Annotated in this window: 41 protein-coding genes; 14 read left to right on the top strand and 27 right to left on the bottom strand. The window is 61.6% G+C overall.

Translation table 11 applies throughout. From position 1 onward, the window contains the following. Positions 1–116 precede the first annotated feature (116 nt). Positions 117–1,313: an MFS transporter gene (locus ACFY9W_RS26035; RefSeq protein ID WP_391136753.1), complete on the bottom strand. Its 1,197-nt coding sequence runs from the start codon at positions 1,311–1,313 to the stop codon at positions 117–119. A gap of 117 nt (positions 1,314–1,430) precedes the next feature. Here ACFY9W_RS26035 and ACFY9W_RS26030 point away from each other — a divergent pair, with 117 nt between their 5' ends. Continuing rightward, on the top strand, positions 1,431–2,327 hold the full coding sequence (locus tag ACFY9W_RS26030; protein WP_391136750.1) for a LysR substrate-binding domain-containing protein: 897 nt from the start codon (positions 1,431–1,433) through the stop codon (positions 2,325–2,327). Here the strand turns inward: ACFY9W_RS26030 and ACFY9W_RS26025 are convergent. Beyond that, complete coding sequence (locus ACFY9W_RS26025) at positions 2,308–3,228, bottom strand: LysR substrate-binding domain-containing protein (protein ID WP_391136747.1); 921 nt, start codon at positions 3,226–3,228, stop codon at positions 2,308–2,310. The genes ACFY9W_RS26030 and ACFY9W_RS26025 overlap by 20 nt on opposite strands. Before the next feature lie 159 nt (positions 3,229–3,387). Between ACFY9W_RS26025 and ACFY9W_RS26020 the strand changes: the two genes are divergently transcribed. The 7 genes from ACFY9W_RS26020 (at position 3,388) to ACFY9W_RS25990 (ending at position 8,716) form a co-directional block, all read left to right on the top strand. Next, entirely contained in the window at positions 3,388–4,176 is a 789-nt protein-coding gene (locus ACFY9W_RS26020; protein ID WP_391136744.1) for a YqcI/YcgG family protein, read from the top strand. A 2-nt stretch (positions 4,177–4,178) separates the two neighbouring features. Next, positions 4,179–4,805 (top strand): LysE family transporter, encoded by a 627-nt coding sequence (locus ACFY9W_RS26015; protein WP_391136741.1) that lies wholly within the window; start codon positions 4,179–4,181, stop codon positions 4,803–4,805. 27 nt (positions 4,806–4,832) lie between these two features. Continuing rightward, positions 4,833–5,915, top strand: coding sequence for a hypothetical protein (locus ACFY9W_RS26010; protein WP_391136738.1), 1,083 nt, complete (start codon positions 4,833–4,835; stop codon positions 5,913–5,915). Positions 5,916–6,052: 137 nt separating this feature from the next. Further along, the gene (locus ACFY9W_RS26005) at positions 6,053–6,748 is read left to right on the top strand and encodes a sel1 repeat family protein (protein WP_391136735.1); all 696 of its coding nucleotides are present in this window, start codon (positions 6,053–6,055) and stop codon (positions 6,746–6,748) included. A gap of 131 nt (positions 6,749–6,879) precedes the next feature. Further along, a complete protein-coding gene (locus ACFY9W_RS26000) occupies positions 6,880–7,572 on the top strand; it encodes an AzlC family ABC transporter permease (RefSeq protein WP_391136732.1) in 693 nt (230 codons plus the stop codon). Continuing rightward, positions 7,569–7,883: an AzlD domain-containing protein gene (locus ACFY9W_RS25995; protein ID WP_016714697.1), complete on the top strand. Its 315-nt coding sequence runs from the start codon at positions 7,569–7,571 to the stop codon at positions 7,881–7,883. The genes ACFY9W_RS26000 and ACFY9W_RS25995 overlap by 4 nt, the downstream gene beginning before the upstream one ends. Continuing rightward, entirely contained in the window at positions 7,880–8,716 is an 837-nt protein-coding gene (locus ACFY9W_RS25990; RefSeq protein WP_391136728.1) for an AraC family ligand binding domain-containing protein, read from the top strand. The genes ACFY9W_RS25995 and ACFY9W_RS25990 overlap by 4 nt, the downstream gene beginning before the upstream one ends. A gap of 18 nt (positions 8,717–8,734) precedes the next feature. On the opposite strand, the gene ACFY9W_RS25985 is transcribed toward ACFY9W_RS25990, so the two are convergent. Continuing rightward, positions 8,735–9,952: an MFS transporter gene (locus ACFY9W_RS25985; RefSeq protein WP_391136725.1), complete on the bottom strand. Its 1,218-nt coding sequence runs from the start codon at positions 9,950–9,952 to the stop codon at positions 8,735–8,737. 231 nt (positions 9,953–10,183) lie between these two features. Between ACFY9W_RS25985 and ACFY9W_RS25980 the strand changes: the two genes are divergently transcribed. Continuing rightward, on the top strand, positions 10,184–10,411 hold the full coding sequence (locus ACFY9W_RS25980) for a hypothetical protein (RefSeq protein WP_003250422.1): 228 nt from the start codon (positions 10,184–10,186) through the stop codon (positions 10,409–10,411). A gap of 50 nt (positions 10,412–10,461) precedes the next feature. Here the strand turns inward: ACFY9W_RS25980 and ACFY9W_RS25975 are convergent, their stop codons facing one another. From ACFY9W_RS25975 to ACFY9W_RS25955, 5 genes are all read right to left on the bottom strand, one after another. Then, a complete protein-coding gene (locus ACFY9W_RS25975) occupies positions 10,462–10,944 on the bottom strand; it encodes a copper chaperone PCu(A)C (RefSeq protein ID WP_391136722.1) in 483 nt (160 codons plus the stop codon). Then, on the bottom strand, positions 10,945–11,553 hold the full coding sequence (locus ACFY9W_RS25970) for an SCO family protein (RefSeq protein WP_391136719.1): 609 nt from the start codon (positions 11,551–11,553) through the stop codon (positions 10,945–10,947). 184 nt (positions 11,554–11,737) lie between these two features. Further along, positions 11,738–12,322 (bottom strand): Fe-S biogenesis protein NfuA, encoded by a 585-nt coding sequence (gene nfuA / locus ACFY9W_RS25965; RefSeq protein WP_012271640.1) that lies wholly within the window; start codon positions 12,320–12,322, stop codon positions 11,738–11,740. Between the two features lie 58 nt (positions 12,323–12,380). After that, positions 12,381–13,415 (bottom strand): acyltransferase family protein, encoded by a 1,035-nt coding sequence (locus ACFY9W_RS25960; protein WP_391136715.1) that lies wholly within the window; start codon positions 13,413–13,415, stop codon positions 12,381–12,383. A gap of 208 nt (positions 13,416–13,623) precedes the next feature. After that, entirely contained in the window at positions 13,624–15,924 is a 2,301-nt protein-coding gene (locus tag ACFY9W_RS25955) for a fatty acid cis/trans isomerase (protein WP_391136765.1), read from the bottom strand. 175 nt (positions 15,925–16,099) lie between these two features. On the opposite strand from ACFY9W_RS25955, the gene metH reads away from it, so the two are divergent. Both metH and ACFY9W_RS25945 read left to right on the top strand, forming a co-directional pair. Continuing rightward, the gene (gene metH / locus ACFY9W_RS25950) at positions 16,100–19,807 is read left to right on the top strand and encodes a methionine synthase (protein ID WP_391136712.1); all 3,708 of its coding nucleotides are present in this window, start codon (positions 16,100–16,102) and stop codon (positions 19,805–19,807) included. Between the two features lie 170 nt (positions 19,808–19,977). Further along, positions 19,978–20,196: a DUF2970 domain-containing protein gene (locus ACFY9W_RS25945; RefSeq protein WP_391136709.1), complete on the top strand. Its 219-nt coding sequence runs from the start codon at positions 19,978–19,980 to the stop codon at positions 20,194–20,196. A 266-nt stretch (positions 20,197–20,462) separates the two neighbouring features. Here the strand turns inward: ACFY9W_RS25945 and ACFY9W_RS25940 are convergent, their stop codons facing one another. Beyond that, positions 20,463–21,539, bottom strand: coding sequence for a substrate-binding domain-containing protein (locus tag ACFY9W_RS25940; RefSeq protein WP_391136706.1), 1,077 nt, complete (start codon positions 21,537–21,539; stop codon positions 20,463–20,465). 213 nt (positions 21,540–21,752) lie between these two features. On the opposite strand from ACFY9W_RS25940, the gene ACFY9W_RS25935 reads away from it, so the two are divergent. The 3 genes from ACFY9W_RS25935 to dkgB all read left to right on the top strand — a co-directional run bounded on the left by ACFY9W_RS25935 (position 21,753) and on the right by dkgB (position 24,855). Continuing rightward, a complete protein-coding gene (locus ACFY9W_RS25935) occupies positions 21,753–23,405 on the top strand; it encodes a nitrite/sulfite reductase (protein ID WP_391136703.1) in 1,653 nt (550 codons plus the stop codon). Next, positions 23,389–23,883, top strand: a complete 495-nt coding sequence (locus tag ACFY9W_RS25930; protein WP_391136700.1) for a DUF934 domain-containing protein — start codon at positions 23,389–23,391, stop codon at positions 23,881–23,883. The genes ACFY9W_RS25935 and ACFY9W_RS25930 overlap by 17 nt, the downstream gene beginning before the upstream one ends. Positions 23,884–24,051: 168 nt before the next feature. Continuing rightward, the gene (dkgB, locus tag ACFY9W_RS25925; protein WP_391136697.1) at positions 24,052–24,855 is read left to right on the top strand and encodes a 2,5-didehydrogluconate reductase DkgB; all 804 of its coding nucleotides are present in this window, start codon (positions 24,052–24,054) and stop codon (positions 24,853–24,855) included. 65 nt (positions 24,856–24,920) lie between these two features. Here dkgB and ACFY9W_RS25920 read toward each other — a convergent pair whose 3' ends face one another. The 18 genes from ACFY9W_RS25920 to ACFY9W_RS25835 all read right to left on the bottom strand — a co-directional run bounded on the left by ACFY9W_RS25920 (position 24,921) and on the right by ACFY9W_RS25835 (position 50,347). After that, positions 24,921–25,388, bottom strand: coding sequence for a sn-glycerol-3-phosphate transporter (locus ACFY9W_RS25920; protein ID WP_391136695.1), 468 nt, complete (start codon positions 25,386–25,388; stop codon positions 24,921–24,923). Between the two features lie 619 nt (positions 25,389–26,007). Next, entirely contained in the window at positions 26,008–26,970 is a 963-nt protein-coding gene (locus tag ACFY9W_RS25915) for an aliphatic sulfonate ABC transporter substrate-binding protein (protein ID WP_391136692.1), read from the bottom strand. Positions 26,971–26,984: 14 nt separating this feature from the next. Next, the gene (locus tag ACFY9W_RS25910) at positions 26,985–27,941 is read right to left on the bottom strand and encodes an aliphatic sulfonate ABC transporter substrate-binding protein (protein WP_391136762.1); all 957 of its coding nucleotides are present in this window, start codon (positions 27,939–27,941) and stop codon (positions 26,985–26,987) included. A 132-nt stretch (positions 27,942–28,073) separates the two neighbouring features. Next, the gene (locus ACFY9W_RS25905) at positions 28,074–32,411 is read right to left on the bottom strand and encodes an NEL-type E3 ubiquitin ligase domain-containing protein (protein ID WP_391136688.1); all 4,338 of its coding nucleotides are present in this window, start codon (positions 32,409–32,411) and stop codon (positions 28,074–28,076) included. Positions 32,412–32,515: 104 nt separating this feature from the next. Continuing rightward, positions 32,516–33,658, bottom strand: coding sequence for an OmpA family protein (locus ACFY9W_RS25900; RefSeq protein WP_391136685.1), 1,143 nt, complete (start codon positions 33,656–33,658; stop codon positions 32,516–32,518). 23 nt (positions 33,659–33,681) lie between these two features. Beyond that, on the bottom strand, positions 33,682–34,122 hold the full coding sequence (gene tssE, locus ACFY9W_RS25895) for a type VI secretion system baseplate subunit TssE (RefSeq protein WP_391136682.1): 441 nt from the start codon (positions 34,120–34,122) through the stop codon (positions 33,682–33,684). Positions 34,123–34,125: 3 nt separating this feature from the next. Continuing rightward, positions 34,126–34,662: a type VI secretion system lipoprotein TssJ gene (gene tssJ / locus ACFY9W_RS25890; protein ID WP_391136679.1), complete on the bottom strand. Its 537-nt coding sequence runs from the start codon at positions 34,660–34,662 to the stop codon at positions 34,126–34,128. After that, positions 34,643–35,740, bottom strand: coding sequence for a type VI secretion system baseplate subunit TssG (tssG, locus tag ACFY9W_RS25885; RefSeq protein WP_391136676.1), 1,098 nt, complete (start codon positions 35,738–35,740; stop codon positions 34,643–34,645). The genes tssJ and tssG overlap by 20 nt, the downstream gene beginning before the upstream one ends. Further along, the gene (tssF, locus tag ACFY9W_RS25880; RefSeq protein ID WP_391136759.1) at positions 35,704–37,431 is read right to left on the bottom strand and encodes a type VI secretion system baseplate subunit TssF; all 1,728 of its coding nucleotides are present in this window, start codon (positions 37,429–37,431) and stop codon (positions 35,704–35,706) included. Before tssF ends, tssG begins: the two co-directional genes overlap by 37 nt. A 66-nt stretch (positions 37,432–37,497) precedes the next feature. After that, positions 37,498–39,072 (bottom strand): type VI secretion system protein TssA, encoded by a 1,575-nt coding sequence (tssA, locus tag ACFY9W_RS25875; protein WP_391136673.1) that lies wholly within the window; start codon positions 39,070–39,072, stop codon positions 37,498–37,500. After that, positions 39,069–42,359 (bottom strand): ImcF-related family protein, encoded by a 3,291-nt coding sequence (locus tag ACFY9W_RS25870; protein WP_391136670.1) that lies wholly within the window; start codon positions 42,357–42,359, stop codon positions 39,069–39,071. The genes tssA and ACFY9W_RS25870 overlap by 4 nt, the downstream gene beginning before the upstream one ends. Positions 42,360–42,363: 4 nt before the next feature. Further along, positions 42,364–43,575, bottom strand: coding sequence for a hypothetical protein (locus ACFY9W_RS25865; protein ID WP_391136667.1), 1,212 nt, complete (start codon positions 43,573–43,575; stop codon positions 42,364–42,366). Between the two features lies 1 nt (position 43,576). After that, positions 43,577–43,840 (bottom strand): PAAR domain-containing protein, encoded by a 264-nt coding sequence (locus tag ACFY9W_RS25860; protein WP_391136664.1) that lies wholly within the window; start codon positions 43,838–43,840, stop codon positions 43,577–43,579. 31 nt (positions 43,841–43,871) lie between these two features. After that, the gene (locus ACFY9W_RS25855; protein WP_391136661.1) at positions 43,872–44,570 is read right to left on the bottom strand and encodes a DUF3592 domain-containing protein; all 699 of its coding nucleotides are present in this window, start codon (positions 44,568–44,570) and stop codon (positions 43,872–43,874) included. Between the two features lie 333 nt (positions 44,571–44,903). Continuing rightward, positions 44,904–45,899: an SUMF1/EgtB/PvdO family nonheme iron enzyme gene (locus ACFY9W_RS25850; RefSeq protein WP_391136658.1), complete on the bottom strand. Its 996-nt coding sequence runs from the start codon at positions 45,897–45,899 to the stop codon at positions 44,904–44,906. A gap of 154 nt (positions 45,900–46,053) precedes the next feature. Next, complete coding sequence (locus ACFY9W_RS25845) at positions 46,054–47,097, bottom strand: SUMF1/EgtB/PvdO family nonheme iron enzyme (protein WP_391136656.1); 1,044 nt, start codon at positions 47,095–47,097, stop codon at positions 46,054–46,056. Next, positions 47,094–49,409, bottom strand: a complete 2,316-nt coding sequence (locus ACFY9W_RS25840; RefSeq protein WP_391136653.1) for a hypothetical protein — start codon at positions 49,407–49,409, stop codon at positions 47,094–47,096. The genes ACFY9W_RS25845 and ACFY9W_RS25840 overlap by 4 nt, the downstream gene beginning before the upstream one ends. Before the next feature lie 2 nt (positions 49,410–49,411). Continuing rightward, positions 49,412–50,347, bottom strand: a complete 936-nt coding sequence (locus tag ACFY9W_RS25835) for a DUF2345 domain-containing protein (RefSeq protein WP_391136756.1) — start codon at positions 50,345–50,347, stop codon at positions 49,412–49,414. Between the last annotated feature and the right edge of the window lie 12 nt (positions 50,348–50,359).

The following is a 50,359-nucleotide window of genomic DNA, read 5'->3' as shown; positions in this document are numbered from 1 at the left end:
AACAAGGCGGTCGCGCGCGCATGGCACAGGCGTAACTGGCCCGAAACAAATGTAGGAGCGAGCTTGCTCGCGATGCGCCGCGCGGGCGGCGCTCGATCTCACAGGCGCCCCATACCTTATGCCTGACGCCTCGCAGCCACAAACCCGCTCCGCCGCCCGACAAACGCGAGCACCCAGGCCAATGCGATCAACACCAGTACCACCCCGCCAAAGCCTTCCACCCCTACCCCGCCCAGCAGCAATCCGCCAATGATCCCGCCCAGGGCAATAGCGCTGTTCCATACCGTCACCAACATCGATTGCGCCACATCACCGCCCTCGCCCGCCGCATCGGCACAAGCCGTCTGCAGCAGGGTCGGTGCACCACCGTAGGTCAAACCCCACAAGGCAATGCTCACATACATCCACCACGAAGATGCCTGCCCCAATGCCAGTGTCGCCAAGGCAAAACCGGCCAGGCTCAACAACACCAGCTTGCGCAAATGACGGTCGACCAGCGCCCCCACCAGACCGATGCCGGCCAGCGCCGACAGGCCAAATACCATCAACACCGGACCAATGTCCGCAGCCATGCCGGCCGCCGCCAGCAGCGGCACAATGTAGGTGTAGAGAATGTTGTGGCCAAGAATCCAGCTCAGGATCACCAGCAACACGACCAACACCCCCGGCGTGCGCAGCACCTGCATGGCCGCCGGGCGCTTGCCGGCAGCATGCCCCGGGTACTCAGGCACCGAGCGCAGCACCCACACCACCAGCAGCAACGCCACCAAAGTGACCACCACAAACGTTGCACGCCAGCCCAGCCCTGCGCCCAACCAGGTGGCGATGGGCAGCCCGAGCGACAAGGCAATCGGCTGGCCAAGCATGGCCAACGCCATGGCCCGGCCCTGCTGGGCTACCGGCACCATGCGCCGGGCGTGCCCGGCGATCAGGCCCCAGGCCAGCCCGGCTGCCGCACCGGTGAAAAAACGCAGCACCAGGGTCAGGCCGTTGGAGGTCGACAAGGCCGTCAGCCCGTTGAACAACACGAAGCCGACGATCGCCAGCAACAGCGCCTTGCGGCGATACCAACCCTGGGTCAGGGTCACCAGCGGGATTGCCGTCAACAAGGAGCCCAGCGCATAGGCCGTGACCCATTGCCCCGCCATTGCCTGACTGATGTGCATGCCGTCGGCGATCTGGTCGAGCAAGCCTGCCGGCAGGGTTTCGCTGAGGATGGCGATGAAGCCGGTCATGGCCAGCGCCAGTAGCCCGCTGAGAGGCAGGCGTTCGCTGCTGGCGCTCAGCAACGGTGCGGAGGATGTCTGGGACATTGCAAATGCCTTGAGTAGGAAACGAGGCAAACAGTCTGCAAGCTACGGCCATTGCGGAAAAAGACGGTTACAATGCCATTCACCTCGGACACTTATGTCCGCAATCGGGAATGCAGCATGGACAGCCTCAGCGGCTTCGTGGTCTTCAATCGGGTGGCCGAAACCCGCAGCTTCGTCGCCGCTGGCCAGTCGTTGGGCATCAGTGCCTCGGCCGTGGGCAAACGCGTGGCACGGCTGGAAAACCGCCTGGGTGTGCGCCTGTTCCACCGCAGCACGCGCAGCATCACCCTCACTGCCGAGGGCACGCTGTTCCTTGAGCGCAGCAGGCGCATCCTGGCGGAAATCGAGGCCACCGAGCAGGAACTGTCGCAGGCCAGCGAAACCCCACGTGGCCGCCTGCGCGTGAGCATGCCGCAAGTCACCGGGCTGGTGATGCCGGCGCTGGCCGAGTTCATGGCGCTGTACCCGCAGGTGGAGCTGGACCTGGACTTTTCCGACCGTATTGTGGATATCGTTGGCGAAGGCTTTGATGTGGTAATGCGCGGCGGGCAGCCGGTGGATTCGCGGCTCAACGCCAAGTTTCTAGGGCACTTCCAGCACCGCCTGGTGGCCTCGCCGGAGTACCTGCGCGAACGCGGCACGCCCCTGCACCCGCGCGATCTGGCGGCGCACACCTGCCTGCATTACCGCTTCCCCAGCAACGGCAAGCTGGAAACCTGGCCGCTGCGCCAGGAGCACCCCGATCAAGCCTACGACATCCCCATTTCGATGGTATGCAACCATGTCGAGACGCGCGTCTGCTTTGCCGTCAACCACCGCGGCATCACCTGCCTGCCCGACTTCACCGTGCGCCGCGAACTGGGCAATGGCGCGCTGGTCACCGTACTCGACAGTTTCATGGAGCGGCGCGGCAGCTTCTATCTGCTGTGGCCGTCCGGGCGGCAGATGCCGCCGAAGTTGCGGGTGTTCATCGACTTCATGCTCGAACGGGTGTTCAACCGTACAGGTAGTTGATGTCCTTGTAGGCCAGCGGTGGTACCTGGCCAAGCAGGAAGTCGCGCAGCTTGTGCATCTGCCGCGCCTTGGGGCTGGCCTTGAGCCAGGTCATGTAGTAGCCGTCGCCGGTGGCCACCGCGTGCTTGAACGGCGTAACCAGCCGCCCGGCCGCCAGGTCGGCACTGGCAAGGACCAGGTCGACCACTGAAATACCCAAGCCTTGCTGGGCAGCGGAAATGCCCTGGTCGAGGGTGTCGAACACCTGCCCCTGGTCGATGCTGATGTCCAGCGCATCCATGCGTGCCAGCCAGCGCCGCCAATCACGCCGGTCGGGGGACGGGTGCAGGAACTCGCATTGGGTCAGGTCGGCCAGTTCGGGTTGCACTTGCGACATGTAATCGGGGTGGCACACCGGGATCAGCCATTCATCGAACAGCTTGAAGCTTTCGATATCAGCAGGGAAACGCCCGCTGGCCAACAGGATGGCGCAGTCGTAGGGCTCGGAATAGAAGTCCACGGTGTCGATGTCCATCCACACGCTGGACAGCTGCACGCTGCAGTTGTCATCGGCCTTCTTGAACGCATCCAGCGCCCGCAGCAGCCAGCGCACCGTGAGCGTGGACGGGGCTTTCAGGCGCAGGCCATAGCGGTCCTGACGCAGCAATGCGCAGGCATTTTCGATGATCTTGAAGCCAATCTTGAGCTCTTGCGCCAGTAGCCGGCCATGCTCGGTCAGGCTGAGCTTGGGCCCACGGCGTTCAAACAGGTCACAGCCGAACATGGCCTCAAGCGTCTTGATGTGATGGCTGACGGCCCCTTGGGTCAGGGCCAGTTCCTCTGCCGCACGGGTAAAAGAACCATAGCGAGAGGCCACCTCAAAGGCACGCAGGGCGTGCAAGGCCTGAATCCGTTCCGACATGGCGGCGTCCCGAGCATGAGTAAGACTAATAGTAGGTCATAGTTCCACGCGTTTTACAACGTCGGGAGCGTTTCGGAAAATGCAGGTAAATATCAAACATAACCAAGATCCTGCCTGCATGTGACTGGAACGTTCACTTAATTAACGCCTGGGGAAATCATGTTTACGGGATATGGAAATTGCTATCGCCTGGATGCGCTGGAGCTAACTGCTGAACATGACCGCAATCTGCAACACTGGACTTACACAACCATAGAACATTTTCGCAGTATCCTTGCCAACCCCGACTTCCCCTGCCTGTTCGGCCGCAAGGCAGTCAACGGCCAAACCTGCCACATACTTTTCGCCCGCGCCGAGCAACTGGCCGATGACATCGCCCAGGGCCTGGCCGACTACGTGCGCACCATCGCCCCGATAGCGCCCAAGCAGCGCATCGGCAGCCCGCTGGTGGTGTTTCTCGAAACCGCCGCCGACTACACCTTGGCCGAACAGCAGGCACTGGCCTGGAAAGTGCTGCGTGGCGTGCATGCACGCGACCCGCATCCATGGCCGCAGGGCATCCCGACCGACCCCGACGACAATGGCTGGTCGTTCTGCTATGCCGGCATGCCGCTGTTCATCAACATGAACTTCCCCGGCCACCAGCAGATGAAAAGCCGCAACCTGGGGCACCACATCACGTTCGTTATCAACCCGCGGGAAAACTTCGACGAAGTGGCCAACGCCAACACCGAGAGTGGCAAGCGAATCCGCGAGCGCATCCGCGAGCGCGTGCACCACTACAACGACGGCGTCGTGCCCGACACCCTTGGCTTCTTCGGCGATACCGACAACTACGAATGGAAGCAGTACCAACTGCAGGAGGCAGGCTCGCTCAACCCGTCACGCTGCCCGTTCCACGCCCATACCGCACACCAGCCGACACCCGACTTACTGATCGAGAACTGACCGTGAATACCGCACTCACCGCCACCTATGCCCTCACCGTCCTGCTGCTCATCGCCACCCCCGGCCCGGTGGTGGCGCTGATCGTCAACACCGCGGCCGCCTCCGGCTCGCGCAAGGCCATGTTCACCGCCGTTGGTACCAACTGGGCGTCACTGGTGCTGATCGGCGCTGCAGCCTGGATCATCCTCACCAGCGCCGCCATCGACAAGGCCTGGCTCAGCGCCATGAGCCTGCTCGGGTGCCTGTTCATCGGCTACATCGCCGTGGGCACGCTCAGGGACGCCCTCAAGGCGCCTACCCCGCAAGCCGCGAACGAAGCCCCCAAGGCTGGCCGGGGTGGGCTGATGCAAGGCTTCATGGTGGGCATATCCAACCCCAAGGACATCATTTTCTTCATCGCCTTCTTCCCGCAGTTCATCCAGATCACCGAGTCGTTCGGCAAAAGCATGGTGGTGCTGTCGCTGCTGTGGGTTGCCATCGATTTCGCCGTGCTCAGCCTGTACATCTTTGCCATCGGCAAGATTGCGTCGCAGCGCAGCAATCGCGTCATCAGCCTGGCCTCGGGCGTTGCCCTGATACTGATCGCTGCCGGCGGCCTGCTGTACAACCTCAAGGAACTGGCGGCCTGAACGTGAAGCGTAAGCGAAGGAGAGAGCATGACCGCGATTGACACGAGCCCGGCTCCTTCGCCGTTGCAACAGGACTACCAGCGCTTTCTGCTGCTAGGCAGCCGGCGTGCCCCCCACACCCTGCGCGTGCATGAAACCGGCTACCGGTCCGGCACCATCAACACCGATGCCCTGGGTTTGCGCTACAGCCATTGTGCCGGCAAACGCTTTTCGGCGGCCGAACGCGGCGGCGCCTCACGTATCAACTTGCTGGTCGGCGGCTCCACGGCCTTGGGTATCGGCGCCAGTTCCGATGAACACACGGTAGCCTCGCACCTGTCGATGCTCACCGGCGAGGTCTGGCTGAGCCTGGCCGGTTGCGGGCTCAATGCCAGCCAGGAGCTGCTGATGTTCCTGACCCACCAGCACCGCCTTGGCCAACTCGGTCACGTGGTAGTGCTCAGCGGCCTCAACAGCCTGGCCCACGAAGCCCTGTGCGAGGTGCTTGCCAGCCCCAGCGATCCGCAGCAGGCCAAGGCCTATCAGGATTTCCTCAACAGTTTCAGCGAAGGCATGCAGCCTGCCGCGCCACCCCCACGGCAATCGCTGTGGCGGCGCATCGGCAAGGCCCTGGCCACGCCCCCGGCCGAGCCCCCGGCCAATTGGCCGCTGTCGCCCCCGGAAAAGCGCCTGGCCCGCGCTGCCGACACCATAGGCCGTACCTTGCGCCAATGGGACCGGCTGCTGGCAGATAGCCACGCCACCCTCACCTTCATCCTGCAACCGTTGTTGCCATGGTGCCGGGATACCCTGCCCGCCGGCGAGCAGGCCATGCTGACTGCGCTGCAGCAGCAACCCGCGCACTTCGACCGGCTGCTGGAAGGTACCTTCGACAGCCAGTTGCATTCGGCGTTTTTCCGCCGCATCAAGAGCCAGGCCGACCCGGTACCCTGCTACGACATGAACGGCATGCTCAGCAGTTCGCCGGTATTTGGCGCCGACCTGTTCATCGACCGGCTGCACCTGAACGACCTGGGTAACAATGCCTTGGCCAAAGTCATAACAGCCAAGCTTGGCCTGGCCCAGGAAAAACACACCCAGCGCAAGGTCACGCCGATCAAGCTCGTCTGACAGTTGCCGAGTGGTCTTCCGGCCGGCTCCTTGGGTGGCTAGAATAGGCAGTCGTTCCGATTTGCCCGAGGCGTACGCTTGACCGCCATTAACATCGAAGCCGTCCATTCTTGCCTGGCCGCCCAAGGGGCCTGGCTGTGAGCCGCATGCGACGCCTGCCCACGCTGTTGGTCGCCCTGATGCCGCTGGCTGCGCATGCGCTTGAGGTGCGTATCGACCCTCATGCCGACCTGCTCTACCGCCAGGCCTTGCCCCTGCTGGAGCAAGCCGATAACCAGGGCGACGATGCCGGCATGCTGCGCACCGTTGTGGGCAGCGACCCCGAGCTTAATCGCCAGGGCCAGGCCATGGCCCACACCCTGCCAACAGCGGTCGCCCTGCTGAAAAAATCGGTAGAACTGGGCCACCCGGTCGCGCAGTACCGCCTGGCGCTGTATTACATGACGTATCTGCCTGCCGCGCAAATTCCAGATGCTGCCTGCCCATTGCTCGAAGCCAGCCTGAAGCAGGGCTTTGCCGCCCCCGCGCCCGCCATCGCCACCTGGTGCCGGCCCTACAACACCAGCAGCGAGTACCGCGCAGCGCTGGAGGCCATCCCCAGCATGGCCACCGTGTACGCCCCCTATTACCCGCAACCCGCAACCCGCCTGGCCTGCAGCCGCAGCCGACCGCAAGGCCTGGACATGCTGTGGGGGCGCCAGCGCGACTACCAGGCCGAGGTCTACCGCCTGCTCGGCGACCTGGACCCACAGCACCGCCCCAGCCTGTTGCAGAAAGCCGTGGAGATCAACGGCTGCGTGACGGCGCAACAGCGCCTGAGCAGTCATCCATAATCCTCGGCCAGACGCGGCCCCACTGGGGCTTGTGTCTGCCTTGAAATCGAAGCCGGTCAGCAAGATCGTTCAAGCCATCCCCCTGCCCCGTCTGGCATGCTGCTCTGCCTCGTACACGCATTGCAGCCATCATGCCCCACATTGCTCGTCAAGCCTTCCTCCACGGCGCCATCGCCATCATGCCGTTGTCCCTCGCCGTCGCCCCATGGGGCCTGCTGGCGGGCTCCATGGCCATCGAGGCCAACCTCAGTGCCTGGCAGGGGCAAGGCCTATCGGCCATCGTCTTCGCCGGTGCCGCACAGCTGGTCGCGATCGGCATGCTCAAGGGCGGCGCCAACCTGGCGTCGATCCTGCTCACCACCCTGCTGCTGACCTCACAGCACCTGCTTTATGGCCTGTCGATGCGCCCGGTGTTGTCCAGCCAGCCGCTGCGCTGGCGCCTGGGCCTGGGTTTTCTGCTCACCGACGAGTTCTTTGCCCTGACCAGCCAGTACGACCAGCAGCAATTCAACCGCTGGTACGCTTTGGGGGTGGGCCTGACGTTCTACGTCGCCTGGAACCTGTTCACCCTGGCCGGCATCCTGCTGGGCCAGAACATTCCCCACCTGGACCAGTTCGGCCTGGACTTTTCCATCGTCGCCACCTTCGTCGCCCTGATCGCACCGCTGGTGCGCAACCTGCCCACGGTTGTCTGCGTAGCCGTGTCGCTGTTCTGCTCGGTGCTGTTCAGCCACTGGCACTGGGAAACCGCCCTGGTGGCCGCAGGCCTGCTGGGCATGGGCGCCGGGTTCATCTGCCAGAAATTTGCCGGAGCCCGAGCATGACCTGGATCCTGATTTTCGCCATGGGCGCCATCGTGTTCCTCAACCGCTATGCATTCCTGGAGCCGCGCCTGCCCCTGCGCCTTAGCTCCAACGCCCGGCAGTTTCTTGGCTTTGCCGTGCCCGGCATGCTCACCGCCATCTGCGGCCCGATCATCTTCATGCCCGACCACCAGTTGAACCTGAGCCTGCTCAACCCTTACCTGCTGGGTTCACTGGTGGCCATCGCCCTGGTGCTGTTGACCCGTAGCGTATTGCTGAGCATGCTGGTGAGCATGTTGATCTTCTTCTTCCTGCGCAGCTGGCTGGCATGACCACGCCCCTGCGCGAGCAGACACACCTCTGGCAGGCGCCGGCCCTTGGCGACGTCGAGATGCTGCATGCGCGTTATTTCCAGCAGCGTTTCGCCCCGCATGTGCACGAAGGCTACGTGTTCACCGTGATCGAATCGGGCGCCCAACGTTTTTGGCACCGCGGTAGCGAGCACCTGGCACCGGTCGGCAGCATGGTGCTGATCAACCCCGACGAGCTGCATACCGGCGCCACGGCCCATGAAGCGGGCTGGCGCTATCGCGGCTTCTATCCCGAGCACGAGCGGGTAACCGGCGTGCTGGACGAACTGGAGCTGGGCCGCCACGGCATGCCCAGCTTCAAGGACAGCGTAATCCACGACCCTGCCCTGGCCCTCGCCTTCAGCCAGCTGCACCAGCTGTCCGAAGCCGGCGCCAGCGCGCTACAGCAGCAAACTGCCTGGCGCCAGGCGGTACTGGCCCTGGTGCAACGGCACGGGCAATGCGCCGAACCCTTGGCCCCCGGCCACGAACCCCTGGCCGTGGCCCGCGCCCGCGAACTGCTGGAAAGCCAGCTGGCCGACCCGCCCTCGCTCGAAGCGCTGGCGGCGGCCGTCAACCTGTCGCCGTTCCACTTCGCCCGGGTGTTCCGCCAGGCCACCGGCCTGCCGCCGCACGCCTGGCTGAAGCAACGCCGCCTGGCCCGCGCACGGGAGATGCTGAAGAGCGGCCTGGTTGCTTCGGAGGTGGCCTTCGACCTTGGTTTTGCCGACCAGAGCCATTTGAGCCGGCAGTTCAAGCAAGCCTACGGGGTGACGCCGGGGGCGTATCGGCAGGCATGCGTTCAATCTGTTTAGCCCGCCAACAACGACGCGCTATGCACGGTTGTCTGTATCCAGGGCACGCCCCCTCAGGTTCCAGCGCACTGGCGCGATAAACAACATGAACGTCATCCATATCAAGGTGGCTGGCCCAGCAAGCAAGAAGACCAGGCTGGCAACCAACCCTGAAACGGCATCCCCAAGGACGGCGGTGAAGTAATAAAGGGAGAAGTTTCTGCCAACCTCATCCTCATTTGACAAGTACTGAATATTAGTCACGATGGCGATATCTACAAACGCGCCAATAAAGCCGACCAGGAACAGCACTAGCAAAAAAAGCCAATTATTGAACTGCAACGCCACTGCTGCTGCAAAAAACAGTGCGCCGTACAGCACCCAGTAACGCAGTACCAAACGTGCGGTCGTGCGCGGATTGAAGCGTGTATAGAGCATCCCTCCCATCACGGTACCTGCTGCCAGCAGTGAGAATACGTAACCCACTGCCGCCTCTGAGTCGAAGTTTTCCAGCACCGAAGCCGGAAGAATGAAACGAATCACCGAGGTGGCGAACATCGCGCATAGTGTAGTACAGCCAATAACCGCAAACAGCGGTGCATTGCCGGCCCTGAGCTGACCTACACTGCGTACCGTATCGCGAATAAGAGCGCCCCCATCGAATGGCTGTCGAGCGGCTCGCCGGGCCGGCCCCAGCGTCGAAATGAAAATGACAGACAACACCAGGCATATTGCAAAGAACAAGAAGGTTGCATCGCGAGACAAGAACAGTGCGCAGGCCGAGAACACCAGCGGCCCCAAAATCGAGGCAACATCTTCGATCACCTGAATACCGCTGTTGACCGAAGCTAACTGGTCCTTTTCTACAAGGTCCGGAAAGTACGCGCGAAACGTAGGCGCATAAAGGCACTCAAGCGCCGTCATGACCATTGCAAAGCCCACCAACACTGGAAACGCTGGCGTGAACAGACTGAACAGGGCAAAGAACGCCAGCGCCAGCATGCATTTAACCAACTCGACCACAAACAGTGTTCGTTTTTTGTTTGTGTTATCTGCCAGCCAGCCGCCTAAGGGAGAAAACAGCATACACGGCAAGTAACGAAAAAAGTAAGCGATGCCAATCAGCAGCAAATCCGCATCGCTCAGTAAAACGATGCTCACGGCGAATGCCGCTTCAAAGGCAAACTCACCGCATTTGGAAAACCAATAGCTCAACGAAAGCGAGCGCGTTCCAGAGTTGAGAAGTAACGCTTGCATTGGGCGTTATTACCTTCAGTCAGCGTGAATAGATCCATTCAATCTAAAACCTAGCCACGACTAAACTCAACGCCAAAGTTGTAACAATACCGACACTGTCAGTGCAGGTATCAAGTAACTTTCTGTTACTTGAGGTGCTAGCTTTTCGCCTGGTCAGCGCCACCTGCAAACGCAACAAGAGCCCCGCCAACCCTCTGCTACACTGACAAGGCTGAATTGGAGGATCCTGCCATGTCCGAAAGAGAGCTCACCACCCTCCTGTCGCTGATGAACCAGCGCCAGGCCTGCCTGAGCAGTGCCTGCAAGGAGATTGCCGACTGGATCGACCGGCAGGGCGATGTGCCCGCTGCCGGCAAGATTCGCGCAAGCCTGAAGGCGCTGGAGGCCGATGAGGCCCAGGTGCGAAAGACCCTCACCTCGCTGACCCTCGACAGGCCGCTGCCGCGCTTTCGTAGCTGAAAGCCGCAGCTGAAAAAGCAAAGGGCCGCTACATGCGGCCCCTTGGTCTGTCAGTGTTTCATGTGCATGTGGTCATGCCCACCGCCGGCTTCGGCGTTGAGCGCACGTACTTCAGCTTGCACGTCGAGGGTTTCCTTGGCCCCTTTGGCATCCTCGATGGTCAGGGTCAGCGGTACTTTCTCGCCTTCCTTCACCTGATTGTTCAGGCCCATCAACATCACATGCAGGCCATTCGGGTCCAGGGTCACGGCTTTGCCGGCCGGCAACTCGACGGCCTTGACCTCACGCATGCCCATCACGTCGCCGTTCATGGTCATCTCGTGCACCTGCACGCTCCTGGCCACCGGCGAAGCCACGCTCACCAGCTTGCTGTCGCTGCTGGCGGTCAGGGTCATGAAGGCACCGGTGGACTGCTGGTGCGGCACGCTGGCACGCACCCAGGCATCGCTCACGGTGGTCTGGGCCAGAGCTGGCAGGGCCAGGCCCATCAGTACCAGGGCAGCCAGGCCACGTTTGATCGGTTGCATCGACATTCAGCAGATCTCCATCAGGGTGACCAGGTCTTCGGCACATTCCTTGGCGTTCAGGGAATGGCCCAGGCTCAGGCGCAGGGTGCCACGTGTATCGTAGACGTAGCTGGTGGACGAGTGAGAGATGGTGTAGGTGTCGCCGGCCGGAACCTTTTCGTAGAACACCTTGAACTCCTTGGCCACCGCCGCGATTTCCTCGGGGGTACCTGTGAGTGCGGTGAACGTGGGGTCGAAGGCTTTGACGTAGGCATCGAGCACTTCGGGCGTGTCACGCTCCGGGTCCAGGGTGATGAACACCACCTGGAACAGGTCACGGTCACGGCCTTTGAGCAGTTTGCGGATCTGGGCCGCACGCGCCAGGGTGGTCGGGCAAACGGCCGGGCACTGGGTAAAGCCGAAGAACACCATCGGCATGCTGCCGTAGAAGCTCGACAGGGTGCGCACGTTACCTTGCGGGTCTTTGAGGCTGAACTTGCGACCGAGGATTTCGTTGCTCATGTTCTTGCCGTACTTGAACTCGAGCCCCCGGGCCGGGCTACAGCCTGCCAGCAGGCCAAGCCCGAGAACGCCCATCCCGGCGACAACTGCGCGCCGGGTATATAGATCATTCATGAAACCATCCTTTACAGGGAAGGTGCCGGCCCTCGGGACGGGCTGGCTGAAAAACCGGGGCATTCTGGCATGACACCCCAAGGGGTTCTACCCGACCAAGGCGGGGAAGGCCTGCAGCCCTTTGAATACGGGCTGCGGCCTGTTGTCGCAGGGGTTGAAACAGTAACAGTTTGTTGCTAAGGCATCAGTAGTAGGCGTTTTCTTTCTGAGTGTGGTCAGTCACGTCACGCACGCCTTTCAACTCGGGAATACGCTCGAGCAGGGTACGCTCGATGCCTTCCTTCAGGGTCACGTCGGCCTGGCCGCAGCCTTGGCAACCGCCCCCAAACTGCAGCACGGCGATGCCGTCATCGACCACGTCCACCAGGCTGACCTGGCCGCCGTGGCTGGCCAGGCCGGGGTTGATCTCGGTCTGCAGGTAGTAGTTGATGCGCTCGTTGATCGGGCTGTCTTCGTTGACCATCGGCACCTTGGCGTTCGGCGCCTTGATGGTCAGCTGGCCACCCATGCGGTCGGTGGCGTAGTCGACCAGTGCGTCTTCCAGGAACGGTACGCTGACCGCGTCCAGGTAAGCGGTGAAGCTCTTCAGACCCACAGCGGTGTCGTCAGGCTTCTCTTCGCCCGGCTTGCAGTAGGCAATGCACGTCTCTGCGTACTGGGTGCCCGGCTGGGTGATGAAAATACGAATGCCGATGCCAGGCGTATTCTGCTTGGAGAGCAGATCGGCCAGGTAGTCATGGGCGGCGTCGGTAATGGTTATAGCGCTCATGTAGGTTCCTCACAGACTTGCCGCCAAGTGTACGCCAACCCGCCCATTGAACAAAGTCCTAGTATTTGACTCGGGAAAGCGCATATTCAGGTGCCCGCCCCCGTGGCGCCGCCAGCCAGGCTTGCATGCGCCGGTACAGGCCGCGCTCCAGCCACTGGTAGCTGAACCACGACATTAGTCCAATGGACGGCACGCACAGGGCAAACACCAGGTACGGATTCAAGCCCAGCCGTTCGCTGGCGAACCAGCCGGCATAAAGCACCAGCACGTGAATCAGGTAGACCGAATACGAACAGTCGCCCAACGCCTTGAGCACCTGGTTGCCTTTGAACCAGGGCTCCATGGACACAAACGCCAGCACGATCATGGCGCTTGGCAGCCCCCAGTGCAGCAGGCGTTGGGAAGCATCCAGGTGATACAGCGCATAGCCCGCCACCGCCAACAGCGCCAGTGGGATCCACAAGCCCTGCCGAATCAGGCCGCGACGGTAGATCACACCCAGGCCGATACCCAGCAGGAACTCGTAGATGATCCCGTTGTTGTAGAAGTGGCTGAGCAAGCCAAGGCGGCCCAGCACCTCGCTTGCCAACAGTAGCGCCGCTGTCATCAACAACTGCAATTGGCGATGGCGGACGAGAAATGCCAGACCGAACAACAGGTAGAAGAACATCTCGAAATTCAGCGTCCAGCCTACGTTCAGCGTTGGGTACAGGCCATAGCCACCGGGGTTTTCCGCTGGAATGAACAGCAGCGAGAGCAACAAGTGGTGCCAATCGAATTCCTGATGCGGCATCCACTGGCTGAAGGCCAGCAGCAACGTGGCCATGAGGGCGGTATAGAACCAGTAGGCCGGGATGATGCGCAGTGCCCGGTTAAGCAGGAACTGGCGCGGCTCGACAGCTTTGTCGCGGGTCGACAGGTAGATGACCAGCCCGCTGATGACGAAAAAGATGTCGACGCCTACGGCGCCACGGTCAGTGAGCAGTTGGCCGATGGGGCCGGTGGCGTGGAAGTCGAAGAAGATCTGCATGAAGTGGTGGCCGACCACCACCCAGGCGGCGAACGCCCGCAGTGCCTGAAGCGAATACAGCATGAAATACCCTGCGCTTGGCGGTGCATTGAGGCCTTTGGGAGCGCTGTGCGCTCCATCGCCGGCAAGCCAGCTCCCACAGGGACCGCGTAAACCCGAAGGCGACGCAGGACCTGTGGGAGCTGGCTTGCCGGCGATTGGGCTGCAACGCAGCCCCCGGACCACCCACCATTTCCGACCGCAGGCTCACGGGAAAGGTCAGCCCACCCGATCAGAGGTTCTCGTAGCGGTTCATGTCCAGCACCCCCGCCTCCACCGGCTGGGTCTCCTTGATGAAGCTGTTCAGGTCATGGAAGTAGCGCCAGAACTCAGGATGACTACGGCGCACGCCCCAGCGCATGACGATGCGCTCGAACTTGGCCGCATCGTCTTTCGCATACTCCATGTCCTCGACGAACTCCGCCACATCCTGGGTCGGGACGTTGAAGATGAAGTTGGGGTAGCTGCTGAGCACGCCCGGGTACAGGGTCAGGGTATCCAGCCCCGGCTGGTAGCGGTACGCCTCACCTAACAGGAACGCCACGTTGCTGTGCGCGCGGTTGCGCAGCAGGCTGTACACCTGGCGCTGGCCGCCCTGCCCTTCGATGCGCAGCATGGTTGCCTCGGGCAACTGATTGATCACCTTCAGCCCGGCAGCCGGGCGCGACACCAGGCGGCTCAGTGATTGCTCGGCATTGCGGAACTCTTCGTTCATCTGCGGCCGTGAGCAGAATGCGCCCTGGCAGCGGTTGATCGGGTCGGGCGATGCATTCAGGCTGCCGGTGCGCTGCAACAGTTTCAGGCCGAAGTCGCGCTTGGCATGGCGCGGGTCGAGCTGGATGCCGCTCGGGGTGTCGGTGTCGATGTCTTCATAATCCATCCACATCTTCACCTTGCCACTGTTCTGGTACCAGTCGCCCAGAATCGCCTTGCGCTGGTCGGCCGGCATCAGGCGCAGGAAATTGACCTCGGCGCCGTTGCGGATCAGGTCGAAATACAGGCGCGTCTGCAACTGGTGCGACACGTTGCCGTACACATCGAAGTTGACCGCCAGTTGGTAGTAGGTGCGCTCGAACAGCGGGTAGTCGAACAGCCACATGGTCAACGGCACGTCGCCGATCAGGCCCTTGGTTACCGAAGCGCTGTCGAAGTGGCGGAAAATGCTCAGCAAGGCATTGTCGTTACCGGCCCACAGGGTGGACCAGCCCGGCGCAGGCATTTCGGCGTAGGCGTCGCGGCGCAGCTTCTCGTATTCGTTGCGCTTGTCACGGTAGGCATGCCACAGGCTCAGCACACTGCCCACGTCATCGATCTGCCCCGGCATGGCCAGCAATGGCGTTGCCTGGCCACGGTATTTGGCATCGGTGATGTAGCGGTCGAAGGCCGGCTCCTGGAACAGCGCCCAGAAGTTGTCGCGGATCACGTCGGTGGCGATCTGGCCGCGGCACACCGGGCCACGGATGAAGGTACGCACGAAGTACTCGGCGTTATCCAGCATGAACTGGTAGCGCGCAACCGCGGGGATCGCCTCGAAGGTTTCGAACGGGTTGGCCCGGTGCCGCGGGCCGTAACCTGGCAACGAAGTGGCGTGCCAGTCGCCAGCGTAGAACAGCTGCTTGACCCGCTTGAGCTTCTGCGGCCCCATCGGGTAGGTGATGTGCGTCTTGTGCACGATCACACCCTGCACCGGGATCAGCCGGTAATAGAAGTCGGTACCGGGTGGGTCATTGGGGCGGCGCGTGGCAATGATGTCGACCGGCTTGCCGCTCGGCGTGCGCGAACGCACCCACTGGAAGAAGTGCCCCTGCTCACCCCCCACGAAGTAGATGTGCGCCAGGAACAGGTGCTCGTACAGCCAGCGGCCGACCAGCGCCTCGGTGGAACCCGGGCGGTTGAGCAGCTCTTCCCAGTCGGCGATCTGCGAGGCTTCTGCAGCACTTGGCTTGATCGGCTGGTATTCCACCGGCGCACCCGCCGCCAGCCAGCGGCGCATGGTGTCATACTCCTTGTCGGTCAGCCCGGTCACCGCCAGCGGCATGCCCTCCCTGGGGTGGGCGCCGGCATAGGCGTCGAACTCATGGGGCAAGGGGCACATGTTGTTGCGGCTCAGGCCCAGCACAATCTCATCGGGTAGCTTGGCGTTGGGCGTGAGCGGGGTCTTGTGCCCCAGTTCCAGCATGCGCGCCATCAGCGCGGCCTGGCTGCCCTGGTTGTCGAGCACCGAGTAAAAGCCCTTCTTGCGCCACTGTTCTTCACTGTGGGCGTCGTAGAACAGCCGCGTGGTAGGCACCGCCTTGCTGCGCTCGCCCTGGTACACCGGGACCTTGCTGGCCCCGCGCACCGCACCCTCCGGGCTTTCCAGCTTCAGCTGGCAGGCAGCGTCATTGCAGGCGTGGCAGGCCACGCACTTCTCGGTGAAGATCGGTTGAATATCCCGGGTGTAGGAAATAGCCGGGCTCGACTGGGGGGCTTGCCCGAACACCGCGCCGCTGATGAGCAGGGCGAAGGCGCCGGCAAGGATACGATGCACCATGTGCGAAAAGTCCTGGTTCTTGAAAGCCATCACGAGTTTGCCTGGTCGTCCTTGGGTGCTGGTAACCGCGCCAGCAACATGAGCAGTTTTCATGCAAATGGGCGATGCGCCTAAAAACCGCGCAGCTTTGTTATGATTCCGCACCTTCTGATATTTGCCCGACCAGGTAGTTCCTATGTCCGACCGCAGCGCTCGTCTCCAAGCACTCCAGAACGCACTCAAAGAGCGCATCCTGATCCTCGACGGCGGCATGGGTACTATGATCCAAAGCTACCGCCTGGAGGAACACGACTATCGTGGCACGCGGTTCGCCGATTGGCCAAGCGATGTAAAAGGCAACAACGACCTGTTGCTGCTCAGCCGCCCGGACGTGATCGCTGCCATCGAAAAGGCCTACCTGGATGCCGGCGCCGATATCCTCGAAACCAACACGTTCAACGCCACGCAGATTTCCCAGGCCGACTACGGCATGGAGTCGCTGGTCTACGAGCTGAACGTAGAAGGCGCGCGCATTGCCCGCCAGGTAGCGGATGCCAAGACCCTGGAAACCCCCGACAAGCCGCGCTTCGTTGCCGGCGTGCTCGGCCCTACCAGCCGTACCTGCTCGATTTCCCCGGACGTCAACGACCCCGGCTACCGCAACGTCACCTTCGATGAGCTGGTAGAAAACTACATCGAGGCCACCCGCGGCCTGATCGAGGGCGGCGCCGACCTGATCCTGATCGAAACCATTTTCGACACCCTGAACGCCAAGGCGGCAATCTTTGCCGTGCAGCAGGTGTTCGAGGACGACAACGTCGAACTGCCGATCATGATTTCCGGCACCATCACCGACGCCTCCGGCCGTACCCTGTCGGGCCAGACCACCGAGGCTTTCTGGAACTCGGTGCGCCACGCCAAGCCGATTTCCGTGGGCCTGAACTGCGCCCTCGGTGCCAAGGACCTGCGCCCGTACCTGGAAGAATTGTCGACCAAGGCCGATACCCACGTATCCGCCCACCCGAACGCCGGCCTGCCAAACGCCTTCGGTGAATACGACGAAACCCCGGCCGAAATGGCCGCAGTGGTCGAAGAGTTCGCCGCCAGCGGCTTCCTGAACATCATCGGCGGTTGCTGCGGCACCACCCCGGGCCACATCCAGGCCATTGCCGAAGCGGTGGCCAAGTACAAGCCGCGCGAGATCCCTGAAATCGCCAAGGCCTGCCGCCTGTCGGGCCTGGAACCGTTCACCATCGACCGCCAGTCGCTGTTCGTCAACGTCGGCGAGCGCACCAATATCACCGGTTCCGCCAAGTTCGCCCGGCTGATCCGTGAAGAGAACTACACCGAAGCACTGGAAGTTGCCCTGCAGCAGGTCGAGGCCGGCGCCCAGGTAATCGACATCAACATGGACGAAGGGATGCTCGACTCCCAGGCCGCCATGGTCCGCTTCCTCAACCTGATTGCCGGTGAGCCGGACATCTCGCGCGTGCCGATCATGATCGACTCGTCCAAGTGGGAAGTGATCGAGGCGGGCCTCAAGTGCATCCAGGGCAAGGGCATCGTCAACTCCATTTCCATGAAGGAAGGCGTCGAGCAGTTCAAGCACCACGCCCGCCTGTGCAAGCGCTACGGCGCTGCCGTGGTGGTCATGGCCTTCGACGAGGTCGGCCAGGCCGACACCGCCGCTCGCAAGAAGGAAATCTGCCAGCGCAGCTACGACATCCTGGTCAACGAAGTGGGCTTCCCGCCGGAAGACATCATCTTCGACCCGAACATCTTTGCCGTCGCCACCGGTATCGAAGAGCACAACAACTACGCCGTCGATTTCATCGAGGCCTGTGCCTACATCCGTGACCACCTGCCGCACGCGCTGAGTTCGGGCGGCGTGTCCAACGTGTCGTTCTCGTTCCGTGGCAACAACCCGGTGCGTGAGGCGATCCACTCGGTGTTCCTGTTCCATGCGATCCAGAATGGCCTGACCATGGGTATCGTCAACGCCGGCCAGCTGGAGATCTACGACGAGATCCCAGCCGAGCTGCGCGAAAAGGTAGAGGACGTGGTGCTCAACCGCACCCCGCACGGCACCGACGCACTGCTGGCCATTGCCGACGACTACAAGGGCGGCGGCGCCACCAAGGAAGTGGAAAACGAGGAATGGCGCTCGCTGCCGGTGGAAAAACGCCTGGAGCATGCGCTGGTCAAGGGCATCACCGCGTTCATCGTCGAAGACACCGAGGAATGCCGCCAGCAGTGCGCACGCCCGATCGAAGTGATCGAAGGCCCGCTGATGAACGGCATGAACGTGGTCGGCGACCTGTTTGGTGCGGGCAAGATGTTCCTGCCCCAGGTGGTCAAGTCGGCCCGCGTGATGAAGCAGGCGGTGGCGCACCTGATCCCGTTCATCGAAGCCGAAAAGGGCGACAAGCCGGAAGCCAAAGGCAAGATCCTGATGGCCACGGTAAAAGGCGACGTGCACGACATCGGCAAGAACATCGTCGGCGTGGTACTTGGCTGTAACGGCTACGACATCGTCGACCTTGGGGTGATGGTGCCGGCCGAGAAAATCCTGCAAACCGCCCGCGAACAGAAGTGCGACATCATCGGGTTGTCCGGCCTGATCACCCCATCGCTGGACGAGATGGTTCACGTTGCCCGCGAAATGCAGCGCCAGGGCTTCGAACTGCCACTGATGATCGGCGGGGCCACCACCTCCAAGGCGCACACTGCGGTCAAGATCGAGCCGAAGTACAGCAACGATGCGGTCATCTACGTTACCGACGCTTCGCGTGCGGTAGGCGTTGCCACCCAATTGCTGTCCAGGGAACTCAAGCCAGGCTTCGTCGAGAAGACTCGCGCGGAGTACGTGGACGTGCGTGAGCGCACCGCCAACCGCACGGCCCGCACCGAGCGCCTGAGCTACAGCCAGGCCATCGCTGCCAAGCCGCAGTACGACTGGGCCGGTTACCAACCGGCAGTGCCTTCCTTCACTGGCGTCAAGGTGCTGGAAGACATCGACTTGCGCACCCTGGCCGAATACATCGACTGGACCCCGTTCTTCATCTCCTGGGACCTGGCCGGCAAGTTCCCGCGTATCCTCACCGACGAAGTGGTCGGCGAAGCCGCCACGGCGCTGTACAAGGATGCCCGCGAAATGCTCGACAAGCTGATCAACGAGAAGCTGATCAGCGCCCGCGCCGTGTTCGGCTTCTGGCCTGCCAACCAGGTGGCTGATGACGACATCGAAGTGTACGGCGAGAACGGCCGGGCCCTGGCCACCCTGCACCACCTGCGCCAGCAAACCATCAAGCCCGACGGCAAGCCCAACTGGTCGCTGGCCGACTTCGTCGCACCAAAGGCCAGCGGTGTCACCGACTATGTAGGCGGGTTCATCACCACCGCTGGCATCGGTGCCGAGGAAGTGGCCAAGGCCTATCAGGACAAAGGCGACGACTACAGCTCGATCATGGTCAAGGCGCTGGCTGACCGCCTGGCCGAAGCCTGCGCCGAGTGGCTGCACGAGCGGGTGCGTAAAGAGTACTGGGGCTATGCCCGCGACGAGCACCTGGACAACGAAGCGCTGATCAAGGAGCAGTACAGCGGTATCCGCCCGGCCCCGGGCTACCCGGCCTGCCCTGACCACACCGAGAAGGAAACGCTGTTCCGTCTGCTCGATGGCACCGCCATCGGCGAAACCGGGCCGAGTGGCGTATTCCTGACCGAGCACTTTGCGATGTTCCCGGCGGCGGCCGTCAGCGGCTGGTACTTTGCCCACCCGCAGGCGCAGTACTTTGCCGTGGGCAAGGTCGACAAGGACCAGATCGAGCGCTACAGCGCGCGCAAAGGCCAGGATGTGAGTGTGAGCGAGCGTTGGTTGGCGCCTAACCTGGGGTACGACAGCTAAGACTGCGCTGGCTTCTTCGCGGGCTTGCCCGCTCCCACAGGTACTGCACATGGTTCAAAACCAGTGCGCTCCCTGTGGGAGCGGGCAAGCCCGCGAAGAGGCCAGCCCAGGCAACCCCTTTTTCATTGCCTACACTGTCCCTGATTGCCTCTGATTCCCCAGGAGCCACCATGGACGATTCCAGCCAGGGCAAACCCCCGACCTTCTGGCAGATGCTGCACAGCATCCTCGCCGCCGCCTTCGGCGTACAAAGCGGCAAGAACCGCACCCGCGACTTCACCCACGGCAAGGCCAGCCATTTCATCGCGCTGGGCACGCTGTTCACCCTGGTGTTCATTGCCGTGCTGATCGGCCTGGTGCAACTGGCCCTGCACCTTACCGCCCGCTAGACATGAAAACGCCTGCGGGATTCCCTCCCGCAGGCGCTCTGGCTGCATCACGGTCTTGAAGACAAGTCTACTGGTGGCTGACCCAATACACGGCAGTGACTACTACCAGGACGATCAGGCAGAGGATCGCCCAGGCATCGACACTGCTGTCAGCTTTGCGGACCTTGGTTGAGTTTCCCATTGCATTGCCTCTTGTAGTGGTTATGGGAATGCACTTCACAACCAGCAGTTAAGACGAGCAATGCCCTTCCCTCAAGCAGGGTCTTTCAATAGTCGACCGGTGACGTCAAAAACGGGTACTTGTAGCTGGCCGGCCGCCCTTCGGCGCTGTATTGCAGAAAATCGACGCCATAATCGGCCCGCCCCAGCAGCTTCAGCCAACGCTGCGCCTTGGCCTTGTCAATGGATTGCAGCAACGGCACACGGTGCTCGCGCAAGCCGTCGCGGTTCAACGCCAGCCCTTGAGCGTCGTCGTGCAACATCACCATGGCCCAACCGCCCAGGCTGAAATGCCCGCCCATCAGCACGCTCAGGCGCCCGTCGATACGCGCACGCAAGGCCTCGGGCGAGCTGTTGACGGCGCCGAACAACACATCGCGGCCCGGCTTGCGCCCTGCTTCCTCGAACGCCTGCATCGCCCCAAAGGCCATTTCGTCATTGGCCGACCATACCAGGCGGGTATCCGGGTAGCGCTCCAGCAACACTTGCGCCTGCTCGTAGGCTCGCTGGCGGTTCCAGCCGCCGTACACCACCTGGCGCAGGCGCACCTGGGGGAAGTCGGCCAATGCGCGACGCATGCCCTCTTCGCGCCGCTGCGAAGCGGGTGTGCTCTTGAGCCCGGCGAAGGCCACCAGGTCCACCGGGAAGCTGTCACGCGGCAACTGCGCGACCATCTGGTGCAACATCTGGAAGCCCGCCTCGTCGTCGTTGGTCGTCAAGGTACCCAAGGGTTCGGCGTACTTTTCGGGCTGGGCCTCGATGCTGCGGGCCTGGCTGGCAGTCAGGCCGTTGTTGACCAGTAACAACTTGACCCCGGTACCGCGCGACAGGCGCATGATTTCCGGTGCCACGTACTGTTCATTGACCAGCACCAGGTAATCCGGCCGCTGCGGCCCATTCAGAATCAACCTGGCCTGGCTCAGGGCCAGGTCGGCGCGGCGCTCGCTGTACTCCACCCGCAGGGTCATGCCCAACTCGTCTGCGGCGGCCTGCATGAAGCGGGTATAGCTGGCCCAGAACGTTTCTGTGGACAGCCCCGGGTTCAGGAACACCACCGACGCCGGCTGCGCGTTTGCCGCCAGCGGCAGGGCAAGACACAAGCTTTGGCACAGGGCCTTGAGCATGGGGATACATCTCTGCGAAGCAAACATCGGATTATAAACGCCTGGCTACGGCCAGCGCACAAATGGCAGTCAGTCTCACATAGTCCATTTGGTTCTTTTCATATGCAAAAACATCACTTTAGCGCATAAACCCAACCTGCTATCTTTCCACGGCTCCGTACCGGAGTGCGCGGCCGTGCGCGCGAATAGCTGCATGCCTGAGACAGGACTTTTATGTACGTATACGACGAGTACGATCAGCGGATCATCGAGGACCGCGTCAAGCAGTTCCGTGATCAGACCCGCCGCTACCTGGCCGGTGAGCTGAGCGAAGAAGAATTCCGCCCTCTGCGCCTGCAGAACGGCCTTTACATCCAACGTTTCGCGCCGATGCTGCGTGTCGCCGTGCCGTACGGCCAGCTGAACGCCACCCAGGTCCGCACCCTGGCCAAGATCGCTCGCGACTACGACAAGGGCTATGCCCACATTTCCACCCGCCAGAACGTGCAGTACAACTGGCCCGCGCTGGAAGACATCCCCGACATCCTCGCCGAGCTGGCCACCGTGCAGATGCACGCGATCCAGACCAGCGGCAACTGCCTGCGCAACACCACGACCGACCAGTTTGCCGGTGTGGCCGCAGACGAGATCATCGACCCGCGCCCATGGTGCGAAATCGTCCGCCAGTGGACCACCTTCCACCCGGAATTCGCCTACCTGCCGCGCAAGTTCAAGATTGCCATCAACGGTTCGCAAGAAGACCGCGCTGCCATCGAAGTGCACGACATCGGCCTGGAGCCGGTGCGCAACGCGGCCGGCGAGCTGGGCTTCCGTGTATTGGTCGGCGGTGGCCTGGGCCGTACGCCGGTGGTGGGCTCGTTCATCAACGAGTTCCTGCCATGGCAGGACCTGATCAGCTACCTGGACGCCATCCTGCGCGTGTACAACCGTTACGGCCGCCGTGACAACAAGTACAAGGCGCGGATCAAGATCCTGGTCAAGGCACTCACGCCAGAAGTGTTCGCCGAGAAGGTCGAGGCCGAAATGGTCCACCTGCGCGGCGGCAACACCACCCTGACCGAAGAGGAAGTACAGCGCGTATCGCGCCACTTCGTCGACCCCGAGTACCTGGCCCTCGACAACGTCGACTACGCCGCCCACGACGCCGAGTACCCAGGCTTTGCCCGCTGGCGCTCGCGCAACACCCGCGCCCACAAGCGCCCTGGCTACGTGGCCGTGACCCTGTCGCTCAAGCCAACCGGCGTTGCTCCGGGCGACCTGACCGACAAGCAGCTGGACGCCGTGGCCGACCTGGCCGAGCGCTACAGCTTCGGCTTCCTGCGCACCTCGCACGAGCAGAACATCATCCTCGCCGACGTCGAGCAGCGCCAGCTGCACGCGCTGTGGCTGGAGCTGCGCGAAGGCGGCTTTGCCACCCCGAACATCGGCCTGCTGACCGACATCATCTGCTGCCCGGGTGGTGACTACTGCTCGCTGGCCAACGCCAAGTCGATCCCTATCGCCGAATCCATCCAGCGCCGCTTCGACGACCTGGACTACCTGTTCGACATCGGTGAAATCGACCTGAACATCTCCGGCTGCATGAACGCCTGCGGCCACCACCACGTGGGCCACATCGGCATCCTCGGCGTGGACAAGAAGGGTGAGGAGTTCTACCAGGTGTCGCTGGGTGGCAACGCCGCACGCGGCGCGAGCCTGGGCAAGATCCTCGGCCCATCGTTCGCCCAGGAGGCCATGGCCGACGTGATCGAGAAACTGATCGCCGTGTACGTCGAACAACGCACCGAGGAAGAGCGTTTCATCGACACCTACCAGCGTATCGGCATCGACCCCTTCAAGGAACGCGTCTATGCAGCGAATCATTAAGAACAACCAGATCGTCGACGAAACCTGGCACTTGCTGCCCAAGGAAACGCCCTTCGACGAACTGACCAACTGCGACGACTATATCGTTCCGCTGCAGCTGTGGCGCGACCATGCCCACGTGCTCAAGGCCCGCGACGGCGGCCTGGGCATCTGGCTGGACAGCGATGAAGAAGCCGAAGAAATCGGCGAAGACGTGCAGCACTTCCAGGTTATCGCGCTGAACTTCCCGGCGTTCACCGACGGGCGCAGCTACTCCAACGCGCGCCTGCTGCGTGACCGCTACAAGTTCAAGGGCGAGCTGCGCGCCATTGGTGACGTGCTGCGTGACCAGCTGTTCTTCATGGCCCGTTGCGGCTTCGACGCGTTCGCCATCCGTGCCGACAAGGACCCGGAAGACGCGCTGCAAAGCCTGAAAGACTTCTCGGTGACCTACCAGGCCGCCACCGACGAGCCGCTGCCGCTGTTCCGCCGCCGCTGATCGTTTCGCGCTTGCAGACAGCCCGCCTTTTGGCGGGCTGTTTCGTTTGGAAAGTGATTCGTGCCTGTACGTCAAATGACTTTGACGCTACAGCGGCTTACTCGATGCCTTCGCACGCGGCAAACTGGCCTTCACATGATCGTCACCGCACTTTTCAGGAGTATTCCCATGAGCATTCCGTCTTTCGGCCTCGGCACCTTCCGCCTCACCGGCCAGGCCGTGATCGACTCGGTCAAGTCCGCACTGGCGCTGGGCTATCGGGTCATCGACACTGCACAGATCTACAAGAACGAAGCCGAAGTCGGCCAAGCCATCGCCGAAAGCGGCGTGCCACGCAACGAACTGTTCATCACCACCAAGATCTGGGTCGACAATTACGCGGCCGACAAGCTGGTGCCCAGCCTGCGTGAGAGCCTGAGCAAGCTGCGCACCGACTACGTCGACCTGCTGCTGATCCACTGGCCAGCCCCGGGCAATGGCGTGGAACTGCCCGAGTACATGGCGGCCTTGGCCGAGGCCAAACAGTTGGGCCTGACCCGCCAGATCGGCATTTCCAACTTCAACATCGAGCTGACCCAACAAGCCATCGACGTGGTTGGCAAAGGCGCAATCGCCACCAACCAGATCGAACTCAGCCCGTACCTGCAAAACAGCAAGCTCGCCGCGTTTCTCAACGCGCAAGGCATCACCGTCACGTCCTACATGACCTTGGCCTATGGCAAGGTGTTGCAAGACCCGGTCCTTGCCGAAATCGCAGCCAAGCACAAGGCCACCGTTGCCCAGGTCACCCTGGCGTGGGCGCTGCAACTGGGCTATGCGGTCATCCCGTCGTCGACCAAGCGCGAAAACCTGGCCAGCAACCTGCTTGCCCGCGACCTGAAGCTGGACACCGACGACATGGCACGCATTGCCTCACTGGAACGCAACGGCCGGGAAGTCAGCCCTGACGGCCTGGCACCGGCCTGGGACTAAGCGCCCATCGTGAGCCAAAAACGGCCCAACGCCGGCATGCCTGCGTTGGGCGTTCAAGCGCGGCATCAAAACCTGAGCCCCACATTGACCATGCCGGCCGCCGCCCCCAGCACCACGAATTCCGCCCCCAGCGGCCCCCAGTGCGCACCAAACGACGGGATGATCACTGGCGCGACACCCAGGTGGTTGAGCGGGATCTTGTCGTCGTACTCGCCCTTGTAGCCCTCGATCAACCCCGCGCTCAACTTGACGTAAACGGGATAGCGTTCGTTCTCCCAGACCTTGCCCAGGTAGGCATAGTAGGAACGCTGGTAGAACGAGTTCTTGAAGGTAGCCGCACCCCACAGCAAGCCGTCGGTGTAGATGCGCTCGATACCGACCAACTCCTGGTGGTTGTTGTGGTCGGGGTCGTGGGTCCAGTGCTTGGTGTAGGCGCTGGTCTGCACATACCAGTAATCCCCCTCGCGCTCCTCTGCGCTCGCAGCCAGGCTCACGGCCAGCAGCGCGATCACTGCAAAAAACGTCCTGTTCATGCTTGATGCCTCGCAGGTCAACCCAGTGACCCTAGCCAAGCTCGACTGATTGCGCCAACGGGCGAGGCAGTCCAGACAGAGGGGCAACTGTCTTGTGCTGCTTGTGCCGGCCTCTTCGCGGGTGAACCCGCTCTCATAGAACTGCGCATCACTTACTGATTTAGCAGGGACTCTGTGGGAGCGGGCGTGCCCGCGAAGAATCCAACGCGGTGCATGGCACCGGCTGCGCCGGTGTTCGCGGGCGCGCCCGCTCCCACAGGGTACGCGATGTGCCCGGCATCAGTTCTCTGCGCGACAGCGCAGCCCAATGGGCTGGGCAATCTCCCACTGGTTCAGTGCGCACCTCTCATAGAACTGCGCATCACCTACTGATTTAGCAGGGACTCTGTGGGAGCGGGCGTGCCCGCGAAGAATCCAACGCGGTGCATGGCACCGGCTGCGCCGGTGTTCGCGGGCGCGCCCGCTCCCACAGGGTACGCGATGTGCCCGGCATCAGTTCTCTGCGCGACAGCGCAGCCCAATGGGCTGGGCAATCTCCCACAGGGTCAGTGCTTACCTCAAGGCACGCGCCGTACCTGTGGGAGCGGCTTTAGCCGCGAAGAGGCCGGCACAGATATCCTCAATTGACAGCCTTTGGCTCGAACACAGTCACTGCACGCGCATCCACCGGCTTGGGCAGCAGCCCTTCGCGGTAGAAGGCATCGGCAATGCGCTGCTGCTCGCCGAGGTTGTCCAGTTTCACTGGCTGCACGTCATAGCTGCGCCGGCCATTGGCCTGCTGCACGGTGGCGCTGTCCAGGTTGCCCCACAGCGGCCCCAGCACCCGAGCGGCCGCTTCGGGGTTGGCCTTGGTCCACGCACCGATCTCGCGCAGCGCCTGATACACCTGCTGCAGCACTTCAGGGTGGGCCTTGGCGTAATCGCTGCCGGCCAGGTAGTAACGCTGGTAACTCGCCAGCTCGTTGCCATCGGCGAGGATGCGCGCATTCTGCTGGCGCTGGGCACTGGCCACGTACGGGTCCCAGGTAACCCAGGCATCAACCTTGCCATTCTCGAACGCCGCCCGGCCATCGGCAGGGATCAGGTACGCCGGGGTAATGTCCTTGAAGGTCAGGCCGGCTTTGGCCAGGGCCTGGATCAACAGGTAATGGCTGCCGGCCGCCTTGGTCACCGCCACCCGCTTGCCCTTGAGGTCGGCCAGGGTCTTGAGCGGCGAGCTAGCTGGCACCAGGATGGCCTGTGCTGTGGGCGATGGCGCCTCCCGCGCAAAATAGGTGAGCTTGGCACCGGCCGCCTGGGTGAACACCGGCACGGTGTCGGCCACATCTGCGGACAGGTCGACATTGCCCAGGTTCAGCGCCTCCAGCAGTGGCAGGCCACTGGGGAACTCATGCCAGCTGACGCGAATGCCCTCGGCCTGCAGGCGCTGCTCCAGCGTTCCACGGGCCTTGAGCAAGGTCAGCAAGGTCGAGGACTTCTGGTAACCGATGCGCAGGGTTTGTTCGGCACTGGCAAGCGACGGCAGCAGGCCGCCAAGCAGCAGGCCCAGGGCCAGGTGGCGTAGGCGTTTACGGTGCAGCATGGGGTGTCTCCAGGTCAGTGTTGGGCCAGTGAGTCATGGGTGGGCACGTTAAAACCAGCGGCGAAGGTTGGCGCCACGTCCAGGCGCTGGTTCATCAGGCCATGGGCGTGGTAGAAGTCGGCGGTTTCCTGTTGCTCGGCGACGGTCTTGGCATCGATGGCCTGCCAGCGCAACTGGCGGCGCTCGAACTGCAACCGCGCGGCGTCTTGCGGGAAGCCAATGATGGTTGCCAGGGTTTTCGAGTAGCTGTCCAGGTGCTGGTAGGCCCATACCTGGGCGCCGGCCAGACGGGCCAGGTAGTCCTGCAGCGCCGCATGCCGGGCCGGGTCATCCAGCGCCTTGTCGGTGGCGGCCAGGAAGCTGTTGCCGGAAGACAGCCCACGACCATTGACCAGTACCCTGCCCTGGCCGCTCAGCTCGGCCAGTGCGGTGTACGGTTCCCAGGTCGACCAGGCATCCACCGAGCCATTGGCCAAGGCAATCTTGGCGTCGACCGGGCCAAGGAAGCGGAACTCCACATCTTTTTCACTCAGGCCGGCCTGGTCCAGTGCCTTCAGCGCCAGGTGATGACCGATTGAACCCCGCCCGGTAGCAATGCGCTTGCCCCTCAGCTCGGCGGCGTTTTGCAGGGGTGCATCAGGGCGCACCAGCAGCGCCGTGCCAAACGGGTCGGACTTGTCCACGGCGATGGCCTTGACCGGTGCCCCAGAGGCCAGCACGAACAGCAGCGGCGCATCGCCAATGATGCCGGCATCGATCGCCCCGGCATTCAGTGCCTCGGCCAGCGGCGCGGCGGCGGGGAACTCGGCCCAGTGGATGTCGTAAGGCAGATCGCGCAAGGCATCGGCCGCTTCAAGCTGGGCACGCATGTTGCCTTTCTGGTCACCGATGCGCAGGGTCAGGCGTTCGCTGGCGAAGGCCTGGGTAACCAATAGTGTGGCAGCGGCGAACAGCAGCAGGCGAGATCGAATGGACATCCGCAGTTCCTTGCAGGTTTAGGGAACTGCGAATGTAGTGGCTTCATTCAAATAAATGAAATTGATTTTAGACCTAAGCTAATATGCAAAATAACACTAACCTGTTGTTTCCCTTGTATCACAGGCTCAAATCGGGTGCTGGTCATAGGCCTGCCGGGTCAGTTGCAGTAACAAAGCCCGCTCTGCGAGCAAGCGCTCGGCCTGCACTGTCTCGGCCGCTTCGCGATACGCTTGGTCGCTCATTTGCTCGCGCTGATCGAACAAGCGCTCAAGCCGCTCGTGAAAGGGCGCATTCATGGCCTCGAACCGGTCTGCATACAGCCGCTGCAGATACTGCTGCCAGAACTCCCGCTCCACCAGTGAGCGGCTAAGTGCATCGAAGTTTTCGGCAGCCCGCACTTCGCGCGCAGCCAAGGTCAGGTCGGCGCTGCCAACGCCACTGGCATAGGCATAGTTCATGCTCGAAGGCTGCGCCGGCAAGTCGAGAGCGCCTGCCAGGCCGACCCGATAGGCCAGGTGCACCTCCACAGGATCGATCGGCACGTAAGGGTCGCGTATACGCTGCTGCTGAATGTGCCGGATGGCAATCAGGTCGACCTGGTCCAGGCGGAACAGCTCACGCCCCAACCGCAGCAACGCGCGCATGGCGTAGGGCCCTTCCAGCCCCGCCGTACGCTGGGCCGCCAAGGTGCGCACCTCCAGGGCACTGAGAATCAGCAGCATCTGGTCGGCACAACTGCGTGGCCCTGCAGCCTGCTGGAAAACCGCCTCGCGGACTTCGCTGTTCAGCTCGCAAGCCTCGATAATGCCCCACACCCGGCGACACATGTCCTGGGGCTGGCGGCGGAAATCCGCCGACCGTGAAAAATCGGCAAAGAATCGGAACAAATCCTGTGCCCCGGCTTCCGCAGCAAGCCGGTCCCACTGCTGCAAGCGACGGGCCTGATAAGCGGGCGCCACACCCTCAAGCCAACGCACACGTTCATCCTCCAGCATGTCGTCATGCTCACGAACAGGCACCACATCTGCTGTGCTGCGCTGCCTCAGCTCCCGCAGTTGGCTCATGGCCCGGGGCGAAAGAGGGTTGTCATGCAGGAACACCCGGTCAGGGTCGCGGCCAAGCAGCTGCAACACCGCGTCGGGCAGCTCGCTGATCGAATTCCCACGCAGGTCGATCAGCATCAGCGAGGGCGATTCGAGCAACGCCACGGGTAACGCTCGCAGCCCTGTCATGCGCAGGTTCAGGCTGCGCAAGCGGAACAGCACGCTCACGTCCGGGGTTCGCCCCAGCAGGTTGTCATGCAGGTCCAGAGACACCAGCCGGTGCAGCGCAGCGATACGCTGGCTCCCTTCGCTGGTCAGGCCAATGTGGTTATCGGCGAGGTTCAGCTCCACAAGCTCGACCAAATGCTCGATGCTGGCAGGCACCGTGGTCAGCAGGTTGCCACGCAGGTCCAGGCTGCGGACCTGGCCAAAGCGCTGCAAAAAGCCCGGCTCAATGTCCAGCAGGCTCATGTTACGCAGGCTCAAGCGCGTGATATGGCTGAAATCCACCACATCGGGCAGGTTTGGCAATGTACCTACCCGCCAGCCATGGATAAACAACTGCAAGTTGCCATGCGTATCGACACTCTGCCGCTGCCAGGCTCGGCGAATGGTCCGCGCTACCCAGGCGCGGCGCAGCGCCTGGACCGGGCTGACAGACGCACGTCGCCAGTTGCCCAAGGTATTTTCCAGAATGCTCAGCTGGTTGTGATGGTGGTAGTAGAAGTGCCACGGGGTCATGCCCTGGTGACCCGCCGAGGCGATGAATGCCTCGGCCTGGACATCGGTGAACGTCGGGAACAACCGCCTGATTGCCTGGCGCAATGCCCCTGTGCTGCTTTCTCCGCGCCCACTGAGCGGGTAGCCGAGCCGGCCATCCCCCAGCCGCACCGGCGGGCGCACTCTGCCGCCGTCTGGCGCCATGCCGAGCAAAGCAGGCAGGCCATCACGTTGCATGAATGCCCGCTGCGCCAGCGCCTGCGCCAATTGATTCGCAGAATCCCCGGCGTTACCCAGCGCCTGACGCTGCCTATCGCTGAGTTGCCAAAGCATTGCCTGCATCAGGCTGTCCTGGGTGCTCGTACCCTGTAGCGGCGCCCCCTCCCCATCCAATGCCTGGTACCCCTGGGGCCCCTTGACGATCACGCGTATGTCGGTGGCGGACGGGGCGCCCATTCGTACCAGAGGCAATGCCCCTGCATCAGCTTCGCGCATTTCAACCCGTAGCGTATCAGGCCAGCTCACCCACTGTTCCAGCAAGCCGAAGGCCAGGCGCTCGGTGTCAGCATTAACGGCTTCAGCCTGGTAGAACCCCGCACACGCCCGGTCCAGGCGGATGTCCCTGAGCATCCAGCGGGCCTGCTCGGCCAAGGCCAGCGGCACCCGTTGCCGGTCGACCATGCGCTCGACCAACAGCTCGTCAGCCTGCTCGACAATGGCCTTGGCAGCACGGGCTGTCAGCCCCGGGAAATCACGCTGCAAAAGCGTTTCGGCAGCTGACGGCGCCCACTGGCTTTCGGCGAAATGTTGTTCAAACGCAGCACCTCGCAACCTCGGGTACTGCTGGTGCAACTGGCGGCGCTGCAGGGCATCGAGCAGGCGTGCCGGCGCCTGCCCCTCCTCCAGGTGCAAGCGCCGCAGGCGGTCCTCGTCGTAACCGGTGACCTGCAGCGCGTCATGTGCTGCCTGCTCATCCACCTCGGCCAGGCCACTGCCCAGGCGCCGCAGCAACTCTGCCCCCTGCCATGTGTGCGGCGTGTCCAGTTCATGGCGCCAGGCACCACCGCCCATGTGCCGCAACGTCGGCGCGTAGGCGCCCTGACGCTGTGGGTGCTGAATGCGCAGCTCGCCCTCAAGCGGGTCACCAGCCACCTGATAGGCTGCCTGATGCGTGCGCAAGCGGGGCTTGCCGGCCTCTACCGCATACTGGCCAATGGCGGTATGGTCGTTGCCCAACGCATATGCCTCCAGGCGCGGGTCGAACAATTTGTACTGGCCGCCTGCGGTTCGCACGGGCACCAGCGTATCGACAAACGCAGCGCGTCGCAGTAAACGCTCGGAGGCGACTCCGGTCCCGGCAGCCACCAGCGTCTGCGCAACGTTCACAGCCACGCTGAAGGCATGCTCAAGTGCACCTTGGCGATCCCCCAGGTGCCAGTCTTCATAGCCTTCATAAACGTCATCCACCACCTGCAGTGCGGCAATGCCCAGAAGCGGCAACCCCAGGCCCGGCACGTAGAAGCTGGCCAGCCCAAGCAGGTCGAGGCCCAGGCTTGCATAAAAGTGCAGGCGCCGATCCCGCTCGGCACTGTCCTGGACGGCGGTAGGCACGGCCAGTACCTGGGCATCATCGAACAGCGTTGCAAGCTGAGCCTTGCGCAGGTACTGGAACAATGGCTCGCTGATAACCTCGTAACGCCCGTCGAGTTCAACGGGTACGTGCCCCTCCCCCTGCGCCATGGCGTGGGCCAACGCCGGCGTGTAGCGCTCACGGTCACGTTCGCTGATGAAGCGCTGGAAGTACTCCGGGTAACCCGGCAACCGGAAGCGCTTGCCAAGGTCCTGAAACAGCTTGTCCCATGATGTGTGCCAGCTGACCGCACCGTGCGGGTCATCAGGCAACCAGCACAACACGCCTTCCAGCGGCCCCTCGCCCAGCCCGTCACGGTGCAACTCAAATGCAACGGCCCCTCGCACCCGCTGGCCAAGGGCACGCAGCGCCCCCGGGCGCATCCGCGTTGCCGCCGCGGGCGCAGGCGTGATCGCCGCCAGGCATTGCACCAGCGCAGTTTCATCGATGTCGGCCTGCAGTGCTGCCAGGCGCAGGGCCGCTTCCAACGCAAGACGCTGGCCTTGTTCAAGCAGGGTTGCAACACCAGCCCCTGTATCCCCCGGCGAAGTCAGCCGCGCTTGCAGATAAGCCTGGTATTGCCCGCCGATGTCGACTGTACGGCAGCATTCGGCAAAGGCCCTGGCCGTCATGGGCAGCGCTTCGCCTTGGTCATCCAGCAGCATCGATTGGTCTATCACTCCCAATGACCTGGATTCACTGTCACTGAAATTGTGCAGCGCTGCTGCCAGCAAGCTGTGCTGCAACGTACGCCTGCGGGCGCCGCCCGGTGCTTCCGGGCGTGAGCTGGGGTACCGCTCGATGAGGTGCATTTGCAAGGTTGCCTTGCGCACGTCCACTGATTGCGCAAGCGTCTGCGCGAGCGCGTTGTGCAGCAAAGGGGCAGCAAATTCATCCAGGGGCTCGATGCTGCTGAACAAGACACTAACGCGTTGCTGCACGGCCTGCTGCGCGTGCAAACAGTCATGCAGTTCTATCAACCGGTTGGCTGGGGGCGGCGCCAGCCAGCCGGGCAGGCGGCTGGCGATCAAGGTATCGATGGAATCGTCGATAGGTGCGGGGGTTGGCATGCTGGGCTCTCCTTGGTGGAAAAGCCTCATCTCAACCGAACGCGCATGCCCGCGGTGGTAGTTATACCTGCATGCCTAAGGCGAACCCTTTGGCTGGTGGTGTACTACGAGGGTGAGGCCGGGGTGACGAGACTTTCGAGCTCCGCACACGCACCTGCCTCAGGGACCAGACGAATGTCGACCCGGCGATTTTCTGCACGGCCTGCCAGTGTTTCGTTGCTCGCCAGTGGCTGGTTGGCGGCATGCCCTTGCACGGCGAAGCAGCTGTCTGGCAGGTCGCCCATGGCTTGCATCCACTCACGTACTGCGGATGCGCGTGCATGGGACAACGCCAGATTGTTGTCGAAGTCGCCACTGGGGTCTGCATGCCCGGCGATGATAATCAGCCAGCCCGGCCTGGCCTTGATGTCGACCAGTGCATTGACCAACAGTTTGGTCGAGCCCGGCCTGAGTTCAGCACTACCAGCGTCGAACAAATTCAGACTATCGAGCTGCACCGGCTGCGGGAGCGGGACTTGGCGGGAGCGTTCGGCGATCCACAGTTGCCAGGCCCACCCACCCGCCAATGCCATGCACACGACCAGCGTGAGTAGCCACCACACGCCCGTTCTGCGCCTGGGCTGCGGCTCGATAACAAAGGTATAGGCAGGCGAGTGCCAGGGCGGCGACGCCACATAGGAAGTGTCAACTGCCTGCCCCAGGATCGGCAGCGCAATACTCGACGCTTGTACCCCAGCCGTTTGCTGCAGTACATGTTCCACATGGCTGCGCAGCGCATGCAGCGTGGCCAAAGGAACAGGCACAAGACTGATCAACTGATGCTCCAGCCGGCCTAGCTCGATTGCCAGGTATTTCAACGCTGACAAGTTGGCCGGGCTCCACTGTGCCACGCGCAAAATCGGCTGCAACCGGGCAAACAGTTCACTGAGCAGATCCAGACGTGCAGACACCTGCGCCGGCCACAATCCCTGCCACTGGTCAAGCAATGCTGCAATCAACGCAAGCCCTTCGCTCATACCTGCCAGGCCATGGCGGTAGCTGCGCGCCATGACCAGGGCTACGGCTGTTTGCAGCTCTGCTCCATTGAGCTCGAACAACCTCAAGCACACGTTTTCCACCCGGCCCCAGTCCACGTCCGGGCAGGCCGGGTGGTTCAGCTTTACCAGCTCCTGGCGCAGCGCCCTGGTCTCATCGAAACCCTGTGGGTCACCGCCAAGGCGAACGCGCATTTCGAACAGCGCCGTCATCGGTTCTCCTTTCACATTGATCATCACGGCCTGGGCAGGTAGCCCTGCCGCTTCAGGTGACGCACCACCACTCGCCCCTCTGGCGCCAAGGTGGTGCCAAACGTGACGTGCCTGCCATCGCTGAGCTGCAGGTCCATGGCGTACTCAAGATGCCCCGGCAGCGCCTGAGGCAACAGTTCGATATCGACTGCAGCGACGCGCGGCTCGTACTTCAGCAAGGCGCTGGCCATGGTGCTCTTCAGGGTATGCGCCGATCCCGGCAACCCTTGCAGCACGGTGCCCATATCGGGCAGGCCGTAGTCCGGCAAATGGGCCAGCGCCCCCGCACGGCTGTTGAGAATGCGCTGCAGATTATCCAGCACCGACAAAGTGTGCTGGTCTTGCTCTGCGACCGTGTGCAGCTCCAGTTCGCCGCTGAAGTTCTGCAATAGCACTTCGTAGAGCGAGGGGTTCAGCTCAGGCATCGTCTACTCCCCTGCCTGCCTGCGCAGGCTCAGGCGGTTGTCGTCAAGTACCACCAGGCGTGGCACGTCGGGGTGCAGGTCATTGCGGCTCAACACCAGCCGCCAGTCATCGGCCTGGGTATCGGGGGAATGCAACAAAGCAACCACTGCCACGAACGCCGCTTCTTTATCCAGCGGTATGCTCAACTGCGCAGCTTCGCCCGGCCTGATAACCATGGCCCGCTCGCTCAGCAGGTCGGTGCGAAATGCCTGATCACCCTGGTCCATCAAGTCGTCATAACTGATTTTGTCCAGCGCCTGGCGATCACGCAGCTGGTACACCCGCAGCAGGGTTGCCACCGACAAGCCGCCCATGTTTGCCCGGTCGCTGTTCATTGGCTGACGGCCATCGAAGTCCAGGTGCAGTGTCTTCACTTGCTTGTAAAAAATGGCATCGGTAGCCGATGCCGCGCTATCGGTCACGGTTTGCAGCACCCCGCATGCACTTAACGCTGAGGCCAATGCACACAGGGCGGTGAAGTTAATAACGGTACGCCACATGCTGTACCTCCCGGCTGTGAGGGTTGCAGAGCAGGCCGTCATAGCGGCCCAGGTTGAGTGTGATTACCGCGTGCGTCCCTGAAGCCCGAGCGGTCGCCTTCAGGCCCAGGACGGCGGTCATGCCGAGCAGTACGTTCCCGCCCCCAAGTACCGGAGCGGGCAGCAGATGCAACGGCAACGCCAGTTGCAGCTTTGCCGTGCAGCGCCACCCCAGATACACCTCCAGCAGTACCAGCAGGTCACTGTGCAGATGGCCGCCTGGCAGCCAGCCAAGCGCTTCTTGCGGGTGGCTTGTATACAAGGCCAGGTGCAGCTGACTGTTGGCATCCCACCCCACGGCGCCCAATAGCGCACCCTGTGCCAGGCTTACCGGGTGGCTCGCGGACAAGCTTGCGGGGCGTTCAAGCAGCACCTTTTTCACGCAATGACCGTGAATGCTGGCGCGCGTATTGGGCGCCAGCAGCTTGACCAGTGCGCAGATGCCTTCGCCGTTGCGGGTGGGCAGGCGCATCACGCTGAGCAACGCCAGAAAGCGCGAGATCGGCGTTGCAATGCGCCCGGCGGTACCGGGTATGCCGAGCCCGATCAACCCCAGCAGGCATTGCGAAGTGGCATCGCAGCCACCCGCCGCGTATGTGGCCGGGTAGGAGTACTTGCGCCAGATCCGGTAGAACTGGGTGAACAGTCGGTGATTGAAGATATCCAGAAAAGCCTCGACCGCTTCATGCCCTTCGCGGCGCTGGGCAATGTCGTCCAGGTAGGCCGAGGGCAATGGCGAATCAACCCCGTACAGGCCCAGCAAGCGGGTGCGCACTGTCACTGGCCCGTGCGGGCAGGCAGGGTCAATCTCCAGCGCCCTCACTTCACCCGCCGGGAACCCCATGCCCGGGTCTGGCCGGAAGCGCACCGGGTCGTCCCCCGGGTGGGCCGTGCTGCCCAACAACGCGCGCCCCGGCAGAGCCTGCTCCAGGACCTGACACAGCCGGTAAAGGTTGGCCTTGGCCACCCGCCCTTGCAGCGCACGCAGTATCGTTTCGGCCTCTAGCCGGGAATTCTCTGGCTGGCGTTTTCGCTCCATCGCAGGCACCTCCGGTCAGGTTGCAAGATCAAGGTGAGCTGAGTGCACAAATGAATATCGGCATACAGTGCGAAAAAGCGGTTGAGCATTTCACCGAACAGGCTGATGTCCCCGTCCCCCGCAAAACCGTTGCTATCCAGGGTGACTTCAATGTCTACGCCACGCACCAGGAAGCCCTTTTCGAACCGCTGGATCAGGTGATGCCGAACCTCGACGATGGCCTCCAGCCGGCGCCGGTTCATTTCACTGTTGGTCCATTCGTAAAGGGCAAGCGTGCCGCGCAACACTTCGGCACTGGCGAGCATTGGCAGGAAGTTGGAGCCCAGATGGCTGAGCACCCGCCAGTGGAAGCGGTCGCGACTGGGTGGGTAGCACGGCAAGGTGGGGGCGCACAGGCTGCGGACCCGCAGCGCGGTCTGGGCGGCTTGCGCCGCCGTGTCGAGCAAGGTGCTTTGCAAGGCTTTGCGTGGCAGTTGCCCATTGGTGCCGGTCAATTGCAGCGACAGGCTTTCGCGTTCGTTCAAGGTGTCCTGGTCAAAACCCTGCCCACCCAAAATCAGCCAGGTGTCGTGCAAGCCATTGGCAGCACGGCGCAAACGTGTATGGAAGTAGCGCTCGGGGGCTTCCTCGCGCAGCATGCCACCGCGGTGACGAAAGCTGGTGAAGGGGACGAAGTCTTGTTTGGCTGCCGCCTTCGACCCGGTCACCCGGTCGACCGAGTAGATTTCGGTATGGCCATCCTGCAGGCGCATGGGCCGCAAGAGGTACTCGCTTTGCAAAGGCTCCAGCATCAACGGGTCGGCTTCCAGCGGAAACAGGTTGATGACCGGCACCGCATGCAACCGAATGTGCTCGACACTGGGTACAAATGCTGCCTTCCAGGCTTCGGCGAGCACCACTTCAACCTCGAACCATGGTGCTTTGGCGGGTAGCTCAAGGTGCTCCAGCCCCTTCAGGCGCACGAACATGAACTTCTCGCGAAAGGTGAAGTACTCCAGCAGCAACTGGTAGCCACTGAATGCGCTGTCACCTTTGGGCCACAGGCGGTCCTCGTCAGCGAACCCTTTGGCCGCGAAATGGCCATTGAACGGGCGGCGCCCTGCCTGCCCCGCCACACGGACGTACAACGCCTGGGCGTTGAGCGTGAGGGCCTGGTGCAGGGTGCTGGTCAGGGCGACATCGCCGCACAGGTAGAGGGGCAAGTTGCCGAGGTCCATGTCCCCCCAGCCCGTCAGTGCACCACAGGCAAAGCGCAAACGCAGCAAGGCACGCCCGTCCGGTTCATGGTCCAGGCGTACCGACGCCAGCGCCAGTGGCTGCAGCTTCACCGCCTGGGTGGTGGTGTAGCGGCAACGGGTACGTTGCGGCCCGACCGGGCGGGACAGCACCTGAAAACCCTTGGCGATCACTTCGCTGGCCTTCATGGCATCGACATCCGCCACCAGCTCGACAATGGACAGCGACGGGATGGTGCGCAGGTAATGCGGCCACAACAGGCTCACCAGGCCCTCGGTAAGCTCCGGCAAGTCATCGTCGAGCTTTTCACGCAGGCGCCCCATCAGAAAGGCAAAACCCTCGAACAAGCGCTCTACATACGGGTCGTCCGCGCCGGGCTTGTCCAGGTTCAAGTGAGCCGCCCGGTCGGGAAATGCCTGGGCAAATTCCTTGCCGGCTTCCCGCAAATAGCGCATCTCGGCATCAAAGTAGCGCAGGGTCAGGTTGTCATCGTTACTCAACGTGTCACTCCTTGTAGGGTTTCAGCCGCACAGCACTGCGGCACGCACAGGGTCCAGTGCAACCAGCGCAGCCAGCTGCGCCTCCATCTGCCTGGCCAAGGCTGGCCTGTCGGCATCGTTGCGCTGCGCTTTGAGGCGCAGCAGTTTGAGCAGGCGCGCCTTGACCTCGAAGCACAGCGCCGGCTCCCACTCAGCCAGCGCATGGCATTGCGCGCTGGCATCGAGGTTGCCGAACAGGTTCAGGGCCAGCTCGTGCTTGCCGTATTGCTCGGCCACCCGCGCCATCACCAGGCGCAATTGCCAGCGCTCACGGCCGCTATACGGTTCTGGCCGGGCAGCCAGCCACGCCAGCGCCTGCTCCACGCCCTGTGTGTCGGCCTGGGCCAATGCTTCGTGCTCCAACGCCAGCACATCGTTGGCGACCTGCGCAGGGGCAACCGCAGCGGCTGGCAACCACTGCGGGGCCGGGCTGGCGCTGACGTGCTGGTTGATCCAGTCACGGGTGGTTTCATCAGCGAAGGCTGCCCCGTCGCTCCAGTGCAGCGCCTCCAGCCCTGGCAGGCGTTGCAGCAGTAAGCCGAGGTCATGTTTGATCACGTTCGCCCACGTGCTGTGTGGCGCTGGCAACTTGCTCAGTGCCTGGTACAGGTACCACTGCAAGTCCAGCCAGAAATGGTTGACCCCCTCGGCATACAGGCGCTCGGCCTGCTCCAGCAGTTCGCTCCAGTTCTGCTGCACATGCAGGCGCTGCAAGCGGGCGCGATATTCGCCGCGAGGTGGCGCCAGGCGGGTGATGCCGTTGCCGTCCTGGGCGGGTAGCTGATGCACGGTGTCCCAGCGCAGGCTTTTCATCAGGCGGTGTGCGGCCAGCCATCCGTCAGGCTGGTCTCGCAGGTAGCACGCCAGGTTGCGGGCGCTGTCGAGCAGGTCGCGCCCGGACTTTATCGTCACCGCCCCCGGGGGCTCGGTGGCGCTACTGGCGCTGGTCTGCGGAACCACCGCATCGATACCACCGGCCTGTACCAACCGGGCGGCCAAGGCGTTATGCAATGGTGCCAGGTGCGGCCGATGCGCTTGCGGCCAGGCGCCCAGGGCGCTGTCCAGCCATACCAGTGCCGCCACGGTACGCTCCGCCTCGGCCTTGTCCACTTGCGGGTACCGCGCCAAGCTATCGAGCACCTTGCTGCCAGCCAGCCATTCCAGGGCCGCCTTGCGTGCAGTGGGGCGCACCGGCAACACATCGCTGGCAAAGCGCTCGACCAACGCCGCCAACAGGCCCAGGCCATCCGCCAGGCCCGCCTCACCGTCCTTGTGCAGCCGGGCCCACAGGTAGTAGGTGGCTACGCGCAGGTCCTTGCTGGTGGTATGCAACAGGGTGCGTGCCGATTGCACCACCCGTTCCACATCAGCACCAGAAAGCTTGTCGACCTCTTCACGCATGCGCTGGAAGTCGTCTTCATAGCCCGGGTCCGCCCCCACCGGCGACGCACCCGGCACAGGCTGCAACCAGGGCTCCCAGCACTGCGCATGCTGGCGGGCGATCAACAAGGCGCCACCACCTGGCAGGCAACGCTCGACCAGCTTCTGCAGGCTCATGGCGTGCCCTCGTTTTGTGCGTAGCGTTGTGGTTGGTCCCCCTCCAGCAGAAACACCTGCTGCGGCAGGGTGAAGTCCCGAAGCTTGAGCAATGCCAGCGGCCCTGCGCCGAACTCGGTGCGCAGGTCCCAGGTCAGGTTGAGGCCATCGGGGGCCTTGAGCTGCAGCTTGTACTGGCTGTCGGCCGCATCCATCGGCGTCAGCTGCGCCTGCTCCAGCAGGCGGATCAGCCCCCAGGTGCCCTGGTTGTAGGCGAACAACCGCTCGCCGTCGAACACGCTGGTCCAGGTCAGGCTCACGCCAGGCCCGTTGCTCTGGCCCGGCCAGGTGAAGCGTTGCCAGCGTTCGCGCTGGTTGTAGTAGTGGTGTTTCTCACCATTGAGTATGAAGGTGGTCTGCACCACATCACGCACCGGCTTGCCGCGCAGCTCGAAATTCACCGCCATGCCGCCCTCGGTGAACAGCACATCCGCCAGTTCACCCAGCTGGTTGACCGCGCTGAGGAACGCCGGGTTGAAGCGCAGGCCCTGGCTGTTGCGCGGCTCGGCGACCCAGCGCCGGCCCTCCTTGCGCAGCAGGCCATTGAGTTGCTGGTGCAGAAAACGTTCGATGCGCCCGGTATCGGCGCGGATCAGCTTGCCGAGCATGGGCAGCGAGGCATCGCTGCTGGTCACGGCGAACGGGTAACGCCCGGCGAAGGCGTTGTCCCAGTCGTCGACGATCGCCCGCTGCCAGTCGCGGTTAAGCCCAGCCGCGGATGGCTGCAGCACGCGTTGCCAGGCCTGGTCCAGCGGCTGCACGAACAGCGTCTGCGCCGCCCTGCCCCACTCGGCACCCAGGCTGGCGGCGATCAGGCTGCCGTAAGACCGGGTCTCGACCAGGTCGACGCGTTTGCCCTGGAATACGCTCTGCGCCAGGGCCTGGGTCATGGCTTGCGGGTCAGGTGCATCGGCGATCTGTTGCAGCTTCAGGCGCACGCTGGTGACCTGGGTAAGAAAGGCCTGCAAGCTGAGGCTACTGTCGCCTGGCTGGCCGTTTGCGCGCTTGCCCAGCAAGCCCAGCAACGGGCCGAAGGTGCCGTCCAGCGGGCCACCATCGGTTGCCAAGGGCTGACCGCTCACCGCCGTCCGATCCTGGCCGATCAGGTTCTGTGCAGACTGGATCAGCGTGTCTGCCAGGGCCTGGCCACGGATACCCGCCTGCCCCTGGTAGGCCAGGGTGTTCATCAGCGCAATCAGTGGGGACTGGCGGTTGTCGCTCATCAGCGTCAACTGGCTGATCGCCTCATCCAGCGTGGCGCCCTTGCGCCAGCGCAGGCTGTTGAGAAACGCCAGCCAGGCCTTGCCGTAGTCGTTGAAGTAACGCGCCGTAAGCCGCTCGCGCAGTTGCTCGGGGCTGAGCGCGCGGGTGATGTCACTGGGGTTGTCGCTCAGCACCCAGTCGATCTCTTCGCGGCGGGCTTTGGCGGCCGTTTCGATGGCCTCACGTACCTGGCCCTCCCAGGCTTGGCGGGTGAACGCACCGGGGACGCTGGCGGTGGTGGCGAACAGCGGGCTTGCATCGGTATCACCGACCATGTGCTGCAGGGCCAGGGCCGGGTAATGGTTGGTGGCGGTGTCCAGCGCTTGCTGGTACAGGCTGGTTTCAGCGTTGCGCTGGCCGAGTTGGGTGAGCAGGATCTGCCGCACCTGGGCGATCAGCCTGGCATCGGCCGCGATCGCCCAGCCCGGGTTGGCGGGCAGGCGTTCGGCGTAGAACGACCACAGGCCGGGCTCATTCTTGCCCAGGGTCTGCACCAGGAAATCCGCATCGCTTTTTTCGGGGCGGGCCAGCATCAGGTAGGCCTTGAGCTGGGTGTAGGCTTGCTGGGTACGCTGGGCGCGTTCGGCGCTGCCCGGTGGCAGCTTCACCAACGCGCTGAGCTGCGCTTGCAGGCTGGCGGCGGCCGGGTCGCGCACCTGCTGCTGCACGGCTTGCACGTAGTGCGGCCAGGCGGCATCGCGCAAGGCGCGGGTGCGGTCCAGGCCGAACCGGTAGTACCACGGGGCGCCGTGTTCGGCGCGGTAGTCCAGGCGGGAGATATCGAGGCTGAGGTCACGCAGGGTGGCCAGGGGGTCGGTGCCTTCGTGCGGTTGTTGCAGCGCTGCCAGCGCCTGGTCGATGCGCTGGGTTTCGGCACGGTTGGTGATGAAGGACAACAGCAGGCCGGCGCACCACAGGGCAGCGAAGCTCAATGTCACCACATAGGCGGCACGGCCTGCGGCCCACCCTAGCCGCCGGGGCCTGAGGGTTTCATCGCCAAGCACGGCTTGCCACATGCGGGCTGGAACCCAATGATGGTCAGCGGTGGCGGTATTATTGGCAATCGGCAGGCTGAACCACAGACCGCGCAGGTTGGCCTCCGATCCTCTGGCCAACGCAGCGAGCGCAGGCTGCCAGAACCCGGTACACGCAACCTTCAAGTCGAGTGAAAGGCGCAACAGAAAGTCCTGGTCGAATACCCCGGCCATCTGCTCCAGCCCCAATCGACGCGCCTGCTCCACGAGCTGATCCAGGCTGGTATGGAACTGCTGCGGCGTGACCCCTTGGGCAAACACGCAGCCAGTCGAGGGCATCACACTGGAGTCTTGCGGCCATGCACTTTGGCAAACCTGCCAGAGGTGAACCGGCATGTGCCAGCGTAAGGACCTGGCCAGTTTTCGCAAACGATGGGCACCGGTGTCCATGACGGTGTTGTTTGCAATGGACGCTCGGGTGACGGCCCAGATGACACCATCAAGGCCGCGCCGGGATAGCAGCGCCTGCACGTTATCGGGTAGAGCCGCCTCCTCCCCCGCGCCAGGGTTTGGGCCGTGCACCAGCAACGCGCCACCACCCTCCAGCCAGCGCTGTTCGACCAGGCCTGGGGCCACAGCTTCAACGCATTCTGGCTCCCCGACAACCAACAGCACACGCACCTTGCGCCGCCAGAAATAGCCATAATGGCTGCGCAGAACCGCCTCGACGTCATCCGCGTCGGGCTCACTGGCGAGCGGCGCGGCCAACCACTGCACCAATGGCTTGGTCAGCCGAGCGTTGAAGTCCAGGGTGGCCAGCCGCCTTATCGTCAGGGCCCCCAGGCTGTCCAGCAGCAGTATCAGCATGCAGGCCGCCAGCAACCCGGCAGTCCACTTGAATTGGTCGTGTTCGTTGCTGATCGAGACAATCGGGTTCTGCACCCAGATCAATATCCCGCCCACAACCGCCAGGCATAAAACCGCCAGCCAGACACTCCGTTGTTTTTTCATAAGCTTATTCGCCCTGTCGACGCGCCACCGGGCGAACCACCACCCCGTGCACGGTCTGGTCCTGGATCACCACTAGCTGGGGCTGAGCGTCAGTGACCGCTTGCTCACCCGCAACGATGATGCCGATGTTGCCCACTGCCTCAGCGGGCCTGCCCAATACGCCATCGAGGTGCAGGCACTGTTGCCTGTCGATCGTCCGCCCGGCCTTGGCCATTTCAAGGTTCATGCTGGCGAGCTGATCGGTGCACAGCTGCAACTGCCAGATGAAGTACGTTTCGCTCGGGTCTTCCATTCGCCCCCAGCGCATGACCGCCGACCAAGGGCTGCCGCCCTCCAGCATCATGGCCGGGCGATGCACCCAGGCCTGCGGCTCCAGCGCGTGCTTGTCGCAAAACTCCGGCAGCGCCAGCAACACCGCACTCACAGACTCGCATTGGGTGTCTACCGGGTGCTTGAACACGTTGATTTCAAGGGACAGCACCGCACCAGCGCCGCCCGGGGTGTCCAGCCATTCATCCAGCCACAGCAGGCCATCGTCCTGCGTGGCGAAGTGCACCTCTTCCCGCTGGGCATCATGGGTTACGCATGCCCGCCAGGCAGCCAGCAACGCTGCATCGGGCAGTGTCGAGTCATGCCTGATGCGCACGCGCAAGCGCCCCAGGCGTGTCACCTGGTCAAGGTCTTGCTGCAGCGTTGCCAGCACCTGGCGCATAAAACAGCGCAACCGTTGCTGGTATTCATTTGCCGTATGTTGCTGCGCCACGGGCACCAGTTGACTGCACCGCGACACACCTCGCGAAGCGCCCAGGTACACCGGCTGCAGGGGTGCACTGCCACGGCGCAGTGCGCCGGCCAACTGCCTGCTGCCCGCTGGCGTGCAGTAGGCGCTGGCCAATAATCCCACGGCGCGCTGGCCCTGCTGGGTCAAACGGTGCAGGTGATCGAGACGCTGCTGGTTCCAGCGTTGCGCGTAGTCCCGCTGCCGCTCGTACATCAGCCCGCGAAGCGCCAGGCTCAACAGCCCGACCGTCGCCGGCAACACCGCCACGCAGCACCAGTACCACAGCGACCCGCGCTGCAAATGCGCCGGCCAGAACAGCACCACCAGGCCGCTGCCCAGCGCCGCGCACAGCAGCGTGATGACCACCCAGCGGCGCTTACCGGGAGGCCCCGGCGGCGTGAGCTTCGCGGGTAGGTCGTCCAGGGTAATCGGCATGTCAGCTCCTCCCGGCCTTGGGCAACGAACTGATCAGGTTGCAGCCGCACTCACAGCGGTGCCCGTCCAGGGCAATCGGGCGACCTTTGCGGGTCGAGCCCGGGTCACCCTCGGCGATTTTGTTGGGCCCATGGCCCGGCAGCGGGCAAAATACCGCGTCGCCTACTGCGGCAACCTCGCGGCCGTCGAACAGCATGCCCGGCTGCGCTGACGTGACTTCACCGCCAGAACTGAGTTTGTCACCGATACGAATGACACCTTTCATGTTGACCTCCTGGGTTTTTTTGATAGTGGAGTCAGGCTACCGATTTGGGCAGGAAAGAAAGATCAAGGTATGACTTGTTGGGGTCGCGGTGATTGATCACAGCCCGGACCGTATCCTCGGCAAGATAAGGCGCAGGGTTGAAATAGATTTCGTCGCTTATCAATTCATGTAACTGATTGGTCTTTGGGTCACGCCAGTGGCAGATCACGACAAAGGGGTGCTGGCCGTCGACAGTAATGCGGTGATCGCATACCAGATGGTAAATATCCGCTTCCACTTCCTCCTCTACTTCCTCGCTGCACTGTTGGAAGTCGTAAGGGCTGGAAAGTGATCGACGCCGCTTCCTTACCATGAGCCAGCCTATCAGTGTGAATAGGCTGCCTAGCGCAAGCGGGTCTACCACGTTTTCCCATAGGTGCTTGAAGTCTTTGAGTTTTGCGACTTGCGAGTCATTCTTCAAAAATACCAACTCGACGTGGTCACCCATCGCATAGGCCGATGAGTTGCTGACTGACGAAGTGAATTCTACTGCCGAGCTAGTGTGGTCCAAAAATCGCACTCGCAGCTTTACCTGGTCGCCTGTATCTGACGATTCCAAAGCAATCACTCTTCCAGTAGTAGTGGTCGAATGCGTTAAAAAATCTTTGGTTTTCATATAGTGGCTCGCACCTACCAGAAGCAACCCCAAGCCCACCAATAGCACAAAAGCTGAAAAATACTTTAATGCCATATACTCCTCCTACCCTAGGCACAATTGCCTGATTATCACTACCCAGCACACTGCAAAAAGAGCTGCCCACGTGGAACCATTGATGAGTGGCCGCGGATCCGGTTCGGCTTTCTAACTGCATCAGTACCACATTACTCTTTACCCAACCCAACTCAGCACCGAAATAACCCATCAGGCATCCCGCCCCCTACTTAAACCACACTCACCACATCGTTGAACAACATTTCGGCGTCTGGCTAAATTGAGGTTTACAGGATCATCCACACCTCACAATTCAACCTGAACTGAGTGGCACGGAGCTATTGACGACGCAGCGAGCGGTTTTATCAATAATCATGCGTATATCTTTATCCCGAAATATACTTTTCGTAGTAGCATCAGGGGGGGGGGGGGGTTGTATCGGCGCCGAACATTAAATCCGCCTCCCCATCGCGCATCAGCAACGTCAACTCCACGCATGACTTTGGCATACTTGTTAGCCGTCTCTTCTCCTTTATATACAGGTGCAAGCGGCCCCTTTGGGTCCATCACAGGGGAGGTGCGGTAATAGTCTGGATCATACCAGTCACTAACCCACTCAAAGCCGTTGTCAGACATTGCATACATTCCCAATGGATTGGGTGGATATTGATCAACCGGGAGTGATGTCAGACCGTCAACCTTCCAGCCCAATGCTTTGGCAAACTCTTCTCGGTCTCTGATCGTAGATATATTGACACCTTCAGGCCCTCCGCTTCCGTCACGGTTATACAAGTCATCGGTTATCTTGTAAGTACCATCATCCGTGGCAACCGCAATAAATTGCCCTCTGCTTCGAGCGGCGTACTCCCATTGGGCCTCAGTAGGCAGTGAGAATGGAAGACCACTCACCGTGCCTAGCCAGCTGCAGTATTTGTCGGCCTCATACCAGTCGATATGTGCAGGCAGCTTAGGATGACTGCGCATGCGCTTGGAGTTTGTGTATTCTGCAATTTTATCCTCCACACCATCAAAAGGCAGCTGGTTTGCCAGCAAGTAAAAACCATATTCCTCATTCGTCACTTTGAATTTCGAAATGGAAAAACTACTTAACTCCACTTCATGAAGCGGCTTACTGTTCACATTGGCGTCATACTGGATTCCCTCCGTTCCATACTCGGCACCAAAATCCCCCATCAGGTATTTACCACCATCAACAAACACTTGCCGCCCAAGGACCTTCTCAATAAAAGCTTCAAGCTGTTTAGAATCCACTTGCGGAGCAGAAACCAAATTATTTTCGTCCTTCTGATCGCATCCACCAAGATTTGTAGCAACCACAACTAACCCGATACTCAAATATTTCTTCATGCCTCTTTCCACCCGAAGTCAAACTCACCACAACCAAGGCCAAAGCTGCATCACTCAGAAAAACTGTGACTAACGCCATACTTCATCTTTTAGCATTCCGTTCTATTCATCGCAAAATGCCATTTCGCTCCGTCACATCCGCAAACCTGACGCCCTAACCTCTATTGACAGGAATAGGGCTGTTTACAACGCAGCGAGCGGTTTTATCAGTAATTATGCGTATATCTTTATCCCGAAATATACTTTTCGTAATAGCATCAGGGGGATTGTATCGGCGCCGAACATTAAACCCGCCTCCCCATCGCGCATCAGCAACGTCAACTCCTCGCATCACTTTGGCATACTTGTTAGCCGTTTCTTCTCCTTTATATACAGGCGCAAGCGGCCCCTTTGGGTCCATCACAGGGGAAGTGCGGTAATAGTCTGGATCATACCAGTCACTAACCCACTCAAAGCCGTTGTCAGACATTGCATACATCCCCAATGGATTGGGTGGATATTGATCAACCGGGAGTGATATCAGACTATCAACTTTCCAACCCATTGCTTTGACGAACTCTTTTCTATCCCTAGTCGTCGAAATATTGATACCTTGAGGCCCTCCACTTCCGTCACGGTTATACAACTCATCGGTGATCTTGTAAGTACCATCATCCGTGGCGACCGCAAGAAATTGCCCTCTGCTCCGAGCGGCGTACTCCCATTGGGCTTCAGTAGGCAGTGAGAATGGAAGACCACTTACAGCGCCAAGCCAGCTACAGTATTGTTCAGCCTCGTACCAGTCGACGTGTGCAGGCAGTTTTTTTTCACTGCGCATGAGCATGAAATACTTATAGTCCACACCTTCATCCCCGACATGCACTAGCGGCAACTGGTTAGCCATCAAATAAAATTGATACTCCTCATTTGTCACCTTAAATTTCGACATGGAAAAGCTAGTAAGCTCCACCTCATGAAGCGGCTTACTGTTAATATTGGCATCATATTGAATTTTTTCCGACCCATAGTCAGCACCGAAATCCCCCATCAGGTACTTACCACCTTCAACATATACTTGGCGATCAATAACATTCTCAATGAATACTGCAAGCTTTTCAGGATCCACTTGCGGAACAGCCACACCACTTTGGACCTCTTGGCCACAGCCACCGAGAACAGCAACCACCATGAGAAGTTTAAGATTCAAATTTCTCGTCATACCTCCCTCCACCTAAAATCAAACTCACCGAAGCCAGGACCAAACTTGCAGCGATCAGGGAAATTGGGATTAACGCCGTAATTCAGCCTGTAGTATTCGGTGTTATTCATAACGAGCGCATACCCCCAACTGCTTTCCAACCTGATACTTCTTCGGATGGCATAAAGCTCCCCTTTCGCCTTGCGAAGATCATCGTCGCGATCGAACCCAATTTGTAGAAACTCCACCAAACTCTGCTCTTGCTTTTCCTCTACAGTTGCCTCATCCCCCTCGCCTGCCTGACTACTCCCATCAATTGTCACGCGGCAAAGTACCTTCCTCCATTCCACAATAGTTTGAATACTTCTCAAAACCCAAATCACTGCTTCTTTACGCCGCTGAAATAAATCAGGGACAAGGTTTGACCCCATATTATCAGGATCCATATAATCCAGCTTACCGTGTCTAGTCAGCAGATATATCAAGATCCCCTTTGCTTCCGGGGTATAGGCAAGCAATTCAAACCGACGAGAAATTGTATTTTTCGCCAACGCATTTCTTCGATGAGAGGCTGCAACCCTATACTTATAACTACCAGCAAACTCAACCAAGTCTTCAGATAATTTACGAGATACACCCAATAGATTTTCGGCATAGCTTGCATATTTCACATAGACATCAAATACTGGATCCACCAGGCTAATCACAGATGTTTTGCTATAAATAGCAAATGCAACTTCATCAACAATAGAAAAGAACCCATAATCCAACCGATGAAGCTGATACACCAACCAAGCACCAAACTCCAAAATCGAGTTAGTACCCACCTCAAAAATAAGCCCGCCCTTCGCCCCGTAGCCCCAGCACAAGCTCGCAGCCACATGAAAGCAAAACTTGCCGTTAATAAAGGTGCAGTAAAACTTTCCACCCGCGCCAACGCCTGCCAACCCAGCAATATTCGGCGCAATCGTGCAAAAGTCTGTGAACTCGCCACTGGACTTCAGCATCCCTGCTGTCCAGTGCTCCGGATCGATCGGCCCTGCCGGTTTCAGCCACTGCAAGCTACCCTTCAGGCTGCCTTGCACCCGAGCACCAGCAAACGCCTCACCGGTTAGCTTCAGGCCTTCGTCCTCGGCCTCCATCTGCTGGTGAAACACCTTTGCTTTGGTGCGCCGTGTTTCGAAGCGCGGCAGCCGCCCGCCCGGCTGGCCGGCCAGCAGCTGTTTGTCGCCGTTGACCACTACCTGCAACTGGCCTTCCAGCACCACCGATCCGCCGATGAAACCGGTCAGCTCCGGCTCGATCAACAAGCGCAGCCGGCCCATGTCGAAGGTTTGGCCATCACCGTGGGCGTAGGCCAGCGACCAGCCCAGACGATCCGGAACGTAGGCCTGGGCGCCAACCGTTGCCGAGGCGATGGAGAAGCTGGCCTTGCCATCTACATTGACCGCTGCCTGGCCCTTGGCGGGGTCGAACTCGGCACTGGCGCCCACATTGGAAACCAGGCGCATGAACTGGGCACCGGCCGAAAAATCGATGTTCTCGCTACCAAACAGTGCGCCGCTGGTCGTTGCACTTTCGTTCCAGCTGTCCGCCCAGTCGAAGAGCGTGATGTCCTTTTGCAAGTCCTCCGGATTGAAGTCAGCACCGCTCCACTTCAGCACGTCGGCCAGTTCGAGCTTCAGCTTTGACCACTCCAGGCTCTGCAACTGTTGCCGTAACAGCTGCGTGTCAATGCGGGTGTTGCCGCGTTTGTCCTTGCGGATAAAACTTTGCTGGCCGGTTTTCTTGTCCTTGGCCTTGAGCGACTGGCTGCTCAGCTTTCCTCCCTGTTTGTTTTCGTCGTAAAAGCTCTTTTTGACATAGGCATAGCGAATGGGCTTCTTGCCCCGCTTGCCCTTGCTGTTCTGGCCGATGATCGGCAGCAGCTCGACCACATCTTCGTAGGCCATGCCGTTTTGCGAGAACGTGCCCAGCTTCTCGTGTATTGCCTTGCGCGTTTCATCGACACTGTCTTCGGCAGCGGCAATTGCGATTTCATGCTTGTCCCGCGCCAGCGCCGAAAGCCCTTGCTGCGAACCGGCGATATAAGCTTCAAGCACTTCCTGGTACCTGGCTTGCGCCTCGTGGAAGTTGCTGATGCTGGCCTGCATTCCGCGCCAGTGGGTTTCGAATCTGCCGGCTTCCATGCCGGCAAGGAATACAAGTTCCTCGGTATCGGGGCGGAAGTAACACTGCGCGGCTTTGTGGTAGGCAACTACCACGGTGCCTTCCCTGCTGGTCACCCCTTCTGCGTGCGGTGCTTCTACCGGGCTATCGTTGGTGGGCTTCATATTCACTCCATGATCAGTTTGAAAGACTGGGAATCGAGCCCGTGATGCGCCTGGGTGAAGCCCTCGCTGTCCGTTACGCCACGCACCACAGCGCCATCAGCGGTTTCAATGCGATAGGCAACATGCGGCCAGGGCTCACCGCTTGGGTCATCCCTTAACAGGAACTTGCCGAGGGTCGGCGTCTTGAACACCGGGTCTTGCAGCGACATTTCACCAAGTGCCTTGTCAAGGGACGCGGCGCCGCCCCACTGGACGTGGTCGTTGCGCAAGCGCAGTTCACCGGTGGCCCCTATTTCGATGGAGCCATCCTTCAGCTTTATGTAGGCGCCACGGCTGGTCAGGGTGATGCCTTGCGGTGCGTTCAGGACCATCTCTCCGTTCACGGCATTCACTGTCATGTTCTGGTTCGCTTCCAGGGTGACCGCGTCGCTCAGCGCCTTGATTTCCACCGGGCCACGCGCCGCGAAAAGTTTCAGCCCAAGCATTTGTGCAAACAGGCTGATGGCCTCCCCGGCAGCCACACAAAAACGCTGGCGAACAGTCAGTTCCGCACTGTCGCCAGCCGTTGCAATGAGGTTCGCATCCGTCGACAACTGCACGCTCTTCGGTGAGGTGAGGGCCATGCCAGCCGGCGCCGAGGCGACCAGGCCAGCTTCTTTCAGGCTGGCCAGTGCCTGACACAGGCCCCGCTGGGCTTGCACATCTGCCGCCATTGCCCCCGAGGCTTCCGCGCTCTGCGACAAGGTCGTGACGATATGAAGCGCGCTGTTGAGTTGCGCCAGTGCCTCGCCCATGCTCAGCACGTCGCCCTGCGCCTGAGGTTGCTGATCGGCACTGATGAAAATGCCCTTCCCTGCCCGAATCGCCCCCCACGCATCGCTGCGCAGCTCAAACCCTTCGCCGCGCCTGTCGCGCTTTGCGTCCACCACATGCCCCAGGTTCAGCTGGCT

The organism is Pseudomonas sp. NPDC008258, assembly GCF_042956345.1.
GTDB lineage: Bacteria > Pseudomonadota > Gammaproteobacteria > Pseudomonadales > Pseudomonadaceae > Aquipseudomonas.
Note: the sequence above shows the minus strand (reverse complement) of the source record. Positions and strands in the feature narration are given on the sequence as shown.

What these genes read in the sequence shown, in the direction of transcription:
- ACFY9W_RS26000 (WP_391136732.1), top strand. Translation starts at nt 6,880, where the DNA reads ATGCCCCACATTGCTCGTCAAGCCTTCCTCCACGGCGCCATCGCCATC.
- ACFY9W_RS25955 (WP_391136765.1), bottom strand. Translation starts at nt 15,924, where the DNA reads ATGGTGCATCGTATCCTTGCCGGCGCCTTCGCCCTGCTCATCAGCGGC.
- ACFY9W_RS25990 (WP_391136728.1), top strand. Translation starts at nt 7,880, where the DNA reads ATGACCACGCCCCTGCGCGAGCAGACACACCTCTGGCAGGCGCCGGCC.
- tssE (WP_391136682.1), bottom strand. Translation starts at nt 34,122, where the DNA reads ATGCCTGAGCTGAACCCCTCGCTCTACGAAGTGCTATTGCAGAACTTC.
- ACFY9W_RS25855 (WP_391136661.1), bottom strand. Translation starts at nt 44,570, where the DNA reads ATGGCATTAAAGTATTTTTCAGCTTTTGTGCTATTGGTGGGCTTGGGG.
- ACFY9W_RS25980 (WP_003250422.1), top strand. Translation starts at nt 10,184, where the DNA reads ATGTCCGAAAGAGAGCTCACCACCCTCCTGTCGCTGATGAACCAGCGC.
- nfuA (WP_012271640.1), bottom strand. Translation starts at nt 12,322, where the DNA reads ATGAGCGCTATAACCATTACCGACGCCGCCCATGACTACCTGGCCGAT.
- ACFY9W_RS25995 (WP_016714697.1), top strand. Translation starts at nt 7,569, where the DNA reads ATGACCTGGATCCTGATTTTCGCCATGGGCGCCATCGTGTTCCTCAAC.
- metH (WP_391136712.1), top strand. Translation starts at nt 16,100, where the DNA reads ATGTCCGACCGCAGCGCTCGTCTCCAAGCACTCCAGAACGCACTCAAA.
- ACFY9W_RS25920 (WP_391136695.1), bottom strand. Translation starts at nt 25,388, where the DNA reads ATGAACAGGACGTTTTTTGCAGTGATCGCGCTGCTGGCCGTGAGCCTG.
- tssA (WP_391136673.1), bottom strand. Translation starts at nt 39,072, where the DNA reads ATGAGCCTGCAGAAGCTGGTCGAGCGTTGCCTGCCAGGTGGTGGCGCC.
- ACFY9W_RS25860 (WP_391136664.1), bottom strand. Translation starts at nt 43,840, where the DNA reads ATGAAAGGTGTCATTCGTATCGGTGACAAACTCAGTTCTGGCGGTGAA.
- ACFY9W_RS26030 (WP_391136750.1), top strand. Translation starts at nt 1,431, where the DNA reads ATGGACAGCCTCAGCGGCTTCGTGGTCTTCAATCGGGTGGCCGAAACC.
- ACFY9W_RS25930 (WP_391136700.1), top strand. Translation starts at nt 23,389, where the DNA reads ATGCAGCGAATCATTAAGAACAACCAGATCGTCGACGAAACCTGGCAC.
- ACFY9W_RS25985 (WP_391136725.1), bottom strand. Translation starts at nt 9,952, where the DNA reads ATGCAAGCGTTACTTCTCAACTCTGGAACGCGCTCGCTTTCGTTGAGC.
- ACFY9W_RS25915 (WP_391136692.1), bottom strand. Translation starts at nt 26,970, where the DNA reads ATGCTGCACCGTAAACGCCTACGCCACCTGGCCCTGGGCCTGCTGCTT.
- ACFY9W_RS25840 (WP_391136653.1), bottom strand. Translation starts at nt 49,409, where the DNA reads ATGAAGCCCACCAACGATAGCCCGGTAGAAGCACCGCACGCAGAAGGG.
- tssF (WP_391136759.1), bottom strand. Translation starts at nt 37,431, where the DNA reads ATGCGCTATTTGCGGGAAGCCGGCAAGGAATTTGCCCAGGCATTTCCC.
- ACFY9W_RS25945 (WP_391136709.1), top strand. Translation starts at nt 19,978, where the DNA reads ATGGACGATTCCAGCCAGGGCAAACCCCCGACCTTCTGGCAGATGCTG.
- dkgB (WP_391136697.1), top strand. Translation starts at nt 24,052, where the DNA reads ATGAGCATTCCGTCTTTCGGCCTCGGCACCTTCCGCCTCACCGGCCAG.
- ACFY9W_RS25845 (WP_391136656.1), bottom strand. Translation starts at nt 47,097, where the DNA reads ATGACGAGAAATTTGAATCTTAAACTTCTCATGGTGGTTGCTGTTCTC.
- ACFY9W_RS25960 (WP_391136715.1), bottom strand. Translation starts at nt 13,415, where the DNA reads ATGCTGTATTCGCTTCAGGCACTGCGGGCGTTCGCCGCCTGGGTGGTG.
- ACFY9W_RS26010 (WP_391136738.1), top strand. Translation starts at nt 4,833, where the DNA reads ATGACCGCGATTGACACGAGCCCGGCTCCTTCGCCGTTGCAACAGGAC.
- tssJ (WP_391136679.1), bottom strand. Translation starts at nt 34,662, where the DNA reads ATGTGGCGTACCGTTATTAACTTCACCGCCCTGTGTGCATTGGCCTCA.
- ACFY9W_RS26020 (WP_391136744.1), top strand. Translation starts at nt 3,388, where the DNA reads ATGTTTACGGGATATGGAAATTGCTATCGCCTGGATGCGCTGGAGCTA.
- ACFY9W_RS25905 (WP_391136688.1), bottom strand. Translation starts at nt 32,411, where the DNA reads ATGCCAACCCCCGCACCTATCGACGATTCCATCGATACCTTGATCGCC.
- ACFY9W_RS25900 (WP_391136685.1), bottom strand. Translation starts at nt 33,658, where the DNA reads ATGACGGCGCTGTTCGAAATGCGCGTTCGCCTTGGCGGTGACCCACAG.
- ACFY9W_RS25935 (WP_391136703.1), top strand. Translation starts at nt 21,753, where the DNA reads ATGTACGTATACGACGAGTACGATCAGCGGATCATCGAGGACCGCGTC.
- ACFY9W_RS25870 (WP_391136670.1), bottom strand. Translation starts at nt 42,359, where the DNA reads ATGAAAAAACAACGGAGTGTCTGGCTGGCGGTTTTATGCCTGGCGGTT.
- ACFY9W_RS25940 (WP_391136706.1), bottom strand. Translation starts at nt 21,539, where the DNA reads ATGCTCAAGGCCCTGTGCCAAAGCTTGTGTCTTGCCCTGCCGCTGGCG.
- ACFY9W_RS25865 (WP_391136667.1), bottom strand. Translation starts at nt 43,575, where the DNA reads ATGCCGATTACCCTGGACGACCTACCCGCGAAGCTCACGCCGCCGGGG.
- ACFY9W_RS25970 (WP_391136719.1), bottom strand. Translation starts at nt 11,553, where the DNA reads ATGAATGATCTATATACCCGGCGCGCAGTTGTCGCCGGGATGGGCGTT.
- ACFY9W_RS26025 (WP_391136747.1), bottom strand. Translation starts at nt 3,228, where the DNA reads ATGTCGGAACGGATTCAGGCCTTGCACGCCCTGCGTGCCTTTGAGGTG.
- ACFY9W_RS26035 (WP_391136753.1), bottom strand. Translation starts at nt 1,313, where the DNA reads ATGTCCCAGACATCCTCCGCACCGTTGCTGAGCGCCAGCAGCGAACGC.
- ACFY9W_RS25850 (WP_391136658.1), bottom strand. Translation starts at nt 45,899, where the DNA reads ATGAAGAAATATTTGAGTATCGGGTTAGTTGTGGTTGCTACAAATCTT.
- ACFY9W_RS25975 (WP_391136722.1), bottom strand. Translation starts at nt 10,944, where the DNA reads ATGTCGATGCAACCGATCAAACGTGGCCTGGCTGCCCTGGTACTGATG.
- tssG (WP_391136676.1), bottom strand. Translation starts at nt 35,740, where the DNA reads ATGGAGCGAAAACGCCAGCCAGAGAATTCCCGGCTAGAGGCCGAAACG.